The organism is Bacteroidota bacterium (assembly GCA_016721765.1).
GTDB lineage: Bacteria > Bacteroidota > Bacteroidia > UBA4408 > UBA4408 > UBA4408.
The window spans coordinates 288357-346027 of the sequence record JADKHO010000004.1 but is presented as its reverse complement, the minus strand read 5'-3'; the positions used below and the strand labels follow the sequence as shown (position 1 = coordinate 346027).

54 protein-coding genes and 1 tRNA gene (2 of these 55 cut by a window edge) are annotated in these 57671 nt (G+C 37.3%); 28 read left to right on the top strand and 27 right to left on the bottom strand.

The genetic code is table 11. From position 1 onward, the window contains the following. Both IPP32_15565 and IPP32_15560 read right to left on the bottom strand, forming a co-directional pair. Positions 1–468, bottom strand: the start of a protein-coding gene (locus tag IPP32_15565) for a T9SS type A sorting domain-containing protein (GenBank protein MBL0049504.1). Its footprint begins 846 nt before the window's first position; 468 of the gene's 1314 nt are visible here — the first part of the coding sequence; the start codon lies at positions 466–468; its stop codon lies off the left edge, out of view. Between the two features lie 96 nt (positions 469–564). Beyond that, positions 565–2832, bottom strand: coding sequence for a carbohydrate binding family 9 domain-containing protein (locus tag IPP32_15560; protein ID MBL0049503.1), 2268 nt, complete (start codon positions 2830–2832; stop codon positions 565–567). Between the two features lie 181 nt (positions 2833–3013). Here IPP32_15560 and IPP32_15555 point away from each other — a divergent pair, with 181 nt between their 5' ends. Continuing rightward, positions 3014–4282 (top strand): DUF2130 domain-containing protein, encoded by a 1269-nt coding sequence (locus tag IPP32_15555; protein ID MBL0049502.1) that lies wholly within the window; start codon positions 3014–3016, stop codon positions 4280–4282. Positions 4283–4288: 6 nt separating this feature from the next. On the opposite strand, the gene IPP32_15550 is transcribed toward IPP32_15555, so the two are convergent. Continuing rightward, positions 4289–5065 carry a sulfite exporter TauE/SafE family protein gene (locus tag IPP32_15550; GenBank protein MBL0049501.1) on the bottom strand — a complete coding sequence of 259 codons (777 nt, stop codon included), beginning with the start codon at positions 5063–5065 and terminating at the stop codon, positions 4289–4291. A gap of 112 nt (positions 5066–5177) precedes the next feature. Here IPP32_15550 and IPP32_15545 point away from each other — a divergent pair, with 112 nt between their 5' ends. The 10 genes from IPP32_15545 to IPP32_15500 all read left to right on the top strand — a co-directional run bounded on the left by IPP32_15545 (position 5178) and on the right by IPP32_15500 (position 14148). After that, entirely contained in the window at positions 5178–5699 is a 522-nt protein-coding gene (locus IPP32_15545; GenBank protein MBL0049500.1) for a hypothetical protein, read from the top strand. A gap of 8 nt (positions 5700–5707) precedes the next feature. Then, entirely contained in the window at positions 5708–7291 is a 1584-nt protein-coding gene (locus tag IPP32_15540; protein MBL0049499.1) for a methylmalonyl-CoA mutase, read from the top strand. 72 nt (positions 7292–7363) lie between these two features. Continuing rightward, positions 7364–7594, top strand: a complete 231-nt coding sequence (locus tag IPP32_15535) for a hypothetical protein (protein ID MBL0049498.1) — start codon at positions 7364–7366, stop codon at positions 7592–7594. Then, a complete protein-coding gene (locus IPP32_15530; GenBank protein ID MBL0049497.1) occupies positions 7591–7803 on the top strand; it encodes a hypothetical protein in 213 nt (70 codons plus the stop codon). Before IPP32_15535 ends, IPP32_15530 begins: the two co-directional genes overlap by 4 nt. A gap of 255 nt (positions 7804–8058) precedes the next feature. Continuing rightward, the gene (locus IPP32_15525; protein ID MBL0049496.1) at positions 8059–9300 is read left to right on the top strand and encodes a tryptophan 7-halogenase; all 1242 of its coding nucleotides are present in this window, start codon (positions 8059–8061) and stop codon (positions 9298–9300) included. A gap of 63 nt (positions 9301–9363) precedes the next feature. After that, positions 9364–10971, top strand: a complete 1608-nt coding sequence (locus IPP32_15520; GenBank protein ID MBL0049495.1) for an NAD(P)/FAD-dependent oxidoreductase — start codon at positions 9364–9366, stop codon at positions 10969–10971. Between the two features lie 5 nt (positions 10972–10976). Further along, positions 10977–11651: a YdcF family protein gene (locus IPP32_15515; GenBank protein MBL0049494.1), complete on the top strand. Its 675-nt coding sequence runs from the start codon at positions 10977–10979 to the stop codon at positions 11649–11651. 145 nt (positions 11652–11796) lie between these two features. Next, a complete protein-coding gene (locus tag IPP32_15510; GenBank protein ID MBL0049493.1) occupies positions 11797–12816 on the top strand; it encodes a tetratricopeptide repeat protein in 1020 nt (339 codons plus the stop codon). 15 nt (positions 12817–12831) lie between these two features. Then, complete coding sequence (locus IPP32_15505) at positions 12832–13587, top strand: hypothetical protein (protein MBL0049492.1); 756 nt, start codon at positions 12832–12834, stop codon at positions 13585–13587. 57 nt (positions 13588–13644) lie between these two features. After that, positions 13645–14148 (top strand): tetratricopeptide repeat protein, encoded by a 504-nt coding sequence (locus IPP32_15500; protein ID MBL0049491.1) that lies wholly within the window; start codon positions 13645–13647, stop codon positions 14146–14148. Here the strand turns inward: IPP32_15500 and IPP32_15495 are convergent, their stop codons facing one another. Both IPP32_15495 and IPP32_15490 read right to left on the bottom strand, forming a co-directional pair. Then, positions 14149–15231: an AI-2E family transporter gene (locus IPP32_15495; protein ID MBL0049490.1), complete on the bottom strand. Its 1083-nt coding sequence runs from the start codon at positions 15229–15231 to the stop codon at positions 14149–14151. Positions 15232–15355: 124 nt separating this feature from the next. Beyond that, complete coding sequence (locus IPP32_15490; protein MBL0049489.1) at positions 15356–17761, bottom strand: fibronectin type III domain-containing protein; 2406 nt, start codon at positions 17759–17761, stop codon at positions 15356–15358. A gap of 221 nt (positions 17762–17982) precedes the next feature. Between IPP32_15490 and recF the strand changes: the two genes are divergently transcribed. Genes recF through IPP32_15475 form a run of 3 tightly spaced genes read left to right on the top strand, consistent with a single transcriptional unit; the run spans position 17983 to position 20759 of the window. Then, positions 17983–19086, top strand: a complete 1104-nt coding sequence (recF, locus tag IPP32_15485; GenBank protein MBL0049488.1) for a DNA replication and repair protein RecF — start codon at positions 17983–17985, stop codon at positions 19084–19086. After that, positions 19086–19376: a DUF721 domain-containing protein gene (locus tag IPP32_15480; protein MBL0049487.1), complete on the top strand. Its 291-nt coding sequence runs from the start codon at positions 19086–19088 to the stop codon at positions 19374–19376. The genes recF and IPP32_15480 overlap by 1 nt, the downstream gene beginning before the upstream one ends. 12 nt (positions 19377–19388) lie before the next feature. After that, the gene (locus IPP32_15475) at positions 19389–20759 is read left to right on the top strand and encodes a M20/M25/M40 family metallo-hydrolase (GenBank protein MBL0049486.1); all 1371 of its coding nucleotides are present in this window, start codon (positions 19389–19391) and stop codon (positions 20757–20759) included. Between the two features lie 151 nt (positions 20760–20910). On the opposite strand, the gene IPP32_15470 is transcribed toward IPP32_15475, so the two are convergent. Both IPP32_15470 and IPP32_15465 read right to left on the bottom strand, forming a co-directional pair. Further along, the gene (locus tag IPP32_15470) at positions 20911–21561 is read right to left on the bottom strand and encodes a carbonic anhydrase (GenBank protein MBL0049485.1); all 651 of its coding nucleotides are present in this window, start codon (positions 21559–21561) and stop codon (positions 20911–20913) included. Positions 21562–21578: 17 nt separating this feature from the next. Further along, entirely contained in the window at positions 21579–22472 is an 894-nt protein-coding gene (locus IPP32_15465; GenBank protein ID MBL0049484.1) for a hypothetical protein, read from the bottom strand. A gap of 131 nt (positions 22473–22603) precedes the next feature. Between IPP32_15465 and IPP32_15460 the strand changes: the two genes are divergently transcribed. Continuing rightward, positions 22604–23281, top strand: coding sequence for a TetR/AcrR family transcriptional regulator (locus tag IPP32_15460; GenBank protein ID MBL0049483.1), 678 nt, complete (start codon positions 22604–22606; stop codon positions 23279–23281). A 99-nt stretch (positions 23282–23380) separates the two neighbouring features. On the opposite strand, the gene IPP32_15455 is transcribed toward IPP32_15460, so the two are convergent. Further along, positions 23381–24274, bottom strand: a complete 894-nt coding sequence (locus tag IPP32_15455) for an alpha/beta hydrolase (GenBank protein MBL0049482.1) — start codon at positions 24272–24274, stop codon at positions 23381–23383. A 269-nt stretch (positions 24275–24543) separates the two neighbouring features. Next, a complete protein-coding gene (locus IPP32_15450) occupies positions 24544–27786 on the bottom strand; it encodes a CotH kinase family protein (protein MBL0049481.1) in 3243 nt (1080 codons plus the stop codon). Between the two features lie 85 nt (positions 27787–27871). Here IPP32_15450 and IPP32_15445 point away from each other — a divergent pair, with 85 nt between their 5' ends. Further along, complete coding sequence (locus IPP32_15445; protein ID MBL0049480.1) at positions 27872–28534, top strand: NAD-dependent epimerase/dehydratase family protein; 663 nt, start codon at positions 27872–27874, stop codon at positions 28532–28534. A 2-nt stretch (positions 28535–28536) separates the two neighbouring features. After that, positions 28537–28908: a DUF1304 domain-containing protein gene (locus tag IPP32_15440; protein MBL0049479.1), complete on the top strand. Its 372-nt coding sequence runs from the start codon at positions 28537–28539 to the stop codon at positions 28906–28908. A gap of 53 nt (positions 28909–28961) precedes the next feature. On the opposite strand, the gene IPP32_15435 is transcribed toward IPP32_15440, so the two are convergent. From IPP32_15435 to xerD, 8 genes are all read right to left on the bottom strand, one after another. After that, positions 28962–29594 carry a DUF3575 domain-containing protein gene (locus tag IPP32_15435; protein MBL0049478.1) on the bottom strand — a complete coding sequence of 211 codons (633 nt, stop codon included), beginning with the start codon at positions 29592–29594 and terminating at the stop codon, positions 28962–28964. Positions 29595–29684: 90 nt separating this feature from the next. Continuing rightward, on the bottom strand, positions 29685–30500 hold the full coding sequence (locus IPP32_15430; protein ID MBL0049477.1) for an SDR family oxidoreductase: 816 nt from the start codon (positions 30498–30500) through the stop codon (positions 29685–29687). Positions 30501–30676: 176 nt separating this feature from the next. Further along, the gene (gene recN / locus IPP32_15425; GenBank protein MBL0049476.1) at positions 30677–32332 is read right to left on the bottom strand and encodes a DNA repair protein RecN; all 1656 of its coding nucleotides are present in this window, start codon (positions 32330–32332) and stop codon (positions 30677–30679) included. Positions 32333–32567: 235 nt separating this feature from the next. Further along, entirely contained in the window at positions 32568–33482 is a 915-nt protein-coding gene (locus IPP32_15420; GenBank protein MBL0049475.1) for a DUF4835 family protein, read from the bottom strand. Between the two features lie 6 nt (positions 33483–33488). After that, the gene (coaBC, locus tag IPP32_15415) at positions 33489–34691 is read right to left on the bottom strand and encodes a bifunctional phosphopantothenoylcysteine decarboxylase/phosphopantothenate--cysteine ligase CoaBC (protein MBL0049474.1); all 1203 of its coding nucleotides are present in this window, start codon (positions 34689–34691) and stop codon (positions 33489–33491) included. Positions 34692–34777: 86 nt separating this feature from the next. After that, positions 34778–35107: a DNA-directed RNA polymerase subunit omega gene (locus IPP32_15410; GenBank protein MBL0049473.1), complete on the bottom strand. Its 330-nt coding sequence runs from the start codon at positions 35105–35107 to the stop codon at positions 34778–34780. Between the two features lie 17 nt (positions 35108–35124). Then, on the bottom strand, positions 35125–35946 hold the full coding sequence (bamD, locus tag IPP32_15405; protein MBL0049472.1) for an outer membrane protein assembly factor BamD: 822 nt from the start codon (positions 35944–35946) through the stop codon (positions 35125–35127). Positions 35947–36030: 84 nt separating this feature from the next. Further along, positions 36031–36939, bottom strand: a complete 909-nt coding sequence (gene xerD / locus IPP32_15400; protein ID MBL0049471.1) for a site-specific tyrosine recombinase XerD — start codon at positions 36937–36939, stop codon at positions 36031–36033. Positions 36940–37033: 94 nt separating this feature from the next. On the opposite strand from xerD, the gene aroQ reads away from it, so the two are divergent. Then, positions 37034–37453 (top strand): type II 3-dehydroquinate dehydratase, encoded by a 420-nt coding sequence (aroQ, locus tag IPP32_15395; GenBank protein MBL0049470.1) that lies wholly within the window; start codon positions 37034–37036, stop codon positions 37451–37453. A 177-nt stretch (positions 37454–37630) separates the two neighbouring features. On the opposite strand, the gene IPP32_15390 is transcribed toward aroQ, so the two are convergent. The 5 genes from IPP32_15390 to IPP32_15370 all read right to left on the bottom strand — a co-directional run bounded on the left by IPP32_15390 (position 37631) and on the right by IPP32_15370 (position 45480). Then, positions 37631–40786 carry a SpoIIE family protein phosphatase gene (locus IPP32_15390; protein ID MBL0049469.1) on the bottom strand — a complete coding sequence of 1052 codons (3156 nt, stop codon included), beginning with the start codon at positions 40784–40786 and terminating at the stop codon, positions 37631–37633. Continuing rightward, a complete protein-coding gene (locus IPP32_15385) occupies positions 40770–41747 on the bottom strand; it encodes a hypothetical protein (GenBank protein ID MBL0049468.1) in 978 nt (325 codons plus the stop codon). The genes IPP32_15390 and IPP32_15385 overlap by 17 nt, the downstream gene beginning before the upstream one ends. Positions 41748–41759: 12 nt before the next feature. Next, the gene (locus IPP32_15380; protein ID MBL0049467.1) at positions 41760–42767 is read right to left on the bottom strand and encodes a PKD domain-containing protein; all 1008 of its coding nucleotides are present in this window, start codon (positions 42765–42767) and stop codon (positions 41760–41762) included. Between the two features lie 152 nt (positions 42768–42919). Then, positions 42920–43948: a glycosyltransferase family 2 protein gene (locus tag IPP32_15375; GenBank protein ID MBL0049466.1), complete on the bottom strand. Its 1029-nt coding sequence runs from the start codon at positions 43946–43948 to the stop codon at positions 42920–42922. Positions 43949–43986: 38 nt separating this feature from the next. After that, the gene (locus tag IPP32_15370) at positions 43987–45480 is read right to left on the bottom strand and encodes a GWxTD domain-containing protein (protein ID MBL0049465.1); all 1494 of its coding nucleotides are present in this window, start codon (positions 45478–45480) and stop codon (positions 43987–43989) included. A gap of 105 nt (positions 45481–45585) precedes the next feature. On the opposite strand from IPP32_15370, the gene IPP32_15365 reads away from it, so the two are divergent. The 9 genes from IPP32_15365 (at position 45586) to IPP32_15325 (ending at position 51662) form a co-directional block, all read left to right on the top strand. Beyond that, positions 45586–45670 (top strand) — tRNA-Ser (locus IPP32_15365). Between the two features lie 353 nt (positions 45671–46023). Continuing rightward, the gene (locus IPP32_15360) at positions 46024–46878 is read left to right on the top strand and encodes a helix-turn-helix domain-containing protein (protein ID MBL0049464.1); all 855 of its coding nucleotides are present in this window, start codon (positions 46024–46026) and stop codon (positions 46876–46878) included. Positions 46879–46963: 85 nt separating this feature from the next. Then, positions 46964–47701 carry a hypothetical protein gene (locus IPP32_15355; GenBank protein MBL0049463.1) on the top strand — a complete coding sequence of 246 codons (738 nt, stop codon included), beginning with the start codon at positions 46964–46966 and terminating at the stop codon, positions 47699–47701. A 119-nt stretch (positions 47702–47820) separates the two neighbouring features. Continuing rightward, positions 47821–48282, top strand: coding sequence for a YHS domain-containing protein (locus tag IPP32_15350; GenBank protein ID MBL0049462.1), 462 nt, complete (start codon positions 47821–47823; stop codon positions 48280–48282). Positions 48283–48293: 11 nt separating this feature from the next. Continuing rightward, complete coding sequence (locus IPP32_15345; protein MBL0049461.1) at positions 48294–48695, top strand: DoxX family protein; 402 nt, start codon at positions 48294–48296, stop codon at positions 48693–48695. Positions 48696–48731: 36 nt separating this feature from the next. Further along, entirely contained in the window at positions 48732–49238 is a 507-nt protein-coding gene (locus IPP32_15340) for a DinB family protein (GenBank protein ID MBL0049460.1), read from the top strand. Between the two features lie 56 nt (positions 49239–49294). Further along, positions 49295–50059 (top strand): NRDE family protein, encoded by a 765-nt coding sequence (locus IPP32_15335; GenBank protein MBL0049459.1) that lies wholly within the window; start codon positions 49295–49297, stop codon positions 50057–50059. Continuing rightward, the gene (locus tag IPP32_15330; protein ID MBL0049458.1) at positions 50056–51090 is read left to right on the top strand and encodes a hypothetical protein; all 1035 of its coding nucleotides are present in this window, start codon (positions 50056–50058) and stop codon (positions 51088–51090) included. The genes IPP32_15335 and IPP32_15330 overlap by 4 nt, the downstream gene beginning before the upstream one ends. Beyond that, positions 51087–51662, top strand: a complete 576-nt coding sequence (locus tag IPP32_15325; protein MBL0049457.1) for a hypothetical protein — start codon at positions 51087–51089, stop codon at positions 51660–51662. The genes IPP32_15330 and IPP32_15325 overlap by 4 nt, the downstream gene beginning before the upstream one ends. A 169-nt stretch (positions 51663–51831) precedes the next feature. Here the strand turns inward: IPP32_15325 and IPP32_15320 are convergent, their stop codons facing one another. The 3 genes from IPP32_15320 to IPP32_15310 form a co-directional block, all read right to left on the bottom strand. Then, positions 51832–52113, bottom strand: coding sequence for an HU family DNA-binding protein (locus tag IPP32_15320; GenBank protein MBL0049456.1), 282 nt, complete (start codon positions 52111–52113; stop codon positions 51832–51834). A gap of 288 nt (positions 52114–52401) precedes the next feature. Next, positions 52402–53370 carry a methionyl-tRNA formyltransferase gene (locus IPP32_15315; GenBank protein MBL0049455.1) on the bottom strand — a complete coding sequence of 323 codons (969 nt, stop codon included), beginning with the start codon at positions 53368–53370 and terminating at the stop codon, positions 52402–52404. Further along, the gene (locus IPP32_15310) at positions 53363–54694 is read right to left on the bottom strand and encodes an MATE family efflux transporter (GenBank protein MBL0049454.1); all 1332 of its coding nucleotides are present in this window, start codon (positions 54692–54694) and stop codon (positions 53363–53365) included. Before IPP32_15310 ends, IPP32_15315 begins: the two co-directional genes overlap by 8 nt. 178 nt (positions 54695–54872) lie before the next feature. On the opposite strand from IPP32_15310, the gene IPP32_15305 reads away from it, so the two are divergent. Then, a complete protein-coding gene (locus IPP32_15305) occupies positions 54873–56399 on the top strand; it encodes a hypothetical protein (GenBank protein ID MBL0049453.1) in 1527 nt (508 codons plus the stop codon). Between the two features lie 24 nt (positions 56400–56423). On the opposite strand, the gene IPP32_15300 is transcribed toward IPP32_15305, so the two are convergent. Beyond that, on the bottom strand, positions 56424–56915 hold the full coding sequence (locus IPP32_15300; GenBank protein ID MBL0049452.1) for a 6,7-dimethyl-8-ribityllumazine synthase: 492 nt from the start codon (positions 56913–56915) through the stop codon (positions 56424–56426). Between the two features lie 259 nt (positions 56916–57174). After that, positions 57175–57671, bottom strand: the 3' portion of a protein-coding gene (locus IPP32_15295; GenBank protein ID MBL0049451.1) for a tetratricopeptide repeat protein. It continues 184 nt past the right edge of the window; the window shows 497 of its 681 coding nt (coding positions 185–681); its start codon lies off the right edge, out of view; it ends in the stop codon at positions 57175–57177.

Below are 57671 nucleotides of genomic sequence, written 5' to 3'. Positions count from 1 at the left end.
CACATTGCTTGGAGCGGCGATGGTTCCACCACTATTTAAAATGGAATTACCATTTTCTATGTCGATATCCATACCATCAAAACCATAAGTTGTGATAATGCTAGTCATGGAAGAAATAAATGCGTTTTTGTTTGCAAGGCTTGTTAAATCAATACTTGTAGTTGCCCCACCAATGCTAATCAACACTTTTTTACCTTGATTTTGAAGGCTTTGAACTTTTGTAATAAAGTTACTTTGTGAAATTCCATCCGGAGTAAAAAGCATGGTCATGTCTGAAGGAGAAGTAGGTACTGCAAAGGCAACTTCAATTACAGTGTAGCGCGAATCAATTTGATCGAGTTGAATATAAGGTGCATTCACATCGTTCCAATTGTGCCAATAGCCTATTAATGCTGGTGAAGAAACTTGTGCAAAAGCAGACAATTGCTGTATAAAGAAGAAGAAACTTAGAAGTAAGATTTTTTTCATGTGTGTTTAATTTGAATCAATTCATACAAAACTAAGGTGTTAAAATATGTGCAAAAATAAAATTGTCTGAACAGGAATGGATGCAGGTTGATAGCGCTATAATCCAAACGTAAAGGAATATTTTACCACTATGGTTTGCTGATCTACCAATGGTTGTGTGGGCTTCGCTTCTAAGCGTTGTGTATTGAGTAAGGAATTGTAAACAATAAACAAATCAGTTCCTTCGCGCGGATTGTAACGAAAACGGAGGTTGCCACCAAAGGAATCACTATTATCGTCGTATTGTGCCAGCAATTTTATGGAGAATTTACTTGATTGGGTAAGTGTTAGATTTAGTGCAATTAAATTGCTTTTATAGATTCCGTTTTCATTGTCGGAAAATGTTTTGGGAAATATAATTTCATTAAACTCGTAATTCGCACCCACACGAATGAAGCGATTGACAATATAATTAGCAGAAGGATTAGCGGTGAACAAATTTCCACCGTAAAAATTGCTGTATCCGGTACTAAATTCAAATGTGTAACTTTTGGATTCATCATATAAAAAATTGGCATCGGCACCATACATGTAATAATAACCATGCGGCACCAATATATGGTCGCTTAATTGCCAATCGTCAAAAAGCCGGTCTTCTTTATATGAAAAGGGTGTAACAGTTATGGAAGAGCCCTTTTTCCATTGAATATTTCCGTTCAAGTTTGCAAATTTTGTTTCCGTTAATTCCGATTCCAATTTCCAGCGGTATTCTACAGTGGAGTTAAGGCTCCAGAAATTAACTTCGTGTTCTCCTTTAATGCGCATAATGCGTCCATTTGAAAGGGATACAAATCCGTAATCTGATTCCGGATTAAAACCCATGGAGGGATTAAATTTTTTACCTACAATTTCTACATCCAGTCCATGCGTAAATCCTTGCCCTGCGTTTTTAAATGCAAACAAATTAATAAAGGTGTTTTTGTCAAAGCTTGATTTCACAGCCGTATCGTAAGTAGAAACTACACCAAATCCGGCCGACCACTTGTCGTTAAACTTATGTACCAAATCAATACCGGCACTTTGATTGGAAACTTTATCCTGTGCAGTAGAAATGCGATTGGTAATAATGCCTCCCCAAAAACTGCCTTTGTTATCGTAGAATTTTCGAAGGCGTGCCACGCTAAAATTTTCGGGATGTATTGTTTTTTCCTTTACTCCGGCGGTTTGCATATTTAAAGCGCCAATTGTCCATCCATTTTTTTTACCGGTAATGCGCACTCCGCCAATGATTGGCACAACACTACGGTTTTCGAGGCCAATTCGGCGGGAATTAAAAATTTGTGTATTGTATCCTACTTGATAATTCAAATAGTTTTGCGATTCTAAAAAGAAATTTCTTTTTTCCGGTAGGTTGATGGAATATTTACTGAGATTTATAATCCGATTGTCTGCTTCCGCTTGAGCAAAATCAGTATTTACCGTGAGGTTGAGCGTGAAATTTTTGGTGATCCCATACTTTACATCGGCACCCAAATTGCTAATAATTTTATCCAGTGTTTCGTTGTGCAGGTAGTTTTTTCGCGTAAAAAAAGTGGAGCTTGTATTGTAATCCGTTTGTGTTGCATTGAGTTTACTAATTTGCTCGTAATTGCTAATTACATAAGGAGTAATGTAGATTGGCTTTTTGGTTTTAAGATTAAAAAACTCTAATTCCGCTTCCTGGCTCACATTGTTCCATTTGTTTTTAAGGGAGGAATCACAAGGCGGATAAGTAATGAGTTCATTTTTTCTTCGAATTAATCGCGCAAAGCGAAAACCCATAATTGTTTTTTCCTTTTGCTCGAAGCGTAAGGAGGAAAATGGAATCCTGAATTCAGCTGTGTAGCCGCTGCTATCCACCACCGACATTACATCCCAAAAGTTATTGTAATCGTCATTCATATTGTCGCCATTGCCCGAAATTTCTGAATCGAAGCGTGCGCTGAGGGTATTGGTAACAAATACAACTGCTGTGTTTTTATCGTTATAGGTATCTAGTTGAACTGAAATGCCATCATCTTTACCCAATTGAAAATCACGGTCCATAAAAAAGCGCACCAGTTGGGAAGCTGCACTATCATAACAATGAAATCCTACACAGAGATAACTGTTGTTATAAAGCAATTTCACTTCGGTTCGTTCAGTAGCATTGGCACCGGGTAATGGTGATGTTTGCATGAAATCACTAAGCGGAGTCGCCAATTCCCATTCGGGTTCAGTAAGTTTGCCGTCGAGTTTAATATCCGTTTCGATGCGCTGCGGTTGATAGCGCAATTGAGCTTGGCATTTAGCGATAAATGCCAGGAGTATTATTATAAAAAGAGAAAACCTGAAAATCGCAGTCACTTTCAATTTGTTTTTTCAAATATAGGATTGTTTGGGAAAGATTTCATGATTCTGATTGGACGTATTTAAATTTAAAATGAACAACTAAAAATAGCTGAGCTGCATGTCATGAGTTGATTTATTGCTAATTTTAGCAACATCATTCCAATATTTTAATCGCCAGTTTAGAATCAGTTACGTCATGTCCAACAACACCCAAATAAAATGCCCCAACTGCGGTACATCTATTGATGTACAAGATATTTTATCGCATCAATTAGAAGAAGAATTAAAGAAGAAATTTAATTCACAGTTAAATGAAGAGAAGGATAAATTTGAAAAGAAAAACGCTGCCCTGTTAAAAGAGAAACAAGATTTCGAGTTAAAAAAACAAAAGGAAAATGAAATATTTCAGGAGCGTTTTGATGCAAAAATTAAGGAGGAAAAAAAGCTGCTGGAAGAAAAGTTAGGAAAGAAAATTAAGGAGGAGCAAGCAGATAGTATTGCTTTGATGAAAAAGGAGTTGGATGAAAAAACACTTCAAGTAAACGAACTCAATAAAACAAAAGCAGAAATCGAAAAACTCAAACGCGAAAAGCTGGAAATGAAAGAAGCAATTGAAGCGGAAGCCCAAAAACGGCTCAATCAAACTTTGATAGAGGAGAAAGAAAAAATAAGAAAGGCAGAGGAAGATAAAAATGAACTACGTTTCAAGGAAATGCAAAAGCAGTTGGAAGATCAGAAACGTTTGACCGAGGAGATGAAACGCAAGCAGGAGCAAGGCTCTATGCAACTGCAAGGAGAAGTAATGGAGTTGGCGATTGAAGAATGGCTAAGTGCCCAATTTCCATTGGATACCATCGAGGAAATAAAAAAAGGAGCGAGGGGCGGTGATTGCATACAATACATTAATACGCGATTGCGACAAAATTGTGGCTCCATCTATTATGAAAGCAAACGCACCAAAGACTTCCAAGCCGGATGGATCGAAAAATTTAAGGGCGATATTCGTGTCAAAGGCTCTGATATTGGCGTATTGGTTACCGACGCCATGCCTGCCGGGATGGATAGGATGGGCTTGAAAGATGGAATTTGGATTTGCTCCTTCGAGGAATTTAAAGGCTTGTGTACCGTTTTGAGAGAATCAATAATACAAATCAGCAATGCTATTTCTTCGCAAGAAAACAAGGGCGATAAAATGCATTTGTTGTATGACTACCTTACCGGGAATACATTTCGTTTGCAAGTAGAAGCAATTGTAGAAGGATTTACGACCATGAAGGTGGATTTAGAAAGTGAAAAAAGAGCCATGCAAGCCATTTGGAAGAAGCGTGAAAAACAAATTGAAAAGGTAACGCTGAATACGATCGACATGCATGCCTCCATCAAAGGAATTGCAGGAAGCGCAATTCAATCGGTTAAGTTATTAGAGTTGCCCGATTCGGAAAGCGAAACAAAAGAACTGGAGTAGTTTAGCTTAAACTATCCCTAATCCTAAGAGCAGCGAAAATACAATCAACATAAGTGCTACAATAAATTGCACCGCATTTAAAGTAATCTTTTTTAAAATTTTATTTCCAAAATAGGCTCCCGTAAAGGCGCAGAGCGTTGCTGCAGCAAGTAAGGCATAATTCAAGTGCACTTCAGGATTAAAAAATAACTGTCTTGAATAGAGTGTGAGCCTTGAAATATCAACCATGCAAGCAACTGCTACACCCGTTCCAATAAATGCTTCTTTGCTCAGATTCAAGCGCATCAAAAAAGCACTTCGCAATGCGCCTTGATTGCCGCTGAGCCCACCAAAAAAACCGGAAAGAGCTCCACCTAAGGATAAATATTTTTCGTCAAATTGCAAATTCGCGAGTTTCGGAATCAATTCAAAAAGCGCAAAAACGAGCATTAACACTGCAATAACGAGTTTTAGCGGCATCACCGAAAAAATCTTCCCGCTAAGGGTATACGAATAAATGGCTTCCATATCGCTGAGTTCACCTAGCAGGTAAGCGCCGGCAAGTGCAGCCAATACAGAAGGTATTCCGAAACGAATGAGCACATTTTTATCAGCATTTTTGCCAATTAAAAAATATTTAAAAATATTGTTCGATAAATGGACCAATGCTGTTGCAGAAATGGCTACCGGAAGTGGGAAAAATAAAGCAAAGGCAGGAACTAATAGAGTTCCTAATCCAAAGCCCGAAAAGAGCGTTAATCCTGAGCCGATTAAAGCAACTACACAAATTAGAAAATAGTCCATTGAGCGAATATAGTAAATGCTTCAAATTTGAATTTTATCCGGGATTAAAAAGCACTGAAAAATATTTTTTCGATATTTACCGTTTCATAGTCTAACCAAACCAAAAATTTTTATGGATTCATTTGCAACGATGCTCATGTACACAGTTCCTTCATTAATTGTGTTTCTTACTTCTTATTTTATTTTAAAGTCCTTCATGGACAATGAATACAAAAGTAAGTTGGCGGATATTCGAATGAACAATCAAACTACCATAACACCTATTCGTTTGCAAGCCTGTGAACGCATTGTGCTGTTTTGCGAGCGTATTGCTATCAATAATCTGGTTATGCGAGTTCATCGTCAGGGCATGAGTGCGCGCTTGTTGCATTCTGAATTATTAACCACTATCCGAAATGAATATGAGCACAATATTTCGCAACAAATATATGTGAGTAAAGCAGCTTGGGATGCTGTTAAAAATGCAAAAGAAGAAACCATTAAAGCCATAAATATTTCAGCAAGTAAGGTAGCTGACGACGCTACAGGATTGGATTTGTGTACCGTAATTTTGGACCTTTCCACGAAAGTGGCCAAGCTCCCAACCGATTATGCCATTGAAGTAATGAAAGCAGAAATCAGACAAATATTTTAAGCAAGCGAATGAGCGAAAAGTTAAGACAAGAAAAATTTGAAACCGATTCGGGAATTGAAATAAAATCCGATTATTCTCCCTTTGAATCAGGTGGTGTGAGTGAAGGATTGGGAAAGCCCGGAAAGTTCCCGTTTACCCGCGGGGTGCAGGAAACCATGTATCGCTCCAAGCTTTGGACCATGCGGCAATATGCCGGATTTAGCACTGCCGAAGAATCCAACAAACGATACCATTATTTATTAAACAACGGCACTACCGGCTTGAGTGTTGCTTTTGATTTACCTACACAAATAGGATACGACAGCAGCCATGAATTTTCGGATGGTGAAGTGGGAAAGGCCGGCGTAGCAATTGATTCCTTGCGGGATATAGAAATACTTTTTGATGGAATTCAGTTGGAGAATATAACTACTTCCATGACCATTAACTCTACTGCTTCGATTTTGCTCAGCATGTATATTGCCTTAGCAAAAAAGCAAGGGGCCGATTTAAAAAAGATTTCGGGCACTATTCAAAATGATATCTTAAAAGAATATGCAGCACGGGGGACATACATTTATCCGCCAAAGCCCAGCATGCGCATCATTACCGACATTTTTGAATATTGTAGCAAGGAAGTGCCAAAATGGAATACCATTTCAATTAGCGGTTACCACATAAGGGAAGCAGGTTCTACTGCAGTTCAAGAATTAGCTTTTACTTTAGCCAATGGAAAATCATATTTGAAAGCCGCGATTGACAAGGGATTGGATATAAATGTATTTGCGAAACGATTGTCCTTTTTCTTTAATGCACACAATAATTTATTTGAAGAAGTGGCAAAGTTTCGCGCGGCGCGTAGAATGTGGGCACACATTACACGCGAATTAGGCGCAACCGATGAACGTGCTATGATGCTGCGCTTTCATACACAAACCGGCGGCAGTACCTTAACAGCACAGCAACCGCAAAATAATATTGTGCGGGTAACTACGCAAGCGCTATCAGCAGTTTTGGGTGGCACACAATCTTTGCATACTAATGGTTTTGACGAAGCGATAGCCTTGCCAACCGAGGAAGCAGCGCGCATTGCTTTGCGCACACAACAAATTATTGCCTACGAAAGTGGCGCTGCCGATACCGTAGATCCTTTGGCAGGTTCATATTTTGTGGAAGCCTTAACCGATGAAGTGGAAGCTGCAGCATGGGACTATATTCGTAAAATTGATGCTATGGGAGGCTCTGTTAGTGCGATTGAGGAAGGCTACATCCAAAATGAAATTGCAAAATCTGCGTATCAGTATCAAAACAACATACAAAATGGAAGTAAAATTTTGGTGGGTGTAAATAAGTTTGAAATTGATGAAGCACCAATTTTAGATACGTTTACAATTGACGATTCCATTCGGAAAGTGCAAATCGATAAGATAAATCAAGTAAAGTCTGAGCGCGATAATGTGAAAGTGAATGAACTTTTAGTACAGTTGGAATCTGCCGCTAAAGCCGACACCAACCTGATGCCCATAATTTTGGAAGCTACTGAAAACTATGCTACCTTAGGTGAAATTGCAGATGTGATGCGCACTGTTTTTGGGGAGTTTAAGAGTAATTAGTGAATAATGAATTAACCTTAAAATTGAGTTTTATTTATTGAATTATTATTATATTTCGTTAAAAGCAAAGCAATGTTATTACAATTGGGAAATGCTAAAAAATCGGATTTAAAAAAGCTGTTCGATTTCGCAAAAGAAAATAGTTTGGAGTTGACTTTGGTTGATGCGGATAAGAATAAATCCTTCTTGCCCGGTGAGAGTCTTTCGGCTAAGGAAATTAAGGTATTAATTAGTAAGAGCAGAGAAAGCGGCAGCATTTCCATGGAAAAGGCGCATCAATCTATCCGCAAAGGATTACAATGAAAATTAACTATACCAATGATGCTGTTGAATCTTTGGCAAGCTTGGTTAATTTTATTGAAGCGCACAATACTAAAGGCGCAGGTTTAAGATGGTTAAGTAAATTTGAACAGCAGCTCAAAATAAAGCTAAGTTTTCCTAAAATAATCGGCATGTGTCATAATGAAACATTCCGGAATTTTGAGTTGAAATGTATTTATTTCAAGGATTAGCTCATTGCATTTTCTGTTAAAGAAGATGCTGTATTAATTGAAGCGATTTTGCATAAATCTAGGATAAAGGATTAGTATTTAAACCATAACGCCTAGGCTTAAGTTGATTTTAGACACATTCGCGAATTATTTCCCATTCGTTGATGTAAATGCTATGATTCAAATCATACCGACGCGAATCAATTTGTATGTATAATTGTTGCGTTTTTTGCAAACAATATTTATAGTAATTTGTTACCTAAGAAATTTAACAAAATGAACACTGAAAAAGTAGACGTATTAGTTATTGGAGCAGGTCCTGCCGGATGTATTGCTGCCAGCATGATTCATAAGCAAGGCTTTAAAGTAAAAGTAGTGGAAAAGGAAAAATTTCCGCGTTTCGTGATTGGAGAAAGTTTATTGCCACGTGTAATGGATCACTTAGACGAGGCCGGTTTATTGGAACGCGTTAAAAAGGCCGGTTTTCAAGAAAAATTCGGTGCTAAATTCGTGCGGGGCAAGGAGGTTTGCGATTTCAATTTTGCCGACCAGTTTACAAAAGGTTGGAATTGGACCTGGCAAGTGCCGCGTGCACAGTTTGATTTGTTGCTTTCGGAAGGAATTGCCGAAATGGGCGTGGAGGTAGAACACCAAACCGGAGTAACTAAAATTGAATTTAGAGGAACAGATTCAACCACCACAGTGGTTGACAAAAGCGGAACTGAGAAGCAGATTGAGGCGCGCTTTATAGTGGATGCAAGTGGCTATGGCCGTGTAATTCCGCGTATGTTTGGATTGGATAAGCCATCTAATTTTGAACCGCGTAAAACACATTTTGTACATTTCAAGGACTTAAAACGTCCCGAAGGAATTGATGGAAACCGCATAACAGTAGTGGTGCACCAACAGCGTACCTGGATATGGATTATTCCGTTTAGCAATGGAATTACTTCTGTTGGATTTGTAGCAGATCCTGAGTTTTACAATGAATTTTCTGAAAATTTTAGTGAGCGCATGCGCGGAATTGTTGCCACAAATGAACATACAGCCGAGCGATTTAAAGATGCAGAAATGGTATTTGAACCGCGCACCATCGAAGGATATTCGATAAGTACTAAACAACTATTTGGGGATGGATTTGTGCTATGCGGAAATGCGACCGAATTTTTGGATCCAGTATTTTCAAGCGGCGTTACCTTTGCTATGGAAAGCGGAAATAAAGCCGGTAAGTTAGTTGGGGCTTTCCTTAAAGGAGAAAAAGTAAATTGGCAAAAAGACTATACTGATTACATGATGCAAGGAATTGATACCTTTAGAACCTATGTATCCGCTTGGTACAATGGGGATTTACACGATATTTTCTTTGTAGGAGCAGCCTCAAATCCCGAGATTAAAAAGCAAATTTGCTCTGTTTTAGCCGGGTATGTGTGGGATTTAGAAAACCCATTTGTGAAAAAGCATGAACGCGCGGTGAAGTCGCTTGCACAAGTAATTCGTATGGGAGCGGAAGCAAATTAATTTGCATTCAGCCTAAAAACAATTTACTAGCTCAAACGTTTTTTGTACTATTGATAGCTTAATATGTACAAAAAATACACTCCCGATTATAATTTCCAAAATTTTGATGCCATTGTCATTGGTTCAGGATTGGGTGGCCTAACAACCGCTGCATTGCTGGCCGGTGAAGGGAAAAAAGTGCTTGTTTTAGAGCGCCATTATGTTCCGGGTGGTTTTACACATGCGTTTAAACGTAAAGGGTTTAAATGGGATGTAGGTGTGCATTATGTGGGGCAAGTTCAAAGTCATAAGGCAAGTTTGCGCAAAGCTTTTGATTTTATAACCGGAGGCAAACTTCAATGGGCAGAAATGGGCAGTATTTATGACAAAGCAATAATTGCCGGAAAGGAATATGAGTTTGTTGCCGGCAAAGCCAATCAGATTCAAAAATTAATATCCTATTTTCCTAAAGAAGAAATTGCCATACGTGCTTATTTCGATTGCATTGAAAAATTTTCCAAGGGCACCGGAATGTTTTTCGGAGAAAAGGCAATGCCACCTTTCCTGAGTAAATGGCTGGGTCGTTTTTTGCGCAAAAAATTCAATTCTTATTCCGATAAAACTACCTATGATTTTTTGAGGGAACTTACTTCAAATGAGGAGTTGATTGCAGTGCTGTGTGCCCAGTGTGGTGACTATGGTTTGCCTCCAAAGAAAAGCAGTTTTGCAATACATGCCATGATTGCAGAACACTATTTGGAAGGTGGAAATTATCCAATAGGTGGCGCTTCCGAAATTTATAGAAATATTATTGAAGTCATTCGCAAACAAGGCGGGGAAGTATTGATTCGTGCCGATGTGAAAGAGATAATATTGGAAAATAAAGTTGCGGTTGGTGTTGAAATGGAAGACGGCGAAAAAATTTATGCGAGTAAGATAATCAGCAATGCAGGTGCTCGCAATACCTTTGATAAATTAATTCCGAAATTGGAATTGCGCACGAAGGCAATTAAATCCGACTTGCTTAATGTAAAGCCCAGTGTTTCTCACTTATGTTTGTATGTGGGCTTAAATAAGTCGGATGCTGAACTAAATCTTCCTAAATGGAATTATTGGGTGTATAAAAGTTATGATTTTGATGCCGATTTTGACCGGCACATGAATAACAGTTCAGAGGAGCCACCTCTTTTTTACATTTCATTTCCTTCCGCCAAGGACCCAAATTGGGCCGAAAACAATGCTAACACAGCAACTGTTCAAATTATTGTGGCCTGTTCGTATGAGTGGACAAAGAAATGGGAAGAAACAAAATGGATGAAAAGAGGGGATGAATATTTGAATTTTAAAGAAGCTTTTAAAACCATAATGCTCGAAAAATTATATCAAATTGTTCCTCAAGTAAAAGGCAATGTTGAACTGTGCGAACTCTCCACGCCATTGTCGACAAAGCATTTTTGCAATTATACGCATGGCGAAATTTATGGTTTGGAGCATACACCGGCTCGATTTCGATTAAATTGGTTGCGGCCTCAAACCCCTATTAAAAATTTATTTTTAACCGGCCAGGATACATTAACAGTAGGCGTGGGTGGAGCTCTTTTTTCGGGCGTTATTACGGCCTCCACCATCCTCAAGAAAAATTTCATGAGCCGTATTGATAATTATAAAACAGCCGAAATTCCTAGCGCATAACCAGTATGATGAAGAATTTTTTAATTATAATCCCTGTGCTATTTCTCTTAAGCTCTTGTGTTTTTTTTAATAACAATTCCACAAAACTTTACCGAAAAGCAATTCAAAAGACGCCTTTTGATGCTGGAATTGTACCCGGAGTTCCTTGGGTGGAAAGTGGCTGGGATTCGGCGATGAAAGGAAGAGTAATATGGGCGGTGCACTTATACAAAAGAGGTGTAGTGAAGAACCTGATTTTTTCGGGAGGCTCCGTTTATTCTCCATTTTATGAAGGAAAAATTATGTGTTTATATGCACAAAAAATGGGTGTTCCAAAAGAGAATTGCTTTGCCGAAATTGAAGCAGAGCACAGTGTAGAAAATGTTTACTACGGGCACAAGATGGCGGATAGTTTAGGTTTTAAAAAGGTGGCATTAATAACTGATCCCTTTCAAGCAACCTTATTAAAAAGCCTATTGCGTAAATTTAAACCGCATGTAATTCGAATTCCATTCATTGTGGATACGCTGAGAACAGTTAATAAGATTAGTGTTGCTATTGATGGTTCATCAGCTCGAAACCCTAATTATACGGTGCCACTGTGGGATAGGGTAAGCAAATGGGAGCGCTTGCAAGGAACACGAGGCAAGAAAGTAAAAAAATTAATGCGACAAGATAGAAGAGCAACCAAGTTTAACTAAATTAAAACTTTATTTTATTTCATTTTAATTTTTAGAAGTTAAGCTCAACTACTCTTTCTCAATTTTCCTAATTCAAATTCAAACACTACATTTAATCGAATATTTTTTCGCAAGTACAAGCGAAAAAGGAATACATTATTGCAGTATGAAATTGGGCCAAATTTGGTTAATGTTTTCTTTGGGATGTTGCCTTTTTTTGAAGGCAAGTGCCTCCGTTTCCAATCCCAATCCTGACTCTTTAGTACGCGTTGCAAATTCGATGACTACTGATACTGCAAAGGTTATACAGTACTTTAAGTTTGCGGCCTTATATGCACATTCTCCTGGCGTGGAAAAAGTATTTGAAGATTCTGCACTTGCCATTTCAAAAAGAATCAACTACACCAATGGGTTATTTCGTGCGTATCGTAATTTAAGCGGATATTATTGGCGGATTGAAGAGTATAGTAAGGCAATAGAATATAATTCATATCGTAAGGCACTTGCGATTGAAATGAAAGATAGCATTCAGTTGGCCAGTTCATACAATACAGAAGGGCTTTCCTACTCCTCCCTTGGTGAGTATGATAAGGCATTGGATGCTTTTAATGCCGGCATAAACGTGTATAAGCACTTGGGTAATGAAAAATTAGCAGTGTTTTTGCTCGGCAATGTGGCGGCTGTTTATTTATCCTTAAAAAATTATGAAAAAGCTGAATCACTCTTGCGGCAATGCTTGGCTTCTGATCATAAATTCAAAAATACATACTCTATCGGTAACGATTGCCAACTCATGGGAGATGTTTTTTTGGAAAGTGAAAGGCCTGATTCAGCGTTTATTTACTATACCAAAAGTTTATCCCTTAGCGATTCTTCGGAGTTTTTTGTGAAGGCAGGTTCCTTAAAGGGATTGGGGAAAATTTATTTCAGAAAGGGTGATTATGCCAATGCCTTGCAATGTTTTACAGCTGCAATTGAAGCAGGAAAAGGAGGAAGGGCAAAATCTGTATTAAGAGATGTTTATTTGCAACTAAGCTATTTGTACGAAAAAATGAACATGCCGCAAAAGGCGCTGGAGGCGCATCGTTTGTATTTTTCTTGGAACGATAGTACCAACATTTTAGTAAAGCGAAATCAATTGGCCTATTCCGAAATGATAAAGCAAAACGCATTAAAAGATTTTTAATTAAAGACCGAAAAATTGGAATATCAGGAACGTTTAAGAGTTCAGGCAATTATTCGAAATGGAATTATATTAGTACTTGCAATTGTGGCTTTGTTTTTAATATTAGTTGTCAAGCAACGAAAAAAAATCAGCTATGAGAAAAAGAGAAGTGATGATTTGTTGCTAAATATTCTTCCACCGGAAGTGGCAGAAGAGTTGAAAAATACCGGAAGTGCAGAAGCAAAGCAATTTGATGAAGTTTCTGTAATGTTTACCGATTTTAAAGGCTTTACTCAAATATCCGAAAGTTTGAATCCGGCCGAATTGGTTGCTGAAATTCATACCTGTTTCAAGGCTTTTGATGAGATAATTTCAAAACATGGAATCGAAAAAATTAAAACTATTGGGGATGCGTATATGTGTGCCGGTGGATTGCCAGTCGTAAATACTACGCATGCCGAAGATGTCGTTAAAGCTGCTATCGAAATTAATCAGTTTATGCAGCGCCATCTTGAAGTTAGAAAAAGCGAGCACAAAGCAATTTTTGAAATCAGAATTGGTATACACACCGGACCGGTTGTGGCAGGAATAGTTGGGTTCAAAAAATTCGCATATGATATTTGGGGCGATACTGTAAATATTGCTGCACGACTTGAATCTAGCGGAGAAGCAGGTAAAGTGAATATCAGCGGAAGCACTTATCAAAAAGTCAAAGATAAATTCAATTGCATTTATAGAGGAAAAATTCCTGCCAAAAACAAGGGTGAGATCGATATGTATTTTGTTGCCTAAAAAAGGCAATTCAAGAATCCAAAAAGCTTTTTTTAATTTTACTGCAAATAATATTTTATGCTTACAACTAATGTCTTAGAGGAAATGTTCGAAAATGCTGACTTCCTCATTAAAGAAAATAAAATTGCCGATGCTATCAATGTATTGCACGATGTTTTAGCAGAAGCCCCTGATTTTGGAAAGGCACACAATCATTTAGGTTGGATTTATGAAACCAAACACAAAGATTTGCCGAAAGCAGAAGAGCATTATCGTTTGGCTATTAAATTTAAACCGGATTACGCAGCCGTATATTACAATTATGCAATTTTGCTGAGCACAATAAGGAAATACGATGAGCTGGAAAGCCTATTAAAAAAGGCGGAAGCCTGTCCCGGCATTAATCGCGCCACCCTTGCAAATGAATATGCTATTATGTATGAATCAATGGGGAAGTATGATGAAGCAATTGCAGCTTACAAAAATTACATCGTCAATTTATTTGATGAAAAAATGATTGATAGTGCTGCGGCAAGTATTCAACGTTGTAAGAAAAAACGTGATTTATTAAATAGTTTATAGTTAATCTCTTCCCAAAGTCTTAGCCGGATTGTCTTTTTCATCCGTTAATTCACTTCCTAAAAAATATCCAATTGCTTTGGTGGATTCGCGAGCATCAAAAATTAATTTTAAGATGGCCGTTATCGGGATGGAGAGTATCATTCCGGCTGCTCCCCAAATTTCGGCACCCACCAATAAAGCTACTATGGCAGCAAATGGATTTATGCTCACGCGTGAACCAACCACTCTGGGTGTGATATAATTTGATTCTAAAATTTGCACAATCGAAAAAACAACAACCACTCCGGCGGCAGCTCCCAACGAGTCTTTTGTGAGCAAAGCGTAAGCGATTGGCAAGAGTGAACCAATAAAAATTCCAATGTAAGGAATGATGGTGAGTAAAGCTGCAAAGAACCCGAAAAATAGCGCATTGTTTATTCCAATAATCCATAAGCCCAATGAATTCAATATTCCTATTATTAGGATTACTGAAAACAAACCAATTAAATAATTCTGACTCAGTTTTTGAATGCTACCGAGTAGATGTGTAATTTCTCTATGTTTCTCTCCATCAATCAATGAAAATGCAAAATCCTTAAACGATTTTTTATACAATAAAAAGCAAAAAACATAAACCGGTACTAGTCCAAAATAACTCATGATTTCAGTGGTGGTAGAAACAGTTCCGCCAAGCATTTCACCCAAATTGCCAATAATTTTTACTTTTCCATTTTCAATCCATTGGTCCAGTGTATCATTTGAAATAGGGAAATGAGTTACAATGTATTCATGCAACATGTTGAGTTTAAACTCCAATTTTTGATTCATCCCCGACATTTCTCTCACTAAAGTTGAAACTTGTGAGGAGATAAAGATGAGTACCATCACCAATAAAAGCAGCACTATCAGCATCGATATCATGATTGCCGCAATCCGCGGAATTTTTATTTTTTCTAACCTCCTGCAAAGTGGATAGAGTAAAAAGGAAAGCAGCGCAGAAATGATAATGGGCAATAAAAAATCCTTGGTATAAACTAAAATGATTGTGGAAAGCACAAAGCAGAGAAGAATCCCCGCAAGCCTTAGTGAAAAAGGAAATCGCATAAATTATTTTTTTTCGATATTCAAATGTACTAAAGCAATTCCATTATTTAGTGCAGCCAAATCTTTTTTAAAATAAAAAAGGAGTTCACCGGGTGAACTCCTTTAAACATAAATACTATTCTTATTAATGTCGCACGTATACTTTTGAAACCTGTTTTCCTGAAACGCCGCTCACACTTAAAAAGTAAAGCCCTTCGGTGAAATTAGCAGTCGCAATTTCTAATTCATTTTTTCCGTCATACAAAGTTTTTTCTGTACTAAAAACAACTGCACCCAATATGTTGCGCAATTGGATGTGGGCTGTCTCATCTGTATCATTCAACTCCATCTCCACTTTTAACAACCTATCGGCCGGATTAGGACCCACTACTATTACAAAGTGGGTATGGAAATAAGACGAGGGAGACCAAGCACTAACTGAACCGGCAGTAGTTCCTCCTGGTGTTGTGCAAATACTTTGTACTTGCCATTCATAATAAGATTGAGCCTGTAGTCCGAATAATTGTTTGGAGTAAGTATTTGAACTAACAACTGTCCAAGCACCAGTATTTATTTTTCGATATCGTATGCTAAATCCGAACACTGGTGTTGGGCTTGTCCATTTAACCAAACAGCTTTGAGGTGCAATGTTTGTTGCCATTAAATTAAGCGGCACAGCGCATAAATTAGCGCAGGCAGAAGTGGTAAAGAATGAACTAGATGAAAATGCACTTGTACCATTTGTTGCCGTAGTACAAATGGATTGTACTTGCCATTCATAATTAGTGTTGCAGAGCAAATTAATTAAAGTAGTGGTGTTTGATTGCAAACTGATTTGTGTCCAGGGATTGGTTGGAGGTACATTAGGCAATATGGCGCGATATTGAATGCGATATGCATAAACTCCAGATACAGCTGCCCATCCAACATACGCACTCGATGCTGTAATGTTTCCAGAAGCTAATCCGCTAGGAACCGGGCATGTAGTAGCACAAGCCAAAGTTGTAAATGTTGTGCTTGGCGAAAAGCTGCTGATTACCGATGTCCCATTTAATGTATTTGTGCAAACTGAAGCAACCTGCCATTCATAAAGCGCTCCACACATTAAATTGGCTAAACTAAAGGTTGTTCCCTGCACAGTAGCTTGTGTCCAATTGGTAATTGCATTCGTTACTAAACGATATTGCAAATTGTAAATACTCACTCCCGCAACTGCCGTCCAAGAAGCAACAGCCGATGAGGAAGTAATATTTCCGGTTGTCATTCCGCTAGGCACCGCACAGGTTGATGTGCAAGCAAGAGTCGAAAATGTTGCGGAGGTAGAAAATGCACTCGAACCACCATTGCTTGCAGAAGAACAAATAGATTGTACTTGCCATTCATAGCTCGTTCCACAAACCAATGAGCTCAATATATAAGATGAGTTGGCTGTTACATAAACTTGTGTCCAATTCGCATTGGCAGGATTTAACGGTCTATATTGTATTTTGTAGTAAATAGCACCACTTGCTGCTGTCCAAGCTAAATTAACACTTGTTGAGGAAACCGCGCTGCTGTTAAGCCCTGTTGGAACTGCGCAGGTTGGAGTTGGGCAAGCTGAAGTAGTGAAAGATAAAGGTGTTGAAAAAGCACTCGATCCACCAGCTGTTCCCGAATTAGCGCAAATGGATTGAAGCTTCCATTCATAAGCAGTATTGCAACTTAATCCGGTTAAGGTATAAGATTGATTTGCTTGAACGGTGACGGAAGTCCAACCTACAGTATTCAAAGGGCGGTATTGTATCAGATAATAAGCCGGTGCAGGCGAAGCGCTTGTCCAACTTAATGTTGCACCAGTGCTTGTAATTGAACTAACAGTTAAACCGGCAGGAACAGGACAAGTGGTGGGGCAAGTTAAGGTTGTAAACACAGTGCTTGATGAATAAGCGCTAGTTCCTCCAGTGCCGGCTGTGCTGCATAGGGTTTGTACTTGCCACTCGTAGGCTACTCCACAAATTAAATTTGCCATGGTATAGCTTGTACCTTGCACAGTAATTTGGGTCCATGCAGTAATTACATTCGTAACCGGTCGGTATTGAATGCGGTAAACTCCAATGCCGGATTGTGCTGTCCAATTCGCAACAGCGCTATTTGTTGCAATCGCGCTTGTGTTTAAGCCTGTAGGCGGAAGGCAAGTAGTGTTGCAGGGAAGTGTTGTAAAAACAAGACTGGTTGTAAAAGCACTGGTATTGGCTACTCCGCCAATAGTGGCACAAATTGCTTGAACTTGCCATTCATAGGCAGTTCCGCATAATAATCCACTAATGGTATAAGAATTTGTTTGCGCATACATCTGCGTCCAGGTCCCGGAACTCAAGGAAAGCGCGCGATATTGAACTCTATAATATCCGTTTGCGGTTTGAGCCGTCCACGAAACGGTAGCACTTGTTGTGCTCACCACAGTTGTTACAGGCCCTGAAGGAATTGGGCAATTTGTATTTTGAGCGATACTGCTATCACCAGCAATGGCTAAAATAAAAAGTAAGACAAGGGTAAAAAATTTTGATTTCATGCGAAATGGGTTAATTAAATTCTTTAGCTAAGGTATTTATTTTTCAGTTACTTGCAAATGGAAATTAAGAAATTTCGATGAAAAATTATTCTCGAAAGCTTCATCATTTAGGCCATTTTCAAATTCAAGAATTTTCTCAAAAGAATTTGAAAGTAGTTGAATTCCGGCTTTAAAAACCAAATTAAAAAAGCTAATTTCGCTCCTCCCAAAATTGGAGTTAAATGTACCTGAGTAAATTGTCGTTGTTGGGTTTTAAGAATTATGCTGAAGCGGATTTTGTGTTCAGTAAGCACATCAATTGTTTTGTTGGCAATAATGGTGAAGGCAAAACTAATTTACTCGATGCCATCCATTACCTCGCATTTTGTAAAAGCTTTTTCAATGCCAACGACAGCCAAAATATTTACCATACCAATCCTTTCTTCGTGATTCAAGGCGATTTTTTAATTGGGGAGGATGTTAGAGAGGACATTTATTGTGGGTTCAAGCGCAACGAGAAAAAACAATTCAAAAAAAATAAAAAGGAATACAATCGTTTAGCCGATCATATTGGCACCATTCCATTGGTAATGGTTTCGCCCGCCGATTCTGAATTAATTACCGAAGGAAGTGAAAGCCGTCGTAAGTTTATGGATAGTGCCATTGCTCAATTTGATAAATCCTATCTTGAAAATTTATTGGCCTACAATAAAGTGCTGGCTCACCGCAATGCAGTATTGAAAAGCTTTGCGGAGAATCGCATGTATGATAAGGAAACCATTTCCATTTGGGACGAACAATTGGTTAAATTAGGACTTATGATTCATGCGGAACGCAAACTTTTCATAAGTAAATTCATTCCTATTTTCAATCGTTATTATCAATTGATTTCTGGTGGGAAGGAAGAAGTTGGGTTGGAATATGCATCCCAATTAAATGATGGTGAATTTGCTGAACTTCTAGAATCGGCTGTTAAGAAGGATTTGCACTTGCAATATTCTTCAGTAGGAATTCATAAGGACGATTTAATTTTTAAAATCAATGGATTTGCCGTTAAAAAATTTGGTTCTCAAGGTCAACAAAAATCATTTCTCATTGCTTTAAAACTGGCACAGTTCGATTTTTTAAAAAGCATTAAACAAAAAACGCCCATCATTTTATTGGATGATATTTACGATAAGCTCGACGAAAGCCGCGTACAGCAGCTGATGCAGCTCGTGAGCTCTGAAGGATTTGGGCAAATATTTATTACCGACACTCATCAAGACCGCATTGCACTCATCTTCAAGAAAATTAAAACGGAGTTTAAATTGTTTAAAATCAAAAATGGAAACAAGGAAGCATAATGGCCGCAAGTAACGAACAATCGCTTAAAGAAGTCATCAACGAATTGTTGGCTTCCTACTGTTTAGATGGAAAGTTGCATGAAGTGCGTCTCATTAATTCATGGGAATCACTCATGGGAATATCAGTAGCTAAACAAACTTCACGCATCTACATAAATAAAAAAACGCTTTTTGTGGAATTGAACTCTGCCGCATTGCGCAATGAACTTTCGTATGCCAAAGCCAAGCTGGTTGATTTGCTCAATAAAGAAGCGAAACATAATGTGATAACCGATATTGTTTTTTTATAATTCAAACTAAAAATGAAAAAGCTGATTTTTGGAATTCTTCTTATAACTTGGATAAAACCCATTCAGGCACAAAATGCGGATTCGATTATGCTGCGCAAAATTTTTGATGAAGCATTAACGCATTCACCCTCCTATATAAACCTCGAGTACCTCTGTACCAAATTTGGTGGCCGCCTTTCCGGTTCCGAGAATGCTGCAAAAGCAGTGCTGTATGTGGAAGGAATAATGGCGAAACTTGGTGCGGACAGCGTTTATAAGCAAGCTTGTATGGTACCGCATTGGGTAAGGGGGGATAAAGAGTCTGCCAAAATTATTAGTAAACAAAAAACTCTTGATGTTTCTGTTTGCGCTTTAGGCGGAAGTATTGCAACCTCCGAAACCGGCATCACCGCTAAGGTTATTGAAGTTCATTCTTTTGATGAATTAAAAATTTTAGGAACCGAAAAGATTAAAGGAAAAATAGTTTTCTATAATCGCCCAATGGATCCCAAGCTACTCAATACCATGCACGCTTATGGTGGGGCAGCAGGACAACGCTGGGCGGGTGCTTCTCAAGCTGCGCCTTTTGGAGCAATAGGAGTAGTGGTGCGCTCGATGTCTTTGAGTAAGCAAGATTTCCCGCATACCGGTTCAATGGGATATGAGGATTCTATTGTAAAAATTCCGGCTTGTGCAATAAGCACGAACGGCGCCGATTTATTAAGCGATATGCTAAAGGATAATCCTAATCTTCAATTCTTCTTTAAACAATCGTGTAAAAAGTTGGAGGATGAACCATCGTTTAATGTGCTTGCCGAAATTAAGGGATCGGAGCAACCCGAAAAAATTATTGTAGTAGGTGGGCATTTGGATTCTTGGGATACCGGTCAGGGTGCACACGATGATGGGGCAGGAGTAATGCAAAGTATTGAAGTAATTCGCATTTTAAAAGCTTTAAATTATAAACCACGTTATACCATTCGAGCGGTTGCGTTTATGAATGAAGAAAATGGGCATGTGGGTGGCCTAAAATACGCTGAGCTCGCTAAGCAAAATCAGGAAACGCACATCGCTGCTATCGAAAGTGATGAAGGAGCTTTTGCACCACTTGGTTTTTCAATGGATGCATCGAGTGAAATAAGAACTAAAATAAAATCGTGGCGCCCTCTATTAGAACCTTATGGCATTTATAATTTTAATGAAAGTGGCAGCGGAACCGATATTGAACCTATCGTTAATACTGGAGTTCCCGGCTTTTCGTTAGTTCCCGAATCGCAACGTTATTTCGATTACCATCATAGCCCCGCCGATACATTTGATAAAGTGAATAAGCGAGAACTTGAATTGGGAGGTGCTGCGCTTGCTGCATTTATTTATTTGATTGATCAGAAGGGCTTGCAATAATTTGCCAAACAGGCTCACTTTATAAATAGCATAAGTTACCCATTTCGAGTAAGAAGCACTAAAAAAAATACACGCCAGTTGCTCGTTGCATTCCATTAACAATTCAATTTATGCTCATGGCGAGTATTTTTTATAATACATAATTGTTCTGTTAGTTTATTACCTCTGAATTTAGCGTATCTGAAAAAAAAGTTACTTCACCACTAGAAATGTTGTGTGTTCCGCCAACTATTCCAATTTTTCCGCTTTCAATCATTTCCTTTAATATAGGGCTACGTTGCATGATTGACTCTACTGTTCGCTTTACATTGATGATTGCAACTTTTTCAACGAATTCCGAATTGCTGGCAACTCGATTTGACTTGATTGTAGTTTCGGCATCTACTGCAGGACGTATTTTGGTTAACAATGCTGTTAAGTTCCCCATTTCAACGTGATCGCAGGCACCTTTCACAGCGCCACATTTGGTATGGCCTAACACAACAATAATTTTTGCACCCGCTACTTTGCAGCCAAATTCCATACTTCCAAGGATATCTTCATTAATAATGTTGCCGGCTATTCGAACACTAAAAATATCACCAAGACCCTGGTCAAAAATTAGTTCTGCAGAAGTGCGGCTATCAATACAACTTAAAATAACTGCAAAAGGGTGCTGCCCATCTGAAGTTTCATTTGCTTGTTGTAATAGATTGCGGTTTACCTTAAGGTTATTCACAAATCGTTTGTTCCCTTCTTTTAATAGTTCCAGTGCCAATTTGGGAGTTATGGCTTCTTGCATTTCTTTTGTTAATGTTTTCATTTTTTTTTATTTATTAGTTAGGATAGATAAAATTTTTGTGGCGAAAGCGGTGATGGAACTTCTGCCTCCTTTAAAAGTTGTTTAATGTTTATTTCAATGGTTCTTGCTATGGCTGTTACAGCGGTGTCGGTAGGCCTATTTTCAAATGGATCTTGCATGTGCGTTGCGGATTTTTCAAGTAAAAAGAATGCACTGGATAGCAACAGTAAAAGCGGAATTTCAAAAATTACAGCTATGTCTTTTAAGGCAATAGAAAGTGTAACAACAAAAAGATAAATGATGGCATGTAAAAAATGGCGATAAGTAACCGGAAAAACAGTCGTTTTTATCCGCTCTGATTTTCCCTGTGAATCGCAGAGTCTCACTAAAGTGGCATCTAATTGCAAGTGTGAAAAAATATCAATTTGATTTTTTTCTTTGAGCTCCTTAATATCCTTTGCATGAAGCTGAAGTAATGCAAGTGGTTTGTTGTTATGCTGCTTTATTTCTTCAAGCTCTTGTATAGAAATATACTGCTCTAAATTTGAAATGGGATTTAAACCTCTAAGCGATTGACCAAGTGAATAGCACCAGGCAATCTGACGTAAGGCTATTTTTTTAACAGCTTCTGCATTGTTTTTGGAGGTCAAACTTTGCAATTGAATAACAAAGCTGCGAGAATCGTTAACAATTGCGCCCCACACTTTTCGAGCTTCCCACCATCTATCGTAAGATTGATTTAATTTAAATGAAAGCAAAATGGAGATGGCCGTTCCAATAAATGCCGGAATAGTTAAGGGCATTTCCGGCAAGAGGACTTTAAATCTTTCGGTAATAAATAGCACAACAGCTGATACAAGTAAAATATAAACTAAATCAAACTTTACTTTGTTAAAGATGTAGCTGGCCGGTATTTTTTTGTTAAGTAACATAGTAGCATTTTAATTTCGAGCACAAAGATAGTAATAGTTTTACAAAAGATAGTAAAACTATCATAAAAAATTGTAAAATATTTTTTTGTACTTTTGATTTAACCTTTTTTCCTACTCTTCTAAACCCTCAAATGAAGTTACACTTACAGATTAAAATGAATGAGGCTTTGTTCCTCCGAAATCCCGAAGATTCCGAATTAGGCAGGAATATCCTTAAACATAGTATTCAACTGATCTATAAATTAGGTTTTGAAGTGTTTACCTTTAAGAAACTGGCTGAAGATATTGGCACCACAGAAGCAGGCGTTTACCGTTATTTTGAAAACAAACATAAATTGTTGCTTTATTTAACCGCTTGGTATTGGGGCTGGTTAGCGTATCAAATAAGTTTTCACACCAACAATATTAAAGACCCGTCTATAAAATTGAAACGTATCATCAAACTGTTATCCACTGCAGTGGAAGACGATATGCAAACCAATTATATCAACGAAAGTTTGCTGCACAAAATTATCATATCGGAGGGTTCAAAAGCCTATCTAACGAAACAAGTAGGGGAGGACAACAAGCAACAATTTTTTAAACCTTATAAAGAACTTTGTGCATTGATTGGCAGTGTTATTAAAGAATGCAATCCTAAGTATAAATATCCAAAATCATTGGCATCCACCATTATTGAAATGGCACATTTTCAAAACTTCTTTATGAATCATTTACCCTCGCTTACCGATTTTGGTAAATCGAAGGAGGAAAGTGATATTATTGCTTTTTTAAATGATTTGGTATTTACGAGTTTGAAAAAGACCTAAACCCTTTCCAGTTGGCAGTTTAAGAAGTCCAGGAATTTTGTGGAGGATTTTTTTAAAGAATCAATTTCTGATGTTTGTCTTTTATTTCCAAAATTCCTATTAATGCTTAATTACATGGCTGTTCAAGAATTTTTCAATAATCGGAACAATCATTTCACTTTCCTTAAAGTCGGGTTTTAAAGTTGTAATTTCTCCCATGTATTCTCCATGCCCACCAGGGATAATGGCTAATTCTGAATGTTCAATTTGACGATGAAGTTCTAACGCATGTTCAGGTGTAATAACATCTTTGTCTCCGTTAATAATTAGAGTAGGGGATTTAATAGCTTTGATTTGTGCATCCGGAATGTCCTTGAAATTTTGCATGCGCTTTGCATCCCTGTCGTGCATCACTTGTAAGCCATTTGAATCTGCGGCCACTTTTTTGTATCCAAGTTTTAATTGCTCCGGCATATTTTCTAATTTGGCCTGATCCATAAAATTCCAAAACCATTCAGGAACCCCATTTCGTTTTGCTAATGCTGAACCCAAAATCATTTTGTTAATGAGTTGTGGATGTCTGATGGCCAGTTGTAAAACGGTAGTACCTCCGTTACTAAAGCCAAAAAAATCGGCCTGGGAAATATGTAAATTTTTAAGAAGCGTTGCGATATCATCTGCGTCTTGTTCAAAGCTAATGTCCGCGTTTCGGTCGCTAGTACGTCCGTGTGCTTGTATTTCCAAAGCTATTACTTGTCTGTTTTTTGAAAGCAAAGGAATAATTTTTTCAAAGCTTGTTTGAATTGTTGAGCCTCCACCATGCACTAAAACCAATGGTTTGCCGGCACCATAAATTTCGTAGTACATTTTAAGTCCATTCACATCCAAGTATCCACTTTTAAAAGACATGCTGTTTTGTTTTACAAGTTCAGTTATAGGATTAGTTGTTTTTTTCTCAGCGCATGAAATTAAAATTAAAAGAAGAATCGACAATTGATAAAAAGTTGATTTCATTTTGGAAGCGTATTTTATTGTTTGTGATTATTGAAGAAAGTTAATTCGACAAATAAACTGAAACTAATAAGATATTACAAAATACTTTTGGATGCATATGAAATGCCAACATCAAATACAGTTATAGTGCGTATTAGCTACTTCATCATTAAGTATCTGGTCGAAATTTACAATCAACATCAATTGCAAGAAAAATGACAATAGTTACACACAAATTTATATAGCACTCAACATGTGCGTTTTCTTCGCCAGCGGCAATAGAAACCGCACTATCGCTGAATCACCAATTTCCTAAAATTATGCTCCCCATTTTTCACCAAATAAATTCCTTCAGCCCAATTATTGGTTTCGATACGAATTTGAGCAGTGAAATGTGAGCGATAAACTAATGCACCTTGAGCACTATAAATTTCAATTTTTTCGTTTTTTGCGGAAGAAGAACTTAGCAACACAAAATCACTGGCAGGATTTGGAAAGAGTGTTTGCAGGACTTCTTCATTCATGGAATTTAATCCTAATCCGTTTACAGTTATATATACACAATCCGTATCTGCACAAGCAAATTGGTTCATAACCACAACACAATAGTTGGCATTAGAATCAACCGTAATGGCTTGTGTTATTTCCCCGGTGTTCCATGCATAAGATGTGAAACCGGTTCCGGCATCCAAAAGTAAGGTGGCGTTTGGAGCATGAATGGTATCTGACGCAAAGGAAAAAACCGGATTAGGAAAAACACTAATGCTGCTAATAAATACAGAAGTGTCAATAGCATTTATGGCCGATAAACTTACATTGTAAATACCTGCTCCATTAAAGGCATGCTCCGGGTTTTCGTCCGTTGAAATTGGACTAGCATCACCAAAATCCCATATATAGTTAACCCCATTAATAGAAGTGTTGGTGAAACTTACATATAGCGCAGCACAGCCTTGCGTATTATTAGCCGTATAGGATGCTTGTGGCAAAGCCAATGGAAATTTCAAATACACGCAAGCAGTATCGGTACATCCATTTACATCGCCCACCACCACACAATAATTGCCACTGGTGCTAAGCAAAATTCCTTGTGTAAGATCGCCGGTATTCCAGGAATATGAAGTGAAGCCATTTCCGGCTTCAAGCAAATAATTAACGGAAGGTGCATAAATTGTATCTACACCAAAATCAAATACCGGTAAGGGATTTACCTGCACACTATTGGGCAAGGAATCAATCACCGTCCATCCACCACCATTGGCTTGTAAAGTAACGGTGAAATTTCCAGGGGAAGTGTAAATATGAGTAGGATTAACTGCTGTGGATGTTGGTGAATTGTCGCCAAAATCCCAAACGTAATCACTTGCATTTACAGAAGTATTAAAAAAGCTCACATTCGCTGTACCACATCCATTGGTGATACTCGTAAAAAATCCAACTTGTGGCTTTGGATTATTGTTAATTCCAAAAGTTGGGAATTGCGCTGCAAACGGGCCATTTCCATTGGGTATGCGGGCATAACTAATATCCGGTGATTGTGGGCCGAAAGAAATTTTATTTACCAATTCGCCTTGTGCATTCAATATAATTAAGGTTTCTCCATTAGCCGAAAATTTAAAGTTGGCATGCAAATTTCCTTGGGCCCCATCTTCATCCGCCCAAATAATTAAATACTCATTTGCATTTAAAATAGTGCCTTGCGGGATTTGCCATTTGGTTAAATTAAATTCATTGTCGGTTAAATAATAGCCACTAATATCCACAGCCTGATTGCTGTTATTATAAAGCTCAATCCAATCCTCATATTGTCCGGCGCTATCTGTAACGGTTGTATTGTTGCGTGCCATTATTTCATTAATCACAATACTTGTACTATCGGCTGCAATAGCTGGTTTTACTAGGTAAATAAAAATATTGTGCTCTGCACCAGGTGGTTCAAAACTTACCGTTTTAGCGGTGTTGTTGGAGGCTGCTTCCACATAATAACGTACCCATGTTCCACCGCTTTGCCCCACTAATGTAGCTGCATATATTCCATCACCGGCAAGGCTATCGTTATGCAAACCATCGTCAAACATTTGGGTCTTATTAAAATTCCCAACCAAGCCTGTAGCCGAATGGAGTATTACTTTGCTAATTCCATTTCCTGAATTTATTTGAGCCCTAATTTGTACGGCATGATTCGCTTCCGGTTGTTTCCAGAGCAGGCTATCGCTATACAGTCTAACATCCGTAATTATCGGTCCCACATTATCAACCTCCGAATTGTTGAGCATTTTTAAGCGCCTGTTGCGCAAATAATATTTTAAAATGCCGGGTGAATTTTGAAAAGCAGCATAGCTATATAATTTTATGGTATCGGCAAACACAATGCTATCTATCATTGAAAACGCATTATCAATCCAAGGAAAGGCGCTTGTTGTATCCTGTTCATCGGCAACCAAAGTACGCATGTGTGCCAAATAGCGTTGGCGAATTTCGGGCACTCCAATAATTTTACTCATAAGCGGAAAAAGTGTGTCGGTTGTGTGTCGCAAGGCACTCACTGCATTCACATAATGTGTATCCATTACATCGTTCCCATCAAATTCGAGTGGAGCAAAACGCCCGGTTTCTTTTTCGTAATACACATAAAAATCGTTTTTCCCTTTTTCGATGTAACTGTCAAAATCATTAAACGCAATTTCACTGGCCAAAAACCAAAGCGCCCTGTCAATATCCAAATATTGGCTCAGTGCGGCAACTTTTCGAGCCGGAGCAATGGTATCCAAAGCGGTACAAAAATCTTTTAGTTTGGTCCATGGATCAATTGTTTCGCTCGATTTTAGTGTGTAAAATTTTTGATACTCAGCCGTATCCTGACCTAAATTTAAGAAGGATGCTTTTATTACACTGCCTGAACCGGTGCTGCCCGGCGGTCGCGATGCACGAAAATTTGCTCCTTCATCGCTCATAAACCACTCTTTTTGAAAATCTCGATTTAACTGTTGCACATTGGCATACAATCCCCAATCGGCGCCGTTAATATATAGATGCGCAAAATTTGTTTGAGCGGCCGGGATATGTTGCTTGATTTGATTTTCGAAAAACACTTCCCGCATAAAGGAAGGATCGTCGTAACAATTGTTTAAATTTAATGTGTTATATCCGTTTATACCTTGCCCTTCAATAAAGGCATTGAGCGAAATGTTAAATGATTTTTTTAAGGAATTCCCAATGTTTTCGTAGGATGAATTTCCTTTGAAACGCACGCCCACACTGTCGTAGGTCACTCCATTGTAAATTAAAGTAGCCGGATAATCTTTGAGCGAATCATGGTATAAAATCATGTCTTGCCAAAAATTAGCCGTATCACTAAAATTAAGGTAGAGGATTGGAATGCTGTTTTGGTTGTAAAATGAGTTGTTGGCTTTTTGACCAGTAGTGAGCATTCTACCGTCGGAACTCAATTGCATTTGTCTTGGCAATTTTTGAGCAATGCCGCTAATCGAGAGGTAAAATACGAGAAAGAGTGTAGAAATTATTTTTGTCATATACGGTGTTTAATGGTATTACAAATATAGCGATTTGAATGCAAGGATTTTAGTACTTTCACTTCTTAAATGAAGAAAAATAAGTATGAAAATTAGAGCAATTCTTACCGGTGCTACCGGAATGGTGGGAGAGGGTGTACTCCACGAATGCCTGCAACACGGTGAGGTGGAGGCAGTTTTGGTAATTGGGCGAAAAGCGTGTGGAGTGGTACATCCCAAACTGAAAGAAATTATTCATTCCGATTTCTTCGATATGTCAGCTATTAAAAATGAACTTATTGGCTACAATGCTTGCTTTTTTTGCTTGGGAGTTTCTTCTGTGGGGATGAAGGAAGAGGCGTATTATAAACTTACCTATACGCTAACAATGCATGTTGCAGAAACAGTATCCAAATTAAATCCTGAAATGGTTTTTTGTTACATCTCGGGATCAGCAACTGATAGCAGCGAAAAAGGCCGCTCTATGTGGGCGCGTGTAAAAGGAAAGACTGAAAATGATTTAATGAAACTACCCTTTAAAAAAGCATATAATTTTCGTCCAGGTTATATGCATCCTACACCAGGATTAAAAAATACCTTACCTTATTACAAATACATTTCGTGGATGTATCCTTTTTTTAGAACAGTTTTACCAAACTTTGTTTCCACCTTGAGTGAACTCGGATTAGCTATGATTCATGCTGCTTCAAAAGGTTATGACAAGCAAATTTTGGAAGTAAATGATATTAAAATTTTAGCGAAAAAATAAAAATGGCCTTGATTTCCAAAATTCTGATTTCAATTGTTGCACTGGAACACTTGTATTTTTTATATATCGAAATGTTTGCCTGGACTACCGTTGGAAAAAAAACATTTAAAAGTTTTCCGGCACATCTCTTCGAACCCACTAAAGGTTTGGCCGCAAATCAAGGATTATACAATGGTTTTTTAGCAGCAGGATTAATTTGGTCGCTCTGTATCAGCGATGTGTATTGGTCAGCAAATGTGGCTTATTTTTTCTTAGGATGTGTAAGCGTGGCGGGGATTTACGGTGCAGTTACCGTGCAAAAAACAATTTTTTATGTTCAAGCACTACCGGCAATTCTAGCGATTTTGGCAACAGTACTAAATTCCAATATGTAAAATCCCAATTCCTAAATCCCAAATCCCGAATCTCAAATCTCAATACTCAAATCTCAATTATCCTCCTCCCCATCACTCTCACTGCTTCCATTCCCATTAAACATATCTTTTCGAAGGTTAAAATTAAGCGTTACTCCAATCGAAAAATAATTCGTGTATCCTTTTGAATCGTCTTTTTTGTATGCTTTAAACTTATCCAAGCAAATGCTTGTTGGATCAAATTCATTCATTAAAAAAGTATAGGCAACCGATAATCCAAGTGAGAAATTATCATCGGAATAATAGCAAAAACCGGCACTAGGTCTGTAACTCCAGGCCAAATGGTGGAGCTCTGGGGCAATACTATCGGGGCATTGCACCCTAAAATAATTTATCCAATTGTATCCTGAAGCAAAATTTACATACCACATCACACGCGGCATACTAAATTTTTCGTAGCCTAAATTCAGTCCGGCTCCCGCGGTGCGACATTCGGAATTTAAATTGGCAATTTTTTCGGGCGATATTTTAAAACCGGTATATGAGCCATGTGCACCCAAGTAAACACCGTTAAATAACCGCAGTTGCAAATTAGCGGTACCTTCGTAAACACCTCTAAAGCTGGCACGTAAAGCTTTGTTGCCAACTAAACTAGGGATAGCCACATTGGCTTTAAACTGAAAACGGGATGGCACAATTGGTTTCATCTCTTGTTCATCTTGCGCAAATGCTGATAACACAAGCGCGTGAACAAAGAAAAAACAAACTATTTTTTTTAAGGGAAGCAAGATTTCGAATTACTCTTTTTCAAACATTGCCATCAACTCCTCACTGATTCCTGTAGTAGAATACCCGCCATCGTGAAACAAATTTTGCATGGTTACCATTCGTGTTAAATCCGAAAACAAGGTAATGCAATAATCTGCGCAAGCTTCAGCGCTTGCATTTCCTAAAGGTGAAAGTTTATCGGCAAACTGATAAAAATTATCAAAGCCTTTAATACCGCCACCAGCCGTAGTTTTAGTCGGGGATTGAGAAACAGTATTGATGCGAACTTTTTTTGCTTTTCCATAATGATACCCAAAGCTGCGGGCAACCGATTCCAGCATCGCTTTTGCATCCGCCATATCACCATAGAAAGAATAAGTGCGCTGTGCTGCGATATAGCTTAATGCCACCACAGAAGCCCATTCGTTTAAGGCATCTTGTTTTTTAGCAACAGTCATCATTTTATGCAAACTCATGGCTGAAACATCCAAGCTCTTTGCATAAAAATCGTAATTCAAATCGGTATAAGGCAAGCTTTTACGCAAGTTGGGGCTCATGCCGATTGAGTGTAAAACAAAATCAATTTTACCACCCAATACTTCTTGCGATTTACTAAATAGATTTTCTAAATCGGGGATGGAGGTAGCATCTGCTCCTATAACTTCGGCCTTGCAATCTTCCGCCAACTTTTTTATTTCACCCATTCGCATCGCCACCGGAGCATTGGTAAGCGTAAAAATAGCACCTTCGGCATGCGCACGTTCAGCTACTTTCCAAGCAATGGAATTACTATCCAAGGCTCCTGAAATAATTCCTCTTTTTCCTTTTAGCAAATTGTAGTTCATAAATCTTGTTTTGAGTTCAGGTACAAATATATTTTTTTTAGGGGAAAGAAACTTGAAATGCTTTAATAAATGTTGGGTGCTTACCTCGAATCATTTTAAGGCTAATCATTTTAATAGTTATTAATATAATCTTTTAAAAACTCAAAACATGGCAAGGGCAATTGTTTTGCTTCTATCTAATGCTTCAACAACTCCTTAGCATTATTAATTGCAGCAACAGTAGGGGAGCTACTGCTAAGCATTTGCGCAATTTCATGAACACGCTCTTGCTTAGTTAATTTTTTAATGTGAGTAACCGTTTTATCCTTCTGCTCGTCTTTATAAACATACAAATGCTCCTTGCCTTTACTGGCGATTTGCGGAAGATGGGTGATGCTAATCACTTGCATTTCATTGGCCATTTTTTCAAGAATGTTTCCGACTTTGTTGGCTACTTCACCCGATACACCTGTATCAATTTCATCAAAAATAATGGTGGGCAAAGCTGCCGATTGGGCCAATAAGGATTTTAAACTGAGCAGCAAGCGCGATAATTCACCTCCGGAGGCAACCTTACTCAACTCTTTCATTTCGCTGCCTTTATTGGCCGAGAATAGAAATTGAATTTTATCTTTCCCATAAGTGTTAAACTCTGCAGCCGCATTAATTTGTATAGCTAAATTGGCATTGGGCATTCCCAAATCACTTAATAGCGAGCGAATTTGTTTCTCCATTTGTGCTGAAGAAGCCTTGCGTTTTTTCGAAAGTTCCTCGGCCTTGCTTGTAAGTTGTTTTTCTAATCTTTCAATTTCCAATTTTGCTTTGTGAATGAGCTCATCCAGATTATTAATGGCTAAAATCTTTTCCGACAATTCATCCTGAATTTGCGTTAATTCTGCAATGCTTTTTACGCGGTGTTTTTGTTGTAAGCGATAAATTAAATTCAGTCGGTTTTCAATTTCTTCGAGCCTTGCGGGATTAAATACAATGTCTTGTTCTAAGCTTTCTAATTCACTTAAAATATCTTTTAGCTCAATGTAAGCACTATTGATGCGTGCAGCGATTTCTGAAACACTGGCATTGTATTTTGAGATTCCGGCTAATAAATTTTTTATTTCTGCCAATGCATTCAAGGCATTGCTGTCGCTTTGATTAAGCAAGTATGCCGATGAGTTTAGTGCTTTTTTTATGGATTCGGCATGGGTCAAAGTTTCAGATTCTTGCTCCATGTTGCTGAGCTCATCACTTTTAAGCTGCGCATCTTCCAATTCGTTAAACTGAAATTGATAATAATCCAAATCTTTCTTAGCTTGTGCATCTTGTTCTTCCATCAAGGCCAAGTTTTGCTTTAACTTTTTATAGGCAGTGAAATCACTCTGATAGCTGCTTAATTTAGCTTTGTGTTGTGCAAATACATCTACCAAAGAAATTTGAAGTTCCGCTTCATTCAAGGCAATGCTTTGGTGCTGAGAATGTACATCTACCAATGCCAAACCAATTTCTTTTAATTGCGCTAAATTTACAGGTGTATCGTTAATAAAAGCTCTGGAAACGCCTGCAGGATTTATCTCACGACGAATAGTACTTAGCTTATTATAATCCAATTCATATTTTTCGAAGAAGGGGAGAAGGGCATATTTTTCAATCGCAAATTGTGCTTCTACAATGCACTTTTTGGTTTTATCGCGCAAGGTTCCGGTATCGGCTCTGTTGCCAATAAGTAAAGATAGCGCTCCCAATAAAATTGATTTTCCGGCACCCGTTTCTCCAGTAATAATGGTTAAGCCGTCACTCAAATCAATGTCAAGGCTTTCAATTAAAGCGTAATTGCGAATGGATAAATGCTGAAGCATAAGGCAAATTTATTTCCCCTCAAATATCAAAAATATTATTGGAGGCTGGTGGATTATTTTTGGATGATAAAAAAGTAAAGTAAGGTTTTGGCTTAAACCCGACGCATGCCGAATTTTTTTAATAAATGGTTTGGGTTAATAGCGCTTAAAAAAATCCGCGTAAATCCTTTAATCCGCGCCATCCGCGTTCTATTTTAAGTAGCTTGAAACTGGGAAACCAAAATTAACTCTTTTCTCAATTTCCCATAATTTTCCCGTATTTACTCGAGTTTCCGGGGTCAATTAAATTAAGGGTGGTTACAATTTTTCCCTTTTGATCGGGAAAAGCGGGGGTGAAAATATTTACCAACTCATCTGCTTTAGCATTAAAAAATACCTGCATCAAATAGGAGTTAGGGCTCACACTATAAGTTGTTTTTAAATCTTCAATACAATTTAAAATGTTGGTGCGCCCATCTTCTAAATTCGAACTCATCAAATCCAAACCGGTGCGGTGATATTTATACATTGCGTGACGAATAAGCTTAAAATTCGAATTCATCATGTTCTCTATAAACCAATAGCGGTTTTTATTGTCTTCAAACGATTTCCAACCTTTGTCGCTCGAGGATTGAGCATTATTAGTAATTGCTTGAGCTTTCACAAAATAGGGTTGCCCGCCCGATAGCGAAAAACTATCGTAATCAATACCCAAAATCATATAAGCATAAAATGCCAACATAGAACTTAAATTACTGCTATACGTGCTCTCATTAAATTCGATAGGTTGAAATTCTACATATTTAAAAGTGAATTCATTGTCCATGTAATTAAGCAAGTTACTGCTATAAGAAGTTTTATAAATGGGACGTCGAATTTGCAATTGCATGGTTGCTTTAAACTCATCTACACTCGGGCGTTCGGTAATGTTAATCAACATACTGCATTCAATCCGTTCTTCCGTTTTAAAAATATCATTGGTCCATTTTGTTCCGTTCATGAATTCAAAAAACGATTTTTGCATGGTAGCATAAATCTTTTTATCTGTCCCCGAAATTTGACTTGAGTTTACGGTTATGGAGCAGTTTAATTCTTGGGCAAAAGTAGAGGTGATGGAGCAAAGTAGAAGGGCAATTACAACAAGGGAAATTTTATTCAACTTGATTTTCATGCGTTTTTATTTTTTAAAATAGGCTTTAATTTTTGTCACAATATCTTGGGCAACTTCCTGCTTCGATTTTAACTCAAATTTCTGAATTTTATTTTGAGCATCAATTATTGTAATTTTATTGGTATCGTGTTTAAAGCCGGCACCCTTATCATTCAAGGAGTTTAGCACAATAAAATCGAGGTTCTTTTTCTTAATTTTTAGTTTAGCATTTTCAATTTCATTGTCAGTCTCCAAAGCAAAGCCAACTAAAATTTGATGTTTCTTTTTGAGTTTACCTAATGAAGCCAAAATATCAACGGTTTCAACCAGTTCAATGGAATTAAATCCACTTGCTTTTTTTATTTTTTTGGTTTGAACAGATTTAGGTTTAAAATCAGCCACCGCGGCCGATAGCACTGCAATATCAGCCTGTTTAAAAAGTGATTCACTTGCTTTCCACATGTCTTCCGCCGAAACTACATCTGTTCTTTTAATGGAAGGGTTTTCTGTTTTTAAAGCAGATGGTCCAATTACTAAATGCACCTGAGCACCTTGATTGGCTAAAGCTTCGGCTATGGCAATGCCCATTTTACCACTGCTGTTATTTCCTAAAAAGCGCACGGCGTCAATGGCTTCATACGTTGGTCCGGCGGTTACCAAGGCAGTTTTTCCGGCAAGCGGAAGGTTTTTCGAAAAATAAGTGCTTACAAAATCGCGAATTTCTTCGGGCTCTGCCATGCGTCCTTCACCTACCAAACCACTTGCTAATTCACCGTAATTGCTTGCAATGATTTGATTTCCATACTTTTTCAAAGTACTTAAATTGGCTAGCGTGGCAGGATGTCGATACATATCTAAATCCATCGCAGGAGCAATAATAACGGGGCATTTGGCCGATAAGTAAACCGCAAGTGCTAAATTGTCGCACAAGCCATAAGCCATTTTTGCAATTGTATTCGCCGACGCAGGTGCAACCAACATCACATCAGCCCATAAGCCAAGTTCTACGTGGTTGTTCCATTCACCGGAATTTCCCCTGGTAAATTCTGATAAAACAGGGTTTTTGGATAATGTAGATAGAGTAAGCGGTGTGATAAAGTCTTTTGCTTGGGGTGTTAAAATCACTTTTACTTGCGCTCCTTCTTTTATTAATAGTCGCACTAAAACAGCAGCTTTATAAGCAGCTATGCTGGCAGTAACGAGTAATACTATCTTTTTATTTCGAAGCATCGTTTCAAGCAGTTATGAAAACAATCCGGCTGCCATCAGCCTATACAAAGGAAGATAACAGCCGGAGTATGGAATGAAAGCAAAAATTATTGCTGAACTTCTTTGCTTGGGTTGCGAGAATAAATTTTATCCTCAGCATATTCCTGAATGGCAATTAAAACCGGTTTAGGAAGTTTTTCATAATGTTTCGAAACCTCTATTTGTTCACGGTTTTCGAATACTTCCTCTAAATTATCACTGGAGGTTGCAAATTCGCTCAACTTGTTGTTCAACTCTTCTTTCATCTCGGTGCTGATTTGGTTGGCACGCTTAGCGATGATAGCTAACGTTTCATAAATGTTGCCGGTTTTTTGATCCAGGTCTCTTAAATCACGCGTGATAGTTGACGATTCGGCTGCTGTTTTTTTGTAACTCATTGTATGGATTTGTTAATTTATGATTTGGCTTGTTTTTCTTTTGATTCTTTTGATAATTGTTTTTGCGCAGACTCAAAAATAATTTCTGCTTCTTGCAGGTATTTGCTGTCTTTGTAGTTGTCGATGAATTTATAATAAACTTCAATCGTAGATTTATAACGTTCTTGTTTCTTTTCGGGGATACTGTTTTTAGCTAATAAATAATTAGACTTTAATATCATAAAATTAGCTTCTTCCCGATAAGGGTTGTCCGGAAAATCTTTTAATAAATTTCGAAATGCTTGCATCGATGCTTTATAATCTTCAATGTTAAAATATAAAGTCGCATTTTCATAGGCTTTACGCTCTAATTTGCGACGCAGTAAATCAATATAATCGTTGCAATCCTTAATACGCGCGCTGTTGGGATACATGTTCACAAACAACTGAAATTCGTTAATTGCTTTTATGGTATTTTCTTGATCTAAACTATACACCGGTGAATCTAAATAATAGCAATAAGCACTGGTAAATTGTGCTTCTTCGGCATACTCACTGTTGGGAAATGTTTTTACAAAATTCTTCAAGTGGTAACTGGCCAATAAATAATCTTCCAATCCAAAATTGCAATACGCGTAGTAATAGCTCACTTGTTCAGCCTTTGCAGTACCGCGATACACAGTCATCAACTCTTCAAATAAAGGAAGCGCTTTCACGTAATTTTTTTTGCCATAATACTCCACTGCTTTGGTGTATTTTAACTCAAAGTCAGAACTCTTCAGCAAGCGATTGTATTTGTTACACGAAGCTAAAGTGATTAGGGCAATTGAAAAGAAAAGTAGAGCTACTTTTTTAAACATCGTGCAAAGATAAGAAAATGAGTGAAATATTAAAGTTAAAATTTGTTGTGGAAATGAAGTGCTGCATCGCGCTTGTTTTGGCGTTCAATGCATTTTAGCTCTAGGGTGAAATTGCATAATTGCATCGCGTAAATATTCTCGGTCTAGATGGGTATAAATTTCGGTAGTAGTAATACTTTCATGGCCGAGCATATCTTGCACCGCCCTCAAATCGGCTCCTCCATCAATTAAATGGGTTGCAAACGAGTGGCGGAATGTATGCGGACTTATATTTTTGCCCAAATTAATTTGGATGGCAAGACGTTTAATTATGGTAAAAACCATCACACGTGTGAGTTTTTTACCGCGGTTATTTAAAAACAGTGTGTCTCCGTCTTCTTTGGCCGGTGTTACTTTGCTTCTCACTTTCGTGAGATAAATATCGATTTGCTTTAAGGCAACCTTACCAATGGGAACAATGCGTTCCTTATTTCCTTTTCCAATCACTTTTAAAAATCCTTCCCTTGGAAAAACGGTCGAAATTTTAAGATTTACCAATTCACTTACCCGCAATCCTGAGCTGTAAAGGGTTTCGAGCATGGCTTTGTTGCGTGTACCTTCATTTTTGCTTAAATCAATTCCATCAATGAGTGCATTTATTTCTTCAATGCTAAGCACTTCCGGTAGCTTTCTGCCCAATCGGGGTGCTTCTAGTAAAGTGGTTGGGTCGGAATCCAAAATATTTTCAACCAACAAGTATTTATAAAACGATTTTATGCCTGAAATTACCCTAGCTTGCGTGCGTGCACTCATTCCCAATTCATTGGTCCAAATCAAAAATTCACGCAAATGGCTCAGCTCAACTTGTTTGGGTGATAACTCCATTTTTTTAAATTCCAAGAACTGAACAAATTTTTCCACATCGTGCTCATAGGCTTCAATCGAATTTTCGGAAAGTGAGCGTTCCAATTTCAGATAAGAGGAGTAACCTTTGATATAAATTTTCCAGTTCATGATACGTGCTAAACTTTAGTCACTTTAGCAGTGAAAAAGGGAGAAAATGAGATTTCTTTTTTATTATTGTCTAAATTATCCAAAACTCAAAGCTATGCATTTTGTCATCATCAACGGTCCTAACTTAAATTTATTAGGCACTCGCGAACAAACTATTTATGGAACACAGAGCTTTGAAAGTTATTTAACGGAATTGCGAAACAACTTTTCGACACATCAAATTGATTATTTTCAGAGCAATGTAGAAGGCGAGTTGATAAATAGAATACAGGAGGTGGGCTTTTCAGCAAATGGAATCATTTTAAATGCAGGTGGCTACACGCACACTTCTGTTGCTATTGGGGATGCTGTGAAAGCAATTCAATCGCCGGTGATTGAGGTGCATATCTCAAATATTTTTGCCCGCGAAAGTTTTAGGCATACCTCCTTTATTTCTCCCAATGCAAAAGGCTGTATTGTTGGTTTGGGTTTGGATGGATATAGATTAGCGCTCGAAAGTTTTTTAAAGATTTAATTCAGTTCCCGGAAAATCATATTCATCATAATCATCATAATAAATCTGCGTTCTATTAATCAAAATATAATTTCATAAGCTGACTTTTATAAACACATAGCAACATAGATGGAATAGGTTCGCATAGATTCCCAATAAATCCGCTAATCAGCTATTCAGCTAATCGGCTAATCAGCTCTACAACCTAATCCCAATCACCATCACATCATCTGTTTGGTTTTTCTCGCCTTTCCAGGCAGCAAGATTTTTTTCGAGTGCAGCTTTTTGAAAACTTCCTTCTAAATGGCATATTTCGAGCAATAAATCGATAAAGCGTTTTTTCATAAACTTTCGGTTTTCCGCGCCACCAAATTGATCAAGATACCCATCCGAAAAAAGGTAAATCATATCTTCCGACTCATACGGAATAAGATGATTCTCAAATTTTTTATCAGTTACTTCATAATCTCCAATAGAGAAAAATTCACCCTTAATTTCGCGCGCTCCATTTTTACCAATATGAATTAAGGATTGTTGTGAACTCGCAAATGAAATTTGTTTTTTATCGGCAATAATTTTACAAATTGAAATGGCCATCCCGTCTTTGCGCTCTTTCTCCGCACCGCCCTGGTTGAGGGTACTTATAATTCCTTCATCTAATGCATACAATATTTTATGTGGACTATAAATTTGATTCAACAAAATAATTTCACGTAGCAATGCATTCCCAATCATGCTCATCAAAGCACCCGGAACTCCATGTCCGGTGCAATCGGCAGCCACCATTATCATCGAATTATCCACTTGCGTGTACCAATAAAAATCGCCGCTTACTACTTCGCGCGGTTGATATAAAATAAATACATCGCTCAGGTTTTTTCGTAGCTCATTGATATCCGGTAAAATGGCATCCTGAATTTTTTGAGCATAATTGATACTGTCTTGTATATCCTTATTCTTAGCACGAATAATTTTATTTTGGGATTCCACTAAGCTTTTTTCTTGGCTAAGCTCTTTTGTTTTATTATCCACCATGCGCTGTAATTCATCGCGCTGGCGTTTTAGTTGTTTGGCGCGAATATTTACGTATATGGCAACAGTGGCTATTAAAATAAGTAACAACACAGTCCAAAACCACCAACTTTTCCAAAGGGGTGGATTAATTGTAAATGAAATGGTAACCGGTTCGGTGTTCCATAATCCATCGTTGTTGCACGCCAGCAATTTAAAAGTATACTCACCATCTGCTAAATTTGCATAGTTTACAAACTTAATGGAGGTGGCCATACACCAGTCGTTGTCGCGCCCGGCAAGCATGTATTTGTATAATACTTCTTCTGATTTTTTGAAACTCAAAGCTTCAAATTCAAACGAAACGGAATAGCTGCTATAGGGTAAGGTTAAGTAAGTTGTAAGATCTTTGTTTTCATTAAATACGCGGAAATGCGTAATACTTGGTTTGGCTTCTGTTTTATTGGTATTGTAGATAGAATACAAATATTTTACAGCTCCTTTCACGCTTCCCAACCACACATTTCCATCCTTATCTAAATGGGTGGCATTGATATTAAATTGATTATCGCCAAATAAATCCTTATTGCTAAAGGTTTTTAGGTTTTGACGAATGGGGTTGAACTTTGCGAGGTAATTTTTTTGAGTTACCCAAAGATTGTTATCACGGTCGCAAATAATGCCATAACAATAATTCGAAACCAAGCCTTGATTGGTGGTGATAACCACTTTAGGTGAAATAGAAATGTTAACAAAACCATTTCCAAATGTTGCAGTCCAGATGTTGCCATTTTTATCTTCACAAAAGGAATTAAAGTCATAAATACTGATACCGAGTTTACTACTATATTCTTGCACCTTTCCTTTATCAAAATAATTCAAGGAGCCGGCATGTGTTCCAAACCAAACTTTTCCTTTAGAGTCGCCAAAAGCCTGATAAACATAATTGTGTCCTAAGCCATTTTTTGTGGAATATTGGGTAAATTCACCATCGAATTTATATGCTCCGGAAAGTGTTGTACTAATCCAAATGTTTCCCAATTTATCGCTCCCGATAGCATTTATGTAATCGCCTTCGAGTGGAGGTTGATGATTAAAATTATTTATTTTACCATTCTCTAATTCTAGGGTGCATATTCCTTTATCGGCCGTTCCAACCCATAGACGGTGTGCTGCTTTATCTAAATAGAGTGCCGTTATTTTATCGCTCACCAAACCCTTATCCACTGTAATTTGCTTGCTCTGATTTTTTTCAAAATTCAGTTGAGTAATGCCTTGATTTGTGCCAAACCAAAAGTTGCCTGCTGCATCCGATTCAATTGCAGTTATGTTATTGTCGCGTAAACCATCTTTTACATTAATTAATTCAAAAGGATCAATATCTAAACGAAAAAGACCACCACCGTAAGTTCCCAGCCAAAGGTTGCCTTCATTATCAATCAAGCTAGATTTTACAAAATCTGAAGTTAATCCGGCTGCTTCATTAAAAAAGCGCACTTTGTAATTTTGATTGGTAGCAATTTTATTTATACCCCCTTCAACCGTTCCCACCCACAAATTTTTTGAATTATCGAGCAGAATACTTTGCACATTATTACTCGATAAACCCTCTTCAACAGCAATGTTGTGCAGCAGTTTAAAATTTAAATTTTCGTCAATCGAAATTTCAAAAACACCTTTTTCTTTTGTCCCAATCCAAAATAAATTTTGCATTGAGCCTTGTGTGATGCAATTAATTTCGTAGTCGTTTAATTGTGGTGCCGGGATTATCTTTTTATCGGTTAAGGAATAAAGCAGCAATCCATTTGAACTTCCCAAAAGGAGCAAATGCCGGTTTACAAATTCGGCGGAGTTGAGCATGTATGCCTTACAATCTGCACAAATTTCTTGACACGAAAATTTTGTATTATCGAGTAGGAGCAATCCGTTGCTGCGCGTTGTAGCTAGCAGCGCCCCGCTCTTGTTTTCACAAAAATGAGTAATTAAACTACTGGCTTTATACACCAGCTTGGTTTCTTTGTTTCCGGCACATGCGTAAATATTTCCTGAAAAGCAACCGTACCATATATTTCCCGCTTGATCAATAAAGGAAGCAGTTACAAAATCTTCGGCAGCTAAATTGGGAATTGCAATGGGTTTAAAAGTAGCACCGTTAAATAGGGCGTTACCTTTCCCTGTGCTTACTGTGATGAATCCTTCCGGATTTTGAAACATACTATATACATAAGCTTGAGGCAAGCCTTGCTCAATGGAAAAGTTTTTAAAACTATATTTTTGAGCAGAAACAATAAGCGGAACAAGAATGAATATCAGCAGGTAACTGAATTTATTTTTGCGCTCCATTAGGCGTAATTTTTATGGAATACTGGTATTTTGGGACTCCTCCCAAAGGCACGGTAAAAAAGGGTACCGGTACATTGTATTGATTGGTTACATAAAAAACCATATCGTTTATTGCGTTTCCCGATTTCACTAATTGCACATCCAGCGATTTGTTTTTTTCGGCTTCGCTGATAATTACATTGCTCTTGGCCCACACATTATTCCCGGAAAAGGCAATGTCGTGACCGTTTTTTTTAATGGAATATATTTTAATAAATCCATCGTTATCAAAATCAAAATTATTGATGTTAATGGACGCTACATTGTTATCCGCAAACGGATAAATGTGTGCCACCGAACCAACTTCATCTTGCAAGCGAAAGGAGTACTCATACGTAAATGCATTTCCGCCTTCAATTGGATTATTATCGTTCATCTTTGAACTTAAAAAGTACTTATAATTGTTTCCGTCATTGCCATTTAAACCTTCAGCAATTACTTTAAACACGTAGCCTCCAAGTTCATTACTAAGTTCTCCTTCGGTGGGATTAAAAGGGCCAAAGGTGTACCATTTTAAATTGTATTCTTTCTCATTTCCAAATACTTTTGAAGCCAACATTACGCCACTTTGGTAATTGCCTTTGGGTGAAAGTGCACGTGCATCCAAGTTGCTGTAAGCTTCTTTTCCGCCATACACTGAGAATTTTACTTTCGTATCCGGCTCTCCGTTAAATTCATCAAAATCGCCAAACACATCAGGATCATACACCCGAATATAAACGGGCATTTTTTGAATCACCGGAATTACGAAAAAGAAGGTTTGGCTGAAATCGTCATCTCCCCATGAAGGGTCGCCATTTTTGCCAAATGTAATTAGGCATTTAAGGTTTTCTCCTCTTGTAGGTACCTCTTGAGCGTAAGCATTCACAACGCTTAACGTAAAAAAAGAAAAGAGGAAAATTATTTTTCGGATACACATCATACGGTAAAAAACTTAACGTTTTTGATTTTTTGTAGGCTTTGTTTTTTTCTCTTTCTCACGTTCAACTGCTTCTTCCTTTAATACATCCAACAAACTTTTTTCTTGGTAACTTTCGCCTTCCACGGTAATACGCTTGTAACCACAATAAATGATGTCTTGCTTACCATCAATTGACTGTGCAGTTACCGTGAGCTTAATAGTATAAGTACCGCTGGCTTTAAATGAATGTTCGGTTAGTTTTCCCAAACTAAGATTGCCATCTCCAAAATCCCAAAAATAGTCGGTAATAGTAGCTCCATCAATAAGTGAATTGGAAGCATCAAAATTAATTAAGTCGTTAATTTGAGGGCTCTCAGAATTTTTAAAGCTAATAGGAATTCCATCAATTGTAAGATAGAGCACCGTATCTGTTTTTAAGGAATAATTTTTTGTTTTATCGTAGGTGTTTAATTTTATTTGTCGTTTGCCTGCACCCGGAAAACAATAATTTACAACTTGGCCTTCTAGTTTTTCGCCGTTATCGAATTCCCATTGGTAAACTAAATCAGGGACTGCATTATCAACCGAAAAAGAGGCATCAAGGGTAAAGCAATTCTTATTGGCACTAATTATACTGCATGCGCCACTTTTCATATTGTCTAAAAACATTTGGCAGGAATTTGCCATTCGTTTTGCATTTTTATCCTTTGGGTCCTTTAATACTGCTTCGTTGTACCAACGTTTTGCATCGGTAAATTTTAAATTTTTCTTTAGGCATTCGGCATAATTGAAAATCTCGATTTCTTTGCGCTGACCGTAACGCATCACTTTTTCATAATAGTTCTCTGCTTGCGCATATTCTTCTAAAATCAAATAGCAATTCCCAATTTTTGAACTCAGCTGATATTCATTTTCGCGTGTAAGTAACAAACGATAAGCTTCTGCAGCTTCACGGTATTTTTTTTGCGCAAACAATTCATCTGCTTTTAGCACATCAGCACTTTGTGCATTTACCAAAAAAGTAGGCACACATAAGAGCATAAGGACACAGGCCCGAATTAACTTTAATAGCGTGATATAATTTCGTATTGGCACTTTTAACTGCACGTTCCTGTATGACTGTTTATCAATTGCTTAAAAAATTATAAAATAGTAAATATAGAAAAATTAATATATCGATTAAATTCTACAGCTTAAATGAGAAAATTTCGAGAATCAATTTCCGAGAAATGCTTGTGTTGGCGCACGTAGTAGTCCCAGATAATGCTTTTTTTGTATTGCGTTGAAGTACTTGTGTAAGGTATTGGGGTAACTAACTTACGTTTTTTGTACATGCCATTAAACTGTGCATAAAAGCTAAAATGGGCTCTTAAAACAGCAAATGCGTGCGATGGACTTCCTGAGAATAAAAATTTACCGGCTGCAATTCCATCCAATACCATTCGCTTAAATAGCATTGGGAATAGCTTTTTGCGTTCACAGTTTTTGGTAATGATAAACAAGTTGTTTCTAAAATTTAGAAAGGTTTTGCGTGGATTTATTTTTGATAGTGTTCCTCCACCAACATGATAAACTGTGCTAAGGTGGCTTGCCATAATTTTATAACCGGTATTTTTTAAACGCCAGCACAAATCTATTTCTTCCATGTGGGCAAAAAAATCTTCATCTAATCCGCCTAATTTTGAATATAAATCGGCACGCACAAAAAGACAGGCGCCAGAAGCCCAAAACACCTCACGAGTGTTGTCGTATTGGCCATTGTCTTCTTCTACCGAATCAAAAATACGACCCCTGCAAAAAGGATAATAATGCTTATCTAAAAAACCACCGGCAGCGCCTGCATATTCAAACTGGTTTTTTTGATGAAATGATTTAATTTTAGGTTGACAAGCTGCAATTTCAGGTTGTTCATCAAGCAGTTGAACAATAGGGGCTATCCAATTTTCAGTCACCTCCACATCCGAATTTAAGAGCACAAAATACTGGGCATCAATTTTTTTTAATCCTTCATTATAGCCTTTGGAAAAACCACCATTGTGTGCATTTTTGAGGATTGTAATTTCGGGGTAATGCGTTTTAACAAATGAAATAGAGTCGTCGCTTGAGGCATTATCTATAATGAAAATACTTGCGTCCCCTTTTGAATAACGTGTTACCGAAGGCAAAAATTTTTCAAGAAAATTTCTGCCGTTCCAATTTAAAATAACAACAGCTGTTTTAATCATAAAATTATTGGGGAGGAAAGTATTATCGCTTAGAATTAACGCGGGTTACGATACAAGTCATCTACCTGTCGGCCAAAATCGTTGCGGTTAATATTCTCATTATCGAGGTTATACTTTTGCGTAGCCGGAAGTGAACTGCGTTCATCAATTTTATACCTCCAGCGACTATCAAAAACTTCACCTCGTGCATCCGAATGGATGAGGCGGTAATCATTTGTTCCAACATAGGGACTATAAAATATAAAGCGACGGTTGGTTTGCCCTGATGCAAGGCGATTATACTGCCAAATTTCGTAAGGATAGGAGGAGGGTTCATGCTCGTTAACACTACGAACATCAGGCTTACCATACTTTAAATACACTCTTCCTCTATCCGAATTAAATCCATTTTTATCACGGTTATTGGTGCTGAAGAGTTGGTTTACCTCATCCACTTTCTCCTTATATCTCAACCATTCTTCATAAGGATGAGCTGCATTTCGTGTTTGCCAAAAGGAGTAAAAAAACTTTTTCATAATTTCGGTATCGCCGGCCTTAATTTGATTCGTGGCATAGTTTCTTTCGGACAGCGATGAGATGGGGCGAAGGTTAAGTAACATCAAAATCAATGTATCCTTATTGGTGTAATTTTTTAAAAAAGTTTGTTCTAAATCAATTTGAGATAAATCGGGAATAGCCGACTCTTCTTTGAGCGGGTTATTGCGTTGAAAAAACAACTTACGCTCGGCTAACAAATTATTTTCTCTATCTCTTGCCTCCAAGCATAAATTGTAATTTCCGGTGGGTAAATTTTCGATGTTAAAACTCTTTAAGATGCTTGATACTGCTGAGGCATCTTCTTTAGTGAAGTTGGAATAATTATTCAATTTTTCGTGGCTATCAAAATCTTGTATAAAATAGCTAAGCAAAAATTTCTCTTTTTCTTTCATGGCCACATTCATATTATATAGCTCTGCGTAGAAATTAAGCACATTGTAATTGGCAGGGTAATATTTAGAAACATAGGGAACTAAATCATAACCACTTTTACTCAATATGTTTTGAGTTTGGGTGGGAGTGGCAGATTCAATTAATTCAATTTCTGAAAACCGAACAGTTTCCTGATCGTATCGAATGTTTATTTTTTCTTTGTGTTTAAAGGGAGCTTGAGTTGAATTCTTATCGGAAATTTCAAGTTCCATTTCATATTCCCCATTCTCTAATGAGAAGCGCTGCTGATCAATGAAATTCGGTTTGTTGCCATTACTGCTATCAAACTCACTGCTCAATAAATTGTATTTTTTAAAATTCTTAATGCTTTCATTTTGCACAAAAGCTATGGAGACAAGTATGGTTGCTTGATATTTTCCGGTTTCATTTTTTTGATAATTGATGCTGTTTCCGATAACCGTTAAATGGGTTTCGAGATAAGGTTTATTATCGGAAGTGGTAAAATCAGCATAAGAAAGGTAAGCTTCAATGCTGTTTTGGGCCATCACACAGGTCGAAAAAAGGGAAAAAAGTAAGCTCTTAAAAAAATATTTTTTCATGCTAAAAATTTGATGCTAAATTACATAAAGCGGCTATCAATACCAAGAATTGGGGAATTTGATTTTTTTTTAGGGCGCGTGAGTTTTTTTTATAATTTCGCGCTCGGAGAAATGGCAGAGTGGTCGATTGCGGCAGTCTTGAAAACTGTTGAGGGTCATACCTCCGGGGGTTCGAATCCCTCTTTCTCCGCTCTAACAAGTAACCCCGCTAATAGCGGGGTTTTGTTTTTTTTGGATAAGTGGAGCATTTTATTCTCCGAATCAGAAAGATGGGAGATAAAGAAAATATAGCCCTTTTAGAAATACGCTAATTTAACTTAGTGAAATTGCACCTTGCAGCCGATGCGACTAAAATGGTGCCTCGCTCTTTCCTACTTCACGATTTAACTTTTCGGCATTACCTACCGCTTTAATAGTAAATAATGTATAAAGAAGGTGTCTCCTAAATAATGGAAGAACCACACCTTTTATTGATCTCAGTTTTGAGATCGTATTTGTAAGGCTTAACGTTTGCAATCTTTATATTTGTGAAAAGCAAAGATTATGAAATTCAATTTTACGCATAAGGATGGGTTAGGTAAGTTAATTTTGATAAAGGGAAATCCAGACTTAAATCAAAACTTCTACGAGCAAAAAAATGGCTTTAATACCCACACTATTGCTTGGAATACAGGCCCCAATCAAGTTGTTACTATTGATGAGGTTCAGTACTTGTTTAAATCCAATTCAATTTTGCCAATTATGCACAATCAATCTTTTAGCTTTGAACAAGCTGAAAGCATTATCGCTTGGCAGTTTAATAGAGAGTTTTATTGTATTGTGAATCACGATGCTGAAGTGGGTTGTGTAGGATTTATATTTTTTGGTCCTTCTCCTACCATGTTTGTTGCATTGGACGAGGAACAACAAGCAAAAATGAAAAAATTGCTGGAGTTGTTTGAAGAGGAATATAATTCAGATGAAGAAATTAAAGGGGAGATGTTAAGGATGCTTTTGGTAAGGCTCATCATTCAAATTACCCGTTTAGCAAAGAAGCAATATTTGGGTACGGAAGAGGTTGTGGAAGAGAAATTTAACCTTATTCGGCAGTTCAACTTACTTGTGGAAATTCATTTCCGTAAAGAACATCAAGTTTCTTTTTATGCTTCTTTGCTCCATAAATCTCCTAAAACAATCTCCAACTATTTTTCGCTTTACAGCAAAAAGAGCCCTTCTCAAATTATCCAACAAAGAATTATTACCGAAGCCAAAAGATTATTTTATTACACCGAAAAATCTGTAAAGGAAATAAGTGATGAACTCGGCTTTGAAGATGGCTCACATTTTAGCAAATTCTTTAAAAAATGTACCTCACAAAATCCTTCTGAAGTCAAAAAAGCTTCTAAAGAATTAAGTTAGGGAATAATGTGCAACACATTGGGAAGTATTGCTATTTATAAAAGGTAGAAAAGTGAGCTGCTTTGCAGTATAATTTTTTACTACTATGTATCTCTCAAAAGCCTTATTCTATTTTGTTGGATTGTTGCTTGCAAATTTTGTTTGTGCGCAAGAACCTGAAACCAAAGTGTACCGAAAGAATAATAACTATGAGTTGGCTGTTTTTGCAGGAAATTCGCAGTATGGCGCCGCATTATCCTGGGTACATATCCATTCTCTTACAAAAAACAAAAAGGTTGGAGCCGGATATGGTTTGCGCTTTACTTCCCAAAAGGGCAAGGATATTAATTATGTTACCGCGCCGGCAATTCTGACCTCAAAGCAAACCGGCCTACAGGTTTTATTTACCAAAATATATACTGAAAATGTGGATACTTTTTTTGTAAGCAGTGCAAATAATAATCTGCTAAACATCAGTATTAATCTACAATACAACTTTTCAAAAAAATGGGAAGCGGGTTTTAATATCGATGCGTTTGGAATTGGTTTGGGCAAAGCGGTTGATGGTTTATATACCTCTTTTAGAGACAGCATAAATTCTAGTTTGCAGCAGGCTAAACCCACTCAGTTGAATTTACTTTTAGTAAGCGACAATGATTTGGGTGGTCTAAATTCTGAATTGTTTGTTCGCTATTGGGTTTCATCCCATACTGCTGTGAAGCTTGGTCCAACTTTTTTATTCACCGAATACACCACCGACAACAGCTTGCGACTTAACAACAATCGTTGGCGAAATAAAGCACTGATGCTTATGATTGGATTCAGTTTTAATCCGTATAGATAGGCTCATCAAAAGAATTAATAAAACAAGTGACAGATGTGCAATTCATCGGGAAATATATCTATTTATTGCTTTTTGATCACTAGCTAGTTTTGCATCATTAAAAACTCAAACTAAATCCAATGAAATTATTAAAGCTTCTTTTTATCGGTCTTTTTTTAACTACCGGAATGCATGCGCAAAATGCTTTACGAACAAAGCATTTTAACTTACTTAACACACTGGCGATTCAAGGATATGATCCGGTTGCCTATTTTACAAAGTATAAAGCCGTTCCCGGTTCTAAGCAATTCTCAACTACTATGGAGGGAGTTACCTATTATTTTTCATCACAAGCTAATAAGGAGTTATTTTTGAAGGACCCTAAAAAATTTGAACCTCAATTTGGAGGCTGGTGCGCTTATGCCATGGGTGCTACCAGTGAGAAAGTGGAAATTGATCCGGAAACATTTAAAATTCAAGGAGGTAAGCTTTATTTGTTCTATCATTCCTTTTTTAACAATACACTTCCAAAATGGAATGAGGACGAAGCCAATTTAAAATCGCAAGCAGATAAAAACTGGATTAAAATTTTTCACAATTAATTTTTCAAAAAATGAAACTATTACAACTACTTTCTTGGATACTACGCATTGTGTCAGCACTGATATTATTGCAAACCTTGTATTTTAAATTCTCAGCCCATCCTGAATCGGTGCAACTATTTACTAAATTAGGTGTCGAGCCATGGGGACGCATCGGAACAGGTGTGCTCGAGCTAGCTTGCAGTATTTTATTGCTGGTTCCCCCAACTGTTTTTATCGGAGCGATAATGGGTGTTGGATTAATGGTAGGTGCAATGCTCTCGCATTTAACTGTCATAGGCATTGAATCGAAAGGAGATGGTGGGCAATTATTCGTTCTTGCCATCACGGTATTTTTATGTTGCAGTAGTGTTTGTATTTTGCATCGAAAACAAGGAATTGAATTATTTCAAAAAGTGTTAAAACGGAATTAAATAAAGTTAAGAATATCCAAATCTAGAACCATTTTCATGAACAGACTTTTTATTCAGCTAGAGCAACAATTAAATTACTTAAGTGAATTACTTGCTTCTTTAACGGATGAGCAATACCAATATTCAGTGCTTCACTTAGGAAACGCAAGCATTGGTGGCCATACACGTCATATTCTCGAATTGCTGGAATGTGCCATAGCGGGCAACGAAACAGGTATTGTGGATTACGTAAACAGAAAGCGAAACCTGGAATTACAAAACAAGAAAGTAAGTGCTCAGGCATTAATTCTAAACCTCATAACTGCGATGAAAGCCCCTGACCGAATACTAACCTTACTAACAGATGAAACAAAAGAGCATGCACTGACAGGTGTAAGTACTACATATTTTAGAGAAATTGTATACAATACTGAGCACACTATTCATCATCTTGCACTTATAAAAGTTGCCTTAGTTGAAATGCAGTTAAGCATAGTGAATGAAGATTTTGGAATGGCTTATTCTACTTTAAAATATAAAGCAACTTTAAGTAATGCATCCTAAATAATGTATTTTAAAATAGCTTATTCAAGTGAAATTCATCCGTTACAATTAATACAATGTGCACAGTAGTATATATACCAGGAACATCAAACCGCCATTTTGCATCCTTAAGGGACGAAAGTCCGATGAGACCTGCAGCGCTTGCTCCTGAAATTTACCGCACAAATAATATCAATCAATTGTCGCCCAAAGATGCTTCAAAAGGCGGAACCTGGGTAGGAATAAATGAATTCAGAAATGTAATCATCTTATTGAACGGTGCGAAAGAAAAGCATCTTCAAAAGGATAATTACCTTAAAAGCAGAGGCCTGATTGTAAACGATTTACTTGCATCTGATTTGCCCATTGTTGACTGGAGTTTGATGAATCTTGAAGGAGTTGAACCCTTTACTTTAGTTGTTTGGAGTGATGAGTCTTTATTTGAATTGCAATGGGATGGAACTCAGAAACAACGTACGCATATTGATAAAACGATACCTCAAATTTGGTCCTCTTCCACATTATATTCAACTGAATTTCGTGACAAACGAAGCAGCCTCTTTCAAAACTGGATTGCAATGGAACCGCCCATTGATAAATTGACTTTGTTGAAATTTTTTAAATCTTTTCCAGAAATGGAAAATGGATTTATTATGAATCGGAATGAAAAGGTGAAAACATTGAGCTATTCCTTTATTGAGTTACCTCAAAGTGAATTTGCAACTTTTGATTATTTTGATTTACAAAAATATACACACCATCAAAAAGTAATTAAACTGTTAGCAAAATCCACAGATTGTCCGCTTCCACCTGATTATCCGTCAAACACGAAATTATTATGAGAAGATTTTTAATTAAACTTTTTAGTTGGGAATACTGGCCCATGTGGCTTGTTTATTTACCTGTTAGCTTTTATTATTTTTATTTAGCTGGAAGAGCCAAGTCATTTTTCTTTTTCTCCGCTTCTAATCCATCCATTGAAACGGGCGGAATGTTTTTTGAAAGTAAGTGGAAAATATTCCAATTAATTCCCCTGCAATACTTGCCATCCACGCTCCTTGTGTGTGAAAATGATACGGTAGAAAAAATTGAAAGAAACCTTCAATCAGCAGCAATGAACTTTCCTTTAATTGCTAAACCAAATAGAGGAGAGAGAGGCTGGGGAGTTCGAAAATTAAACTCAAAGTCTGAACTTCGAGCGTATCGGAATCAAACCCAAAAAGAATTCATAATTCAATCTTATGTTGATGCCCCGCTGGAATTCAGCCTTTTTTATTACCGAAATCCATCCAGTAGCAAGGGAATTATTAGCTCACTCACATTAAAAAAATTGCTATCTGTAGTGGGCGACGGTAAAGCCAGTGTTCGTGAATTGATTTTAAAAAATGACAGGGCTTACTTACAATATAAAAGGCTACAACAAAATCCGGAGATTGATTTCAACTGCATATTAGAAAGCAACGAAGAATTGGTTTTGGTACCTTATGGCAATCATGTGCTTGGTGCAATGTTTGTGAATTACAATCATTTTATTGATGCGACTTTAACAGAGAGCTTTGACAAAATAAGTAAATCAATTAATGGTTTTTATTTTGGGCGTTTTGATTTAAGATGCCCGTCATTTGCCGATTTGAGAAATGGGACAAACATTTCAATTCTAGAATTGAATGGAGCTGGCGCTGAACCGGCACATATTTACGATCCTTCATTTTCTTTTTTCAAAGCACAAAAAGTTATTGCACAGCATTATAAAATGATGTTTGATGCCGCAAGAGAAAACCGTGAAAGAGGCGTGGAATATATGAGTTTCGAAGGTTTTAAAAGCACGAGAATGGAAGAGCGAAATTATAAACTCAACTATTTTACAACATGATGCTCACAGCTTTATTTATTGGCTTTTACGGGTATTTATTTCCCGGAAACATAAACCTAATGGTTATGGATTTGTACCGAAGCAGAAGATACGTTGCTTTACTTTGGGTGCTGTTACTTATTTTGGTGTTTGAAAGTTTATATTGTGGCGGTACGCTTCTTTTTATTGAAGCTCTTAAAAAGCATCAATCCACCTTTTCTGTTTTTCAGGTTGTATCCTTTATTCTCTTGATAGTAATGGGTGTATGGGTGCTTTTTGACAATAAAAAGGAGGAGCAAAAATTCTCAAAAAACACGTTAAAAAGGGGATTGATCAGTATTGTTTTTCATCCCCAACAAATTCCTTTTTGGATGGTGATTGGGATAGCAATTAATCCCCTTAGCAACTATACCCAATTTATTCCTTTTCTTTTTTTTAATGCGCTAGGAACACTTTTGGTAATGTTAACTTATATGATTCTGGGAAACCAAGTTTTGAATTTTCTGAAATTAAACATAATACAAGTGGCGCGAATGTTTGCATTTGTATACATTGCAATAGGAACATTTTCGATTCTCAAAATTCTTGTATAGCTCCAACATCCGACTTGCTGCGTTTCCAATTTAGGTTTAAAAAGAAGCGCAAAAACTTCAAATAGATAATTTTGTTTTAAATACCTCGAACGCTCAAGATTCAGAGAGTTTAGTGCAAAAAAAATGTCCGCCATTAGGCAGACATTTTTTTTGTTTGGTGAAACAGGAATTATTTTCCTTTGTTCACTAAATCAGCTAATTCAGAACCAGCTTTAAATTTGCAAACTTTTTTAGCTGCAATTTTAATTTCTTTTCCGGTTTGTGGATTTCTTCCTTTACGAGCTTCTCTTTTAGCAACTGAGAAAGATCCGAATCCTACTAACGCAACTCTGTCGCCTTTTTTCAAAGCTTTAGATGTTTGGTTAATAAATGCGTCTAAAGCTTTTTTAGAATCTGCTTTTGTCAATTTTGATTCTGAAGCAATCGCTTCAATTAGTTCTTGTTTGTTCATTTTAATTTGTTTTTTAAATGGTTAAAAATTAATAATTAATTGTTTAGAACAGGAGCAAATTTAGAGGAATTACAATACACTCCTAGGATGTAGCACGAAAAAATGCAATTTTGTTGATAAATCGCATTTTTTGTTAATAACTGTGGGTGTAAGTACTATGCCCATTGACTTACAGAAAGTGTGTTTTTTACAAGCTATACTGCGTGCATTGTGCAGGGCGAATACTGGTTTTCAATCTTCTGTAGGTACTGAATTTAAAGGTGTTTCAGGAAATTGATTTGTGTTTTGTTAAACTGCAATCCAAGTTCCTGAAAACTGATATCCACGCAAGAAATCGCTCACCGACATCCGTTTCTTTCCGGCCAACTGCAGACTGCTTATTTGCACAAAACCATCTCTGACAGCTACTTTTAAGAAGCTTTTGTTGTCGCTCACCAGCTGTCCAAATGGAATTTCATGTGCTGTTTGTTCTTTTTTTGTTTCAAAAATTTTAAATAGTAGTGTCTCTGAATCATGCTTGAATTCTGCGAAAGCGGTAGGAAAAGGATTTAGTCCCCGCACTTTATTTACAATGTTTTCGCAACTGTTATCCCAATTTATTTTACAATCTGCTTTGTGGATTTTTGGTGCAATTTTTAATCCATTTTCTGCAACTAAGAGTTGATCTTGTGCTATAACTTTGTATTCACCTGATACAATATCTTCAACTGTTTTTAAAACTAAATCAGCTCCAATAAACATCAACTTATCGTGTATACTTCCGGCTGTATCTTCTGCATTTATTGGGCATTTGGCACTATGTATTATTTTCCCGGTGTCGATTTCGTGTTGCAGAAAAAAGGTGGTAACCCCGGTTTCTTTTTCACCATTCATGACTGCCCAATTGATAGGTGCGGCTCCTCTGTATTGAGGTAAGAGAGAACCATGTAAATTAAAAGTTCCCAATTCCGGCATTTGCCATACCATTTCGGGCAGCATTCTAAAAGCAACCACGATTTGTAAATTGGCATTCAGTGATTTTAGTTCCTGAATAAATGTTTCGGATTTCAATTTCTCCGGTTGCAGAATATGTAGATTATTTTCTACAGCAAATTTCTTTACTGCCGAGGTTTGTATCTGCAAGCCTCTGCCGGCGGGTTTATCAGGAGCAGTTACCACACCCACTACATTATATTTATTTTTTATAAGTATCTCTAAGGATGGAACCGCAAAGTCGGGTGTACCCATGAACACAATTCTTAACTCATCTTTACGCATATAATTTTTGTTGCAATTTCTTTTTTAAATACCACACGGAAAGCATCCCCATAAAGGCAAAATAAACATATTCCACACACCAAACCAATTCGATGGGCCAATGCATGAGTTGTACAGCAAACCAGGTTGCCAATAAATAAAAAGCAATAGTAAGCGTTTCGATTATAAGAGAAGCCATTGTATTTCCTGATCCTGAAACGGAACTCAACAATACAGCGGTTACCGAAAATAGAAGCAAGGAACCACAAATAACATAAAGTGAGCCGAGTGTGGCTTCAATTAAATTGCTATCGTTTGTAAAAACCGAAAGTGCAATACGCGGATTGAGCAAGTTTAATAAAGTAAGTGCTAAGGTAAATGCAAAGGATAAGAATGCAATTTTTTTAATCATGAGAAAAACCTCCGATTGCCGACCTTGTCCAATTAAATTACTTACCAAGGTATTGGTTGCAGAACTAAATCCAACCAAAGGAATCATCAAAATCATATACATGTTTCGAATTAAGTTGGAAATAGCGAGTGGCCGTTCGCCCATTTTTTCAACAATCAAAAAGAAAACAAACCAACTCCAAACTGCGAAAAAAGTTTGAAACATAGATGGTGCAGCCACAGTAAAAATGCTTTTGATGCGTGCACCGTCAAATTTTGCAAAACCAAATAAATTATATTTTTCCAAATTCATGGTAACATAAGTATAGCCAATCACAAACAAAAGTGATATAACTTCCGATATGCTGCTTGCCAACGCAGACCCGGCAATACCCATTGGTGCAAATCCAAATTTACCAAATACTAATATGTAGTTCAAGATAAAATTTGATATCGCAGAAATCAAGGTAGAATAAATTACTATTCGTGTGTTAGAAATTCCGATGTAAAAGGAACGAATACACAATCCAACAAAGGCAAACAAAATGCCCCAGCAACGATTATCAATATAAATTATACTGGAAGCCAAAACTTCGGGCGATTTTACAAAATAGGAGAGGAGCCAGGGGCTGAGCATTTTTAAAGAAACAAATAAAAAAACGGCAAGGGGTAACATAAAATAGATGGAATGATCGAGCACTTTCCCAATTTCTTTAAAGTTTTTTTCTCCATCATAGCGCGCAACAATAATTTGAGTGCCTATGCTGAAGCCTAATCCGAGCATAAATACGGTAACGTAAAAAAGTCCGGCTATAGCCGAAGCGCCTAATGCCACTTCACTCACTCGCCCCAAGAAAGCGGTGTCGGTGACATTCACCACTGTTTGAGCAATGCCTCCTAAAATAATAGGATAAGATATCTTCCAAATGTTCCGATACGTTACTACCTGTTGCATATATCAAGCCGGATAAGGGTTTGGCAAAAGTAGCGATTTTAACGAAGAGCTGAACGTAAGCGCAGAAGGGTGACCCTGGCAGAATACTAATCCGGTTTCATCCAGCCTCTCATTAGTCGAAATACCGTATTGAAAATTGATGCAAAAAATTAGATTTACACGATTTTTATAACTCAACATGAAAAAAATCCGTTACACGACAATCCTGCTGTTGCTTGTTCACTTTGCATATGCGCAGAAATTTCATATTACAAAAGGAACCGAACAGGCGCTTGAACCCGAGCACAAAGCATCCTTCAAATTTAACGAAGATGAAAAGTATATATACAGTTACGGGACTCGAGAAATGAATCACCTAAATTATTTTATTATCAAACAGGAAAAAAGTACACTCAAAACTTTATGGATCCTGGATACTAAATTCATTGATTTTCACATCCCAATTATTGAGTTGTATGAATACCCATTTACGCCTCTTTTTGCCGGTAATAAAATTTATTTGTTCGCTAAGATTTATAACAGGCAGGAACAGGAAGCTGAACTGATGATGAAAACAATAGGCACTGACGGCAGTGTGCTGAAAGAATGGACGGAGGTTTCTCAATATAAAACCGACAAAATGGGATCGAGGACCTGGAATTTTTCTATGAGCCTTAGTCCCGACCATTCAAAAATGATAATTGTAACACCTGTTGTTATTAACGATAAACCCTATATTGGGTCAATCCAGTTATACAACCCGATCAATATGGAAAAATCAGGTAATCCCATAAAAATTCCTTTGAGATACAAGTCAAGTGAAGCCTTTAACTCTAATTTCAACATTGACAACACTGGCAGAATTACCTACTTGGTCCGCTACCTGAACACTGAGAACGATGCTAGCTGGTCCTTCGCTCTTGCAATTTTTAACGATACAAATACTCCAACTTTCATTAACCTTGCAACTAGTCCCAAATGGTATATCGATGAAATCCAAACCCATGATGCCTTAAATGGAAACATAACCTTTGCAGGAATTTTCAAAGATTACAGGATAAAGAAAAGTGAGGAGGAACCAAGAACAGGTGCATTTTTTGTTACCATAAATGCCCAATCCAGCCTTGTAGCAAAGGAATTCACCTATTTCCCAAAGCTTGTAGAAGAAAAACTTGCTTATGCAGAAGGAACAAATTGGAAATGTGCCAATGCCAAAAATTTTAAGATCAGGGATATCATCGAAATTGGCGAGGATTATTACATGATCGCAACGCCCATTTATCAATATGCGGAAGGTGGCATTATTTACACTAAGGAACGTGATTTAATCATCTATAAATTTCAGCCCGACACCAAAGCGGATTGGATAAAATCATGTCCTAAAAACACAAGAAATACACTGAATGGATTTAATAAAATAGTCCACGATAATAAGATTTACCTCTTCTACCTGGAGCATCCCAAAAATATGCAGGAAGCCGGAAATGCAATTCCCGCGTATGACCATGAAAAGTACGATATGATCTATAATCACAGAGGATCTGTAATTGCTGCACTCGAGATTTCCTCATCTGGTGAAATGAAAAGGTATAAAATTGAAGCTCCGGATATTGATTGGTTTTACATTGCACAATCACCCAGCGCTATGAAAGACAAGGAAAACGGACTATACTTAAAAATGATCAAAGGAAAAAGTGAACGATATGATATTTTGACAATCGATTAAATTGCAAGTTGGTTCTTGCCGGAATTATTTTGATGTGGCTTGCAAAGCCACCATCTTAATAGCCGTCACCGCTGCTTCCACACCTTTATTGCCATGCTTTCCACCGCTTCTTTCCCAGGCTTGCTTTTGAGTATTGGGCGTAAGCACACCAAAAATCACCGGCTTATTGTATTTTAAACTCACATGCGTAATACCGTTTGCTACAGCATCGCAAATAAAATCAAAATGACGCGTTTCTCCTTGAATTACACAGCCAAGGCAAATCACTACATCAATGTTCTTTTCAGCAGCTAAAAACTGCGCTCCTAAGGTTAATTCGAAACTGCCCGGAACATATTTTTTCACAATGTTTTTACTGTCCGCTCCATGTTCAATCAAACTTTGGTAGCAGCCGTCTAATAATGCTTCCGTTATTTCAGTATTCCATTCCGAAACTACAATACCAAAGCGCATTTTTTTTGCAGATGGAATTTTGTTGGGATCGTGTTCGGAAAGGTTTTTTAAGGATGAAGCCATTTTTTGATTTAGGATTAAGGATTAAGGATTTGTGATTATTTGATTTTGGATTTAAGATTTGTAATTATTTAATTTTGGATTCAAGTATACAAAAAAATGGGTGTTGAGATTTAGTTTCCTACTAATTACTGAAAACAAAAGCCAGTCTATCCCATCAAAACAAAAAATCGCTACCAATTTTACTTGATAACGATTTTAATGAAAACTTTATCCATCCAATCGGCTAATTTGCTAATCAGCTAATCAGCTAATCAAAAAATTAAGCGCCAGCCAATGCTTTTGCTCTAGCCAAGTATTTATCAACTTCCCTGCCTTCAGTTGATTCAGCATAGTCGGATTTAATTTGCTCATAAATTTTAACTGCATTGATGTAATTTTTTTGGTCTTCATAAGCCAAACCAGCTTTCATCAAATAAATGGGAGTAGTAAATTTATTTTCTTTCAATTTAGCCGCCTTCAAATAAAACGAAATCGCTTCTTCTGCTTTTCCTAATTCCATGTTGGCATCGCCAATGGCTCCAACCGCAATTGGCCCAACAACCATGTCATCGCTTTCGAATTCGTTTAATTGGTCAATTGCATTTTGGTATTCGCCTTGTTTAAGGTAGCAAATCCCTAAATAATAATGCGCTAAATTTTCGGCTTTCGTAAAACCATATTCATCAATAATATATTTAAAGCCTTTAAAGTTACCATCTCCATTGATAGCCTTTTTGATAGAATCTTGTTCAAAATACTTTTCAGCCATGAACATTT

Bases quoted from the DNA above. Each gene is read 5' to 3' on its own strand.
- IPP32_15540 (MBL0049499.1), top strand. From the start codon at position 5,708: ATGAGCGAAAAGTTAAGACAAGAAAAATTTGAAACCGATTCGGGAATT.
- IPP32_15315 (MBL0049455.1), bottom strand. From the start codon at position 53,370: ATGCGTAAAGATGAGTTAAGAATTGTGTTCATGGGTACACCCGACTTT.
- IPP32_15490 (MBL0049489.1), bottom strand. From the start codon at position 17,761: ATGAAATCAAAATTTTTTACCCTTGTCTTACTTTTTATTTTAGCCATT.
- IPP32_15545 (MBL0049500.1), top strand. From the start codon at position 5,178: ATGGATTCATTTGCAACGATGCTCATGTACACAGTTCCTTCATTAATT.
- IPP32_15345 (MBL0049461.1), top strand. From the start codon at position 48,294: ATGAAACTATTACAACTACTTTCTTGGATACTACGCATTGTGTCAGCA.
- IPP32_15300 (MBL0049452.1), bottom strand. From the start codon at position 56,915: ATGGCTTCATCCTTAAAAAACCTTTCCGAACACGATCCCAACAAAATT.
- IPP32_15420 (MBL0049475.1), bottom strand. From the start codon at position 33,482: ATGAAAATCAAGTTGAATAAAATTTCCCTTGTTGTAATTGCCCTTCTA.
- IPP32_15550 (MBL0049501.1), bottom strand. From the start codon at position 5,065: ATGGACTATTTTCTAATTTGTGTAGTTGCTTTAATCGGCTCAGGATTA.
- IPP32_15530 (MBL0049497.1), top strand. From the start codon at position 7,591: ATGAAAATTAACTATACCAATGATGCTGTTGAATCTTTGGCAAGCTTG.
- IPP32_15445 (MBL0049480.1), top strand. From the start codon at position 27,872: ATGAAAATTAGAGCAATTCTTACCGGTGCTACCGGAATGGTGGGAGAG.
- bamD (MBL0049472.1), bottom strand. From the start codon at position 35,946: ATGTTTAAAAAAGTAGCTCTACTTTTCTTTTCAATTGCCCTAATCACT.
- recN (MBL0049476.1), bottom strand. From the start codon at position 32,332: ATGCTTCAGCATTTATCCATTCGCAATTACGCTTTAATTGAAAGCCTT.
- IPP32_15385 (MBL0049468.1), bottom strand. From the start codon at position 41,747: ATGATGTGTATCCGAAAAATAATTTTCCTCTTTTCTTTTTTTACGTTA.
- IPP32_15410 (MBL0049473.1), bottom strand. From the start codon at position 35,107: ATGAGTTACAAAAAAACAGCAGCCGAATCGTCAACTATCACGCGTGAT.
- IPP32_15555 (MBL0049502.1), top strand. From the start codon at position 3,014: ATGTCCAACAACACCCAAATAAAATGCCCCAACTGCGGTACATCTATT.
- IPP32_15380 (MBL0049467.1), bottom strand. From the start codon at position 42,767: ATGCTCTTATGTGTGCCTACTTTTTTGGTAAATGCACAAAGTGCTGAT.
- IPP32_15535 (MBL0049498.1), top strand. From the start codon at position 7,364: ATGTTATTACAATTGGGAAATGCTAAAAAATCGGATTTAAAAAAGCTG.
- IPP32_15495 (MBL0049490.1), bottom strand. From the start codon at position 15,231: ATGCGATTTCCTTTTTCACTAAGGCTTGCGGGGATTCTTCTCTGCTTT.
- IPP32_15470 (MBL0049485.1), bottom strand. From the start codon at position 21,561: ATGAAAACATTAACAAAAGAAATGCAAGAAGCCATAACTCCCAAATTG.
- IPP32_15310 (MBL0049454.1), bottom strand. From the start codon at position 54,694: ATGCAACAGGTAGTAACGTATCGGAACATTTGGAAGATATCTTATCCT.
- IPP32_15305 (MBL0049453.1), top strand. From the start codon at position 54,873: ATGAAAAAAATCCGTTACACGACAATCCTGCTGTTGCTTGTTCACTTT.
- IPP32_15325 (MBL0049457.1), top strand. From the start codon at position 51,087: ATGATGCTCACAGCTTTATTTATTGGCTTTTACGGGTATTTATTTCCC.
- IPP32_15480 (MBL0049487.1), top strand. From the start codon at position 19,086: ATGGCCGCAAGTAACGAACAATCGCTTAAAGAAGTCATCAACGAATTG.
- IPP32_15360 (MBL0049464.1), top strand. From the start codon at position 46,024: ATGAAATTCAATTTTACGCATAAGGATGGGTTAGGTAAGTTAATTTTG.
- IPP32_15350 (MBL0049462.1), top strand. From the start codon at position 47,821: ATGAAATTATTAAAGCTTCTTTTTATCGGTCTTTTTTTAACTACCGGA.
- IPP32_15450 (MBL0049481.1), bottom strand. From the start codon at position 27,786: ATGACAAAAATAATTTCTACACTCTTTCTCGTATTTTACCTCTCGATT.
- IPP32_15370 (MBL0049465.1), bottom strand. From the start codon at position 45,480: ATGAAAAAATATTTTTTTAAGAGCTTACTTTTTTCCCTTTTTTCGACC.
- IPP32_15355 (MBL0049463.1), top strand. From the start codon at position 46,964: ATGTATCTCTCAAAAGCCTTATTCTATTTTGTTGGATTGTTGCTTGCA.
- IPP32_15340 (MBL0049460.1), top strand. From the start codon at position 48,732: ATGAACAGACTTTTTATTCAGCTAGAGCAACAATTAAATTACTTAAGT.
- aroQ (MBL0049470.1), top strand. From the start codon at position 37,034: ATGCATTTTGTCATCATCAACGGTCCTAACTTAAATTTATTAGGCACT.
- coaBC (MBL0049474.1), bottom strand. From the start codon at position 34,691: ATGCTTCGAAATAAAAAGATAGTATTACTCGTTACTGCCAGCATAGCT.
- IPP32_15460 (MBL0049483.1), top strand. From the start codon at position 22,604: ATGAAGTTACACTTACAGATTAAAATGAATGAGGCTTTGTTCCTCCGA.
- recF (MBL0049488.1), top strand. From the start codon at position 17,983: ATGTACCTGAGTAAATTGTCGTTGTTGGGTTTTAAGAATTATGCTGAA.
- IPP32_15500 (MBL0049491.1), top strand. From the start codon at position 13,645: ATGCTTACAACTAATGTCTTAGAGGAAATGTTCGAAAATGCTGACTTC.
- IPP32_15430 (MBL0049477.1), bottom strand. From the start codon at position 30,500: ATGAACTACAATTTGCTAAAAGGAAAAAGAGGAATTATTTCAGGAGCC.
- IPP32_15520 (MBL0049495.1), top strand. From the start codon at position 9,364: ATGTACAAAAAATACACTCCCGATTATAATTTCCAAAATTTTGATGCC.
- IPP32_15435 (MBL0049478.1), bottom strand. From the start codon at position 29,594: ATGAAACCAATTGTGCCATCCCGTTTTCAGTTTAAAGCCAATGTGGCT.
- IPP32_15335 (MBL0049459.1), top strand. From the start codon at position 49,295: ATGTGCACAGTAGTATATATACCAGGAACATCAAACCGCCATTTTGCA.
- IPP32_15455 (MBL0049482.1), bottom strand. From the start codon at position 24,274: ATGAAATCAACTTTTTATCAATTGTCGATTCTTCTTTTAATTTTAATT.
- IPP32_15465 (MBL0049484.1), bottom strand. From the start codon at position 22,472: ATGTTACTTAACAAAAAAATACCGGCCAGCTACATCTTTAACAAAGTA.
- IPP32_15475 (MBL0049486.1), top strand. From the start codon at position 19,389: ATGAAAAAGCTGATTTTTGGAATTCTTCTTATAACTTGGATAAAACCC.
- xerD (MBL0049471.1), bottom strand. From the start codon at position 36,939: ATGAACTGGAAAATTTATATCAAAGGTTACTCCTCTTATCTGAAATTG.
- IPP32_15510 (MBL0049493.1), top strand. From the start codon at position 11,797: ATGAAATTGGGCCAAATTTGGTTAATGTTTTCTTTGGGATGTTGCCTT.
- IPP32_15330 (MBL0049458.1), top strand. From the start codon at position 50,056: ATGAGAAGATTTTTAATTAAACTTTTTAGTTGGGAATACTGGCCCATG.
- IPP32_15525 (MBL0049496.1), top strand. From the start codon at position 8,059: ATGAACACTGAAAAAGTAGACGTATTAGTTATTGGAGCAGGTCCTGCC.
- IPP32_15320 (MBL0049456.1), bottom strand. From the start codon at position 52,113: ATGAACAAACAAGAACTAATTGAAGCGATTGCTTCAGAATCAAAATTG.
- IPP32_15515 (MBL0049494.1), top strand. From the start codon at position 10,977: ATGATGAAGAATTTTTTAATTATAATCCCTGTGCTATTTCTCTTAAGC.
- IPP32_15390 (MBL0049469.1), bottom strand. From the start codon at position 40,786: ATGGAGCGCAAAAATAAATTCAGTTACCTGCTGATATTCATTCTTGTT.
- IPP32_15440 (MBL0049479.1), top strand. From the start codon at position 28,537: ATGGCCTTGATTTCCAAAATTCTGATTTCAATTGTTGCACTGGAACAC.